This window comes from Marinactinospora endophytica, from assembly GCF_054780875.1.
Window position 1 is genome coordinate 1 of sequence record NZ_BAAGVM010000004.1, and the last position, 55,405, is coordinate 55,405.

Genomic DNA, 55,405 nt, shown 5'->3' on the forward strand with positions numbered 1-55,405 from the left:
CTTTCCGGGTTTCCCTGATGAAACCGGGAATCGGTTCGCGTTTTCCGGAGTGTGTCCGGGTCCCGCGTTCCGTTGTGTCTTCACTTTATCAGGGCGTTCCGACCCCGCCAAACCGGCGATTCCGAACTCAACAACCCCGAAAAGGACCCCCTTTTCCCGCCGAGGCGATCCTTCACCAAAAGGAAGGATGCGACGACTCAACACCCGACAAGACCGACGACAAATCGATCTCATCGGAAATCGTGTTTTCGGAAGAGGGGGCGATCGCCGAGGCGATCGCGGCGTCCCGTGAAGACGGATCCGGACGGCCATCCAGACAGATGTCCGCTTCCCGAGATCCTCGGCCTCCCTACTGTACCCGAGGGAAGACACTGCTTCAACCGGATCTTTCAGGAGTCCTTCACCCCGCCGTGGCCCGACGGCCACGAGGAGGCGACTCGGAGAACACTACCCCATGCCACCGGTGCCTCAAACCGCTCTCGGCCACCTTGGGGAGATCTCCCTCGGTGCCCCTCGACGCGGGCACGGCCCTCCCCCTCACCCTCCGCCTCGTCTCCTGCCGGCGGAGTGAGGCCGGTCATATCAATCCAGAGAAGACTGATCGCGCACCCACCGCTGCGAACGATCATCGATCTACGCTTCTGCCACCATTTCGGACTTGAGAAAGGGCGGGCGTGGCTCTCACCGAACAACGGAAGGCGAGCTGGAAGCTCATCGGGCCCGGCATCGTCGTGGCCGCCACGGGGGTCGGTACCGGCGACCTCGTGGCGACCCTGATGGCCGGCGAACGTTTCGGCTACACCCTCTTGTGGGCGACGATCATCGGCTGCCTGGTGAAGATCTCCCTCGCGGAGGCGACGGGACGGTGGCACCTGGCGACCGGCCGCACCATCTTCGACGGCTGGACCGACATCGGCCGCTGGACCCACGTCTACTTCGCCCCCTACATCGTCATCTGGGGCTTCGTCTACGGCGCCACCGCGATGTCGGCGACGGCGCTTCCGCTCAACGCCCTGTTCCCCGTGCTCCCCGTGTGGGGCTGGGCGATGATCGTCGGCGTGGCCGGCCTGCTGTTCGTCTGGTTCAACAACTACGCGGTCTTCGAGAAGGTCATGACGGTCCTCGTGGGCCTGATGTTCGTGACCGTAGTGGGGCTCGCGATCGTCGTCACCCCCAACCTGGGGGAGGTGCTCACCGGCCTGGTCCCGACCCTGCCCGAGGGGTCCACCTTCTACACGCTGAGCCTGCTCGGCGGCGTGGGCGGCACGATCACGATGGCGGCCTACGGGTACTGGGTGAACGCCAAGGGATGGCGCGACGCCACGTGGATGCGGGTGATGCGCTGGGACAACCGGGTCGCCTACGTCATGACCGGGCTCTTCGTCATCGCGACGCTGATCGTCGGCGCGGAGCTGCTGTACTCCAGCAACATCGCGTTGAACGAGGGCGATCGAGGGCTGCTGGACCTGTCGGTGGTGCTGGAGGACCGGTTCGGCCGGACCGTCTCGGTGGTGTTCCTCGTCGGCTTCTTCGCCGCGGCCTTCACCTCGGTGCTGGGCGTGTGGCACGGGGTCAGCCTGCTGTTCGCCGACTTCGTCGGTCACCTGCGCGGAAAGGTGAACCGGCCGGTGGAGGAGCGCGAGCGGAGCTGGGAGTTCCGGGCCTACCTGCTGTGGCTGACCTTCCCGCCGATGCTGCTGTTGCTGCTGGGCAAGCCGTTCCAGCTGGTCATCGTCTACGGGGTGCTCGGCTCGTTCTTCATGCCGTTCCTGGCGCTGACGCTGCTGTGGCTGCTGAACTCGTCGCGGACGCCGCGGGAGTGGCGCAACGGCTGGGTGAGCAACGTCGGCCTGGTCATCGCCGGGCTGCTGTTCATCGTGCTGTGCGCGAACGAACTGTGGTCGACGGTGCAGGGCGGCTGATCCCCGCCCCGCCGGACCCCGGGGTCCCGCCCGCGCCGACCGGGCAGGGGCGGGACCCCGGGGCGTGTCACAGGTGGTCGCGCAGCCAGGCGGCGAGGGCTCGGAAGGCGATGCCGCGGTGGCTGATTGCGTTCTTCTCCTCGGGGCTGAGCTCCGCCGTGGTCCGCGTCTCGCCGTCGGGGACGAAGATCGGGTCGTAGCCGAAGCCGTTGGCACCGCGGGGCTCGGTGGTGAGGTGGCCGGCGAGGACCCCCTCGACGACGTGCTCCTCGCCGCTCGGCAGGACGACGGCGGCGGCCGAGACGAACTGGGCGCCGCGGCGTTCGGCCGGGGTGTCGGCGAGCTGGTCGAGGAGGAGACGGAGATTGGCGGCGTCCTTGTCCCCGGTGGCCGCGCCGAAGCTGCCGGACCAGCGCGCGGAGAGGACCCCGGGCATGCCGTTGAGCTCGTCGACGCGCAGCCCGGAGTCGTCGGCGACCGCGGGCAGTCCCGTGTGGGCGGCGACGGCCCGCGCCTTGAGCAGGGCGTTGCCGCTGAAGGTGTTCTCGGTCTCGGCGACGTCGGGGGCGTCCGGATGCAGGTCGAGCCCCACCACGTCGATGTTCAGCCCGGCCGCGGCCAGGATGGCCCGCATCTCGGGGACCTTCTTCGCGTTGTGCGTGGCCAGGACGATGGTGGTGGCGCTCATCCGGCGAGGGCCTTCTTCTGGAGGGTGGTCAGTTCGGCGCAGCCGGCGACCGCGAGATCGAGGAGGGTGTCGAGCTCGGCCCGGTCGAAGGGGGCGCCCTCGGCGGTGCCCTGGACCTCGATGAAGCGGCCGTCGCCGGTGACGACCACGTTCATGTCGGTCTGGGCGACGGAGTCCTCGAGGTAGTTGAGGTCGAGGCGGGGACGCCCCTGGACCACCCCGACGCTGACGGCCGCCACCGACCCGGTGAGCGGGTTGTTCTTCAGGTTGCGGTGTTTACGCAGGTACTTGACCGCGTCGGCGAGCGCGACGTAGGCGCCCGTGATGGCGGCGGTGCGGGTGCCGCCGTCGGCCTGGAGGACGTCGCAGTCGAGGGTGATCGTGTGCTCTCCCATGGCCTTGAAGTCGATGACGGCGCGCAGGGAGCGGCCGATGAGCCGGGAGATCTCGTGGGTGCGTCCGCCGATCTTGCCCTTGACCGACTCGCGGGCGCCGCGGGTGTCGGTGGAGCGCGGCAGCATCGCGTACTCGGCGGTGACCCAGCCCTCCCCGGTCCCCCTCTTCCAGCGTGGCACGCCATCCTCGACGCTGGCCGCGCAGAGGACGCGGGTGTCGCCGAATTCGATGAGGGCGGAGCCCTCGGCGTGGCGGAGCCAGTTGCGGGTGATCGTCACGGGCCGGAGTTCGTTCGGAGCGCGTCCGTCGGGTCGAGCCATGTCCCGAAGCCTATCGGGGGCCACGCACGGGTGTGCGCGCTCGGAGAGTACTGCGGTTATCCAAAAAAGCTTGTCCTCATTGGGCTGAATGCCGTATTTGTCGTACTCGGCGGCGAGAATCGCCTCGCCCCACTTCCGGGACCCGATCTATAGCGGTCCCCTTCATCGAAAGAGCACATGTGAGCCTCTCCCCTTCGTCCCCCCTCCTCTCCCGACTGCTCGCGGGCGGGTTCGTCCTTGCCGCGGGTGCCGTGCTGACCGGTTGCGGCGCCGCTCCCGAGCCCGCCCCCGCGCAGGAGAGCCCGGCCGCCACGGAGGAGAGCGCCGAGGCGACCCCCGCCGAGGAGCAGGAAGCGGCGGCCGGGCCGATCGCGGTACCCGCCGACTGCGAGCAGGCCGGTACCGAGACGGCCGTCGCCGCTCACATCACCGACGACATGATCTTCGAGGAGCAGGGCGCCGAGGGACAGCTGTCCTGCCTGTGGGTCGGCGTGGACCTGGGCAGCGGTGAGATGTCCACCATCGGCGTCGACTACACCTCGAGCGGTCCGAACCTCGCGGAGATCGAGGGCGTGGTCGACGGCGACGAGGTCTACACCCTCCCGGAGGTCGAGGAACTGGGCGGCGTCCTGCAGAAGGTGCAGGTGGAGGACCTGGGCGGCAGCACCGTCTCGCTGCACCTTCCCGACGGTCCGGTGATCACCGCCGTGTCGGTCTTCACCCCGCTGGAGACGGCGGAGCTGGAGGCCATCGTCATCGCGGCGGCCGGGCAACTGCGCTGATCCGCGCGTCCGGGGCCCGCGCCGTTCGCGCGGAACGGGCCCCGGCCGGTCCGGGGAGCTGTCACGATGGAGCCGCCGTCCCTGCCGTTCCGCGCCGACGCAGACGGGCGGTCCTCCCGTTCCCGGTCCCGACGAGGATCCACATGACGACGGTCTCGCACACTCCCCGCCTCCCCCGACCCGCGGCGCTGGCCGCCGCCACGGCGCTGGTCGCGCTGACCACGGCCTGCGGCGGGAGTTCCGCGGCGCAGGAACCGGCTCCCGCCCCCTCCCCCTCGGTGTCGCCCTCCGCGGCGTCGGCGCCGCCGAGTGTCGCGCCATTGGCCGAGGGGTTGCCCGCGACGTGCGTGGGCAGCCATGCCGAGGCGGCCGTCGCCGCCCACACCGCGGGGCTGCCCTTCGGCGAGACCGCCGAGGGGTCGGTACTGGCCTGCCGGTGGGGTGCGGCCGATTCCGGGCGCTATCTGTTCGTGCAGTTCCAAAGCGGCGAGACCTACGCCGACCCGGAGGGGGCCGACCCCGCGGCCGAGGCGTCGATGGGCGTGTACACCACCGCCGAGTCCGCGGCGCTGGGCGGCAAACTCCACTACCTCGACCTGGGGTCGGTGGGCCGCAGCGCGGTGCTGTACCTGCCGGGGGTGAGCGTCACCGCGAACTCCGTGGGGATGGAGCTGGGCCAGGGCCGGCTGGAGGAGATCGTGCTGGCCGCGGCACAGGACCTTCCCTGAGGTGTGGTCCGAGCGTCTCTGAAGAGATGAAACGATGGGTGTCGTCGCCCGTGTACCGACGTCTCACGGGCGGCGCCCCTGCCCGATCACGGGACGCCACCCGCCGAGCACGGAGACGGTCAGCATGCCCCTGGAGTCCACAGCCTCGACCTCCCATCGGATCACGGCCGGGACCGCGGTGATCGCGCTCGTCGCGGCGACCGGGTGTGGCGCGCGCAACGGTGAGGCCGCGGCGGTGGAGCCGTCGGCGTCGACGAGTCCGCAACCCGTGGCCTCGGGGGTGCTCCCGGTCCCCAGCCCCACCGAGCTGGAGGGCGCCGAGCCGGTGGAGCCGCTGCCGTTGCCCGACTCCTGCGAGGCCGCCGGTCTCAAGGAGCAGATGGGCGAGTTCGCCGACCGGCTCGCCGAGCCGGAGTTCGAGGAGGTGCGGACGGACTCCCGGCTGGAGTGTTCATGGGCGGGCTTCAGCGCCGAGGACTGGAGCGAGGTCGTGATGGTGACCTATGCCCCCGGCGGGAGCCTCGTGGACTACCCGGGCCACGTTCCAGCGGAGACGTCGGGCGATCCGTCCTTCTTCACGACACCGGAGGTCTCCGGACTCGGCGGGATCGGGCAGTGGCGTACCGGCGAGGTCTTCTCCGGGGTCTCCCTGCACCTGCCGGGGCTGCTGGTGACCCTGACCGACAACTCCGAGCGGATCGGCGACGGCGACCTGCTCGATGTCGCGGTGGCCACGGCCGACGAGGTGCTCGCCGGGGCCGACGGTGCCGCGGTGGAGCCGCCGCCCTCCGGTGGGGAGCCCTCCGGAGGGTGAGCCCCGCCGCCGGCCCCTCGGTGTCGCCCCGTGGTGGCCGGAGGCGCGGTCCGGCGCTCAGCCGACGGTCGCGATCTGCGCCCCGCGCAGACCGGGGCGGGTGATCTCGTAGACGGTTCCGCCCCGGGCGAGTTCGATCGGTCCCCGGTAGGTGGTCCGGGCTTCGGCCAGTGTCCTGCGATCGTCATTCCACGGGACGAGGTGGGTGAGGACGAGTTTGCGCGCGCCGGCCAGGCCGGCGATCTCCCCGGCCTCGCTGCCGGTGAGGTGCATGTCCTCGGGGTGCTCCTCGTGGTCGTGGAAGGAGGCCTCGCACAGGAACAGGTCGGTATCGCGGGCGAGCCGCACCAGGGAGTCGCAGGTGCCGGTGTCACCGGAGTAGGTGAGCGAGGCGCCCTCGTGCTCCAGCCGGATGCCGAACGCCTCGACGGGGTGGTTGACGAGGTCGACGTGCGCGGTGAACGGGCCGATCTCGCGCCTGCCGGGGGTCAGTTCGACGAAGTCGAACGTCTCGCGCATGCCGGGGTCGGGGTCCAGGCCGTAGGCCTCGGCCATACGGTCGGCCACGCCGGTCGGGCCGAACACGGGGATGCGCGGCTTGCGGCCGCTGACCGGGTAGGTGCGGGCCACCCAGTAGGAGCACAGGTCGAAACAGTGGTCGGCGTGCAGGTGGCTGAGGTAGACGGCGTCGATACTGTAGATGTCGACGTACCTCTGGAGGGCGCCGAGCGCGCCGTTGCCCATGTCCAGCAGCAGACGGAAGCCGCCGGCCTCCACGAGGTAACAGGACGCGGGGCTGTCGGGCCCGGGAAAGCTCCCAGATGAGCCGATGATGGTGAGTCGCACGTCGCAAAGCCTTTTCGGTGAGATGCCTCCGCGAAGACGACCGGGGTGTTGCGCGGACCGGGACGTCTCCGTCTTACGGGTGTACCCCAATGACCGCCGCGGTGGTACCAAATGTGGCCCGCGTCTCACGCGGTGGATATCACATGTGACGCTTTCACAGGATGCATCTCACCGACTTATCCCATTTCAGGACGGTATTTCAGCGTCCGATCCGGGCGAGCTGCCGGCTCTGTGCGACGAGCCTTCCCTTCACGTCCCACAGGTCCACGGTCTCGTCGAACCAGCCGTCGCTGACCAGGTCGGCGCGGGAGCGGAAGGCCAACGGTCCGGGTTCGGGGACGGCTCGCATGTGCCAGGTGAGCTCCACGGTGGGAGCCCAGCGCCAGGAGTCCAGCACCGTGACGACGGGGGGCAGCGCGTCCACCGCGAGCGGTAGGAAGAGGGAGGGGTCCTCGACCGCGCCCCCGTCGGCTTCGCTGGGCGCGAGGTGACCGGTGATCTCGGGTTCGGCCGCGGGGTCGGATCCGCTCAGCGCGGCGTAGGTCCGGGGCGCGTAGAACTGGTCGACGCGGTCGGGGAAGCCCATGTCGGCGGAGCGGTCCGCCCGGGGGTCGAAGCGGTGGCACCGCTCGATGGGCGGGATGTCGGCGCGCGCGGTCTCGTGGCGCGGCGTGGCGGCGGGGTCGAGCGTGGCGGTGGCGACGAGACCGGTGACCAGCTCCTTGCCGGCCTGGCTCAGGGTGACCTGGACGGTGGTGACGGTGCGCCCGGTCTTGCGGACGGCGAGTTCGATGTCGGCCGGCCCGGGGGCGCCGGGACGCAGGAAGTGATAGGAGGAGGAGACCGCGTGCGGATGGGCGGACTCGGCCAGCGCCGCGCGCTGGAGCACCGCCATGAGGTAGCCCCCGTTGAGGGCGGAGCCGATGAGGTAGCCGGGGTCGAGCTCCGCGGTGTAGTGGCCATCGCCGGTCCTGGTGACCGCGGTGGCGGAATCGAATCGCGTCATGGGGCCATTGAACCGAATCCCGTTCCAGTAATTCCAGGCAGGGTCCCGCTCCCGGGAGTGACCCGGGTCACGGGAACCCGTTCCCCGCGACGGACAGCTTGATCAGGTGACCACCGAGATACGAGAGCGCGTCCGCGCGGGCGACCCCGACGCCTTCGCACAGCTCTTCGACGAGCACGCGCGCGCCGTGTACAACCACGGCTTCCGGCTGACCGCGGACTGGTCGACGGCCGAGGAGATCATGGCGATGACCTTCCTGGAGGCCTGGCGGCTGCGCGGGCGCGTCGACGCCGAGGGCGGCTCCCTGCTGCCCTGGCTGCTGGGGATCGCGACCAACACGGCGCGCAACTTCACCCGGGGCGCGCGCCGCCGCAGGGCGGCCCTGGCCCGGTTGTCCCCGGACGACTTCGTGGTGCCCGACTTCTCCGACGACTCCGCCGGGCGGCTGGACGACGTCGAGCGGCTGCGGGCCGTCCACGCGGCGATGGGACGTCTACGGCGCGCCGAGCGCGAGGTCATCTCACTGTGCGTATGGGCCGGACTGGACTACGCCTCCGCCGCGGAGGCGCTGGGCCTCCCGGTGGGAACCGTCCGTTCACGCCTGTCGCGCGCCCGGGCCAAGTTGCAACGGCTCGTCGCCGACGACCCCGGTGGCCTCAAGCGGGAACCCGCGCGCCGCGGCGGACAGGTAGAGGTGCGACGCGCTCCCGCGTCCCCGTTCGACAAGGAGGCCGACCGATGAGCTCCCTTCCGCCCGTTCCCGGGCGGGCCGATGACAGCGGCGCCCTACCGTTGCCGGAGGTGCCCGCGGAACGGGACCTTCCGCCCGGACACCACCTCGCCCACCGCGAACTCCTGCTGGAGGCGATCCGGGCCGACCGCCGCGCCACGGCGCGGCGGAGAGGACGCCGACACCTGCCCCGACCGTTCCTGCTGCCCGTCGCCGCCTCGGTGGCGCTCGCGGTGGCGGTGGGCCTGGCCGTCCCCGGCGCCGACGAGCCCGACCTGGTTCCGGCCACCGTGGTGCCGGTGGCCGAGGGCGACCCCTCGGGGGCGCCGGCCCTGCTCGACGACATCGCCCTGGCCGCAGCGGGGGACGAGGTCCGGGTGGAGCCCGACCAATTCGTCTACGTCGAGAGCCTGGTGTCCTCGCTCCAGGTGGTGGTGGACACCGACACCAGCCCCTACACCACCCAGATCCACTCCGACCGGCCGCGCCTGCGCCAGGTGTGGACCTCGCCGGACGGCCGGCGCGGCCTGCTCGTGGAGGAGGGCGAGGAGCCGGCCGAGGGCCTGCCCCTGGAGGGGACGGGGGACGCCGACCTCCAAGATCCCAGCCACGACTTCCTCACCACCCTGCCCACCGACCCCGAGGCGCTGCTGGAGATGGTCTACGCCGACGGGCGGGGGGCGGGGGGCAACGCCGACCAGCGGGCGTTCTCGACGATCGGAGGACTGCTGGCCGAGACCCTGCCGCCCCCGGACCTCGGCGCCGCCCTGTACCGAGCGGCCGCCCGCATCCCCGGCGTGGTCGTGGTCGAGGAGGCCGAGGACCTGACCGGGCGCGCCGGCGTGGCGGTGGCTCGCACCGACGAGGCCAGTGGCGAGCGCGTCGAGTGGATCTTCGATCCGGCGTCCTTCGCCTATCTCGGTGAGCGCACCGTGCAGACCAGGGAGACACGTGAGGGCGTCCCGGCCGGCACGGTCACCTCCAGCGTCGCCGTGCTGTCGCGGACCGTGGTGGAGGACCTGCGCGCGCTCCCCGACGAACGGGCCCCACGGTGAGCCCCCGCCCCGATCCTGTTCCCCGCCTCTCCCCCGCTTCTCCCACCCCAGCCCCACAAGGAGTGACCATGAACACCGTGAACGACACCGAGACCCCCCGTCCCGCCATCCAGCGCCGACCCTGGTACCGCCGCCCCCTGCCGGCCGTGGTGGCCATCACGAGCGCGGGCGTGGTCACGACCGCGGCCGTGGGCCTGGTCGCCGTCACCGGCGCCACGGCTCGCGACCTGCCCATCCCCGAGACGACCGCGCCCGTGGTCGTGGAGGTGCGGCCAGGGGACACTGAAGGAGCGGCCGAGCTGTTGGAACGCGCGGCCCTGGCCGCGCAATCCCGTCCCGCGCCCGAGGTGGACGCGGACGACTTCCTCTATGCCAGGAGCATGGCCACCGGCCTGGTCCCCATCGGGGAACAGGTCGAGTGGGGGGAGGGCCCCATGGGGACGTCGGGCCCCAACGAGTTCGAGGTCTGGGTCGCCCAGGAGTCCACCGGCGCGCGTGGACCGGCCCGGGAGAACGGCGCGGAGTGGACCGTCGAACAGATCGACGGGTCCTGGACCGACCTGTACGCGGTCCAGGCCGGACTGCCCACCGAACCCGAGGCGTTACTGGCGCACATCCGCGACCGGCGACCGGCCGAGGGGCGCGGGCGGGACGACGACCACCGGGCGTTCACCGCGATGGCGCTGTTGCCGGAGGACGGCCAACCGCTGCCGCCGGCCCTGGAGGCGGCGGTGTACCGCGCGGCGGCCCTGCTGCCCGGCGCGATGGTGGTGGAGGGGGTCGAGGACACGGCGGGACGCCCCGGTGTCGCGATCGCCCACGGGGACGCCGGCGAGGGCGAGCGCGTGGAGTGGATCTTCGCCCCCGAGACGTTCGACCACCTCGGGGAGCGCCGGCTGCAGATCACCGCGACCTCCCACATCGAGGTGGGAACCGTCCTGTACGGTCAGGCCGTGCTCGACAGCGGTGTCGTGGACGAGGCCGGCCGGGAAGTCCTGACCGCGGGCGCCGCGGCGCGGCGTCCCCGTGGCGGGGCGCCGCGCCGCCGCCGTGTCAGGGGACGAAACGCACGTCGGGGTGGTGCGGCGACTCCCCGTCGAGGACGGGGCGTGCCAGGCCGCGCAGGTGCAGGTCGAAGAACGCCCTCAGGTAGGTGTGCTGGGAGGCGTAGGCGCGTCCGGGGTCGGGCAGGGGCCCGATGACGGAGGCGACCACCTCGGGGGGCAGCCCGAGTTCCGACTGGATCCGCGGCAGGAAGAGGAGGTGGTCGGTGAAGGTGAAGTGCCGCGCCTCGGGGAAGTTCAGGTCACGTTTCCAGCCGGGCGAGTTCTCCCACAACCGGCCCCAGTCCTCGAACGTCACGTGGGTGTTGGGGTGGACGACCGGTTCCCCGCCCTCCTCGGGGATCTCCTCCTGGGCGGCGCCCATGAACATGAAGGGGCGGGTCACCCCCTCGGTGGAGGCGGGGAAGCGCTCCCGGAAGGCCTCGCGTTCCGCCTCGTTCCTGCCGAGGACGACGGAACCGTCCATGTCGACCGCGGCGTCGATCTGGTCGTCCTCGGCCATGGCGTGGATCGAGGTGGCCCCGCCCGCCGAGTGCCCGAACGCGCCGATCCGGGACAGGTCCAGCACCCGGGCGAGGCCGCGCGGAAGCGCCCGTCCCTGCGCGTCGGGGTTGTCCCCCGAGGCGATCTCCTCCAGCTGGTCCAGGACGAAGCGGACGTCGTCCACCCGCGCGTCCGTCATCGCCAGGTAGGGGTTGTCCTCCGGCATGTCGTCGAGCCGTGAGGTCTCCACCCTGCCCCCGGGGAACTGCACGGGGGCCTCGCCGGTGTGGTCGACGGTGACGACGACGTAGCCGTGGGAGGCCAGCTCCTGCACCAGGGCGGTGCCCAGCGTGCGCGAGACCCCGCCGCCGGGCGAGAAGAGGACGACCGGGCGCGGGCCGGAACGGGTGTCGGCCGGGGCCCCGCTCAGCCCCGCCGAGGTGATGGCGCCGTAGTCGATGGCCTCCGGATCCAGGCCGAGCGTCGCGGTGAACTCGGCGCCGAGGATCTCGGCGGTGCCCTCGGGCATGTAGGGGGCGGGTCGCGCCTCCCGGTCCGCTTTGGCCGGGTACCAGATCCCGACCATCAGCTCCCGGTCGCGGTCGGGCAGCCATGGGTCGGGGCGTCCCTGCTGGACGAGGTGGAGTTCGGTGACTCCCACCGTGTGCCGGCCGGTGGGCTCGGGCAGGGTCGGGATCAGACCGCCGGAGGCTGGCTCGCCGTCGGCCTGCGCCGCGGTGGCGGGCGCGGCGCAGGCGAGCAGGAGTCCTGCCGCGGCTCCCGCGACCAGCACCCGGACGCGGGGGATGGATGTTCTGTTCGACATGCCCGGCAAGCTACGCCGGGCGCTGCCGGGGCGGCCATGACGGTGCCACCACCCGGCCGGGTGGTGGTGACCGTACCGGAAGGGAATGGTTCTCCCCCCGTGGCCTCGGACGCGAAAGGGGCCGCACCGGACTGGTCCGGTGCGGCCCCGTCTCCCGGCCGCGCCGGGGATCGCTATCAGGCCCAGAGCTGGCCGTCGAGGCGCTGTTCGGCCTCTTCGAGCGTGCCCTCGTAGGCCCCGGTGGACAGGTACTTCCAACCGGCGTCGGCGACGACGAAGGCGATGTCGGCGCGTTCGCCGGCCTTGACGGCCTTGGCCGCCATCCCCAGGGCCGCGTGCAGCGCCCCACCCGTGGAGATGCCCGCGAAGATGCCCTCCTGGAGGAGTTCGCGGGTGCGCTTGAGCGCGGCGTCGGAGGGGACCGAGAACCGCGTGGTCAGCACCGAGTCGTCGTAGAGCTCGGGGACGAAGCCCTCGTCGAGGTTGCGCAGACCATAGACGAGTTCCCCGTAGCGGGGCTCGGCCGCGACGATGCGCACGTCCGGTCTGTGCTCACGCAGGTAGCGCCCCACCCCCATGAGCGTCCCGGTGGTGCCCAGGCCGGCCACGAAGTGGGTGATCTCGGGCAGGTCGGCGAGCAGTTCGGGACCGGTCGTCTCGTAGTGCGCGCGGGCGTTGGCCGGGTTGCCGTACTGGTAGAGCATCACCCAGTCAGGGTGTTCCTCGGCCATCCGCTTGGCGACGCGCACGGCCTCGTTGGAGCCCCCCTCGGCCGGCGAGTAGTGGATCTGGGCGCCCCACATCCGCAGCAGCTGGGTCCGCTCGGCTGAGGTGTTCTCAGGCATGACGCAGACCATGCGGTATCCGCGTTGCCGGGCGACCATGGCCAGCGAGATGCCGGTGTTGCCGGAGGTCGGCTCCAGGATCGTGCACCCCGGGGTGAGGAGGCCGTCCTTCTCCGCCTGCTCGATCATGTAGAACGCGGCGCGGTCCTTGATCGAGCCGGTGGGGTTGCGGTCCTCGAGCTTGGCCCACAGCCGGACGTCGGGGGACGGCGAGAGCCGCGGCAGCCCCACCAGCGGGGTGCCGCCGAGGGAGTCGAGAAGGGAGTCGAATCGCATGACGGCTAGCGCATGCCGCCGGCGACGGCCGGCAGGACCGTGACGGTGTCCCCGTCGCTGACCTTGCTCTCCAGGCCGCCGAGGAAGCGCACGTCCTCGTCGTTGAGGTAGACGTTGACGAAGCGGCGCAGCTTGCCGTCCTCGACGAGACGCTCGGCCAGACCGGGGTGGTTGGCGTCGAGGTCGGAGATGAGCTCGGCGAGGGTGGCGCCGGAGCCCTCGACGGCCTTCTCGCCGCCGGTGAGGTTGCGCAGGATGGTGGGAATGCGGACCTCGATGGCCATGGGGTGTCTCTCCGTAGGAAGTTTCGGTGGGTCGTCATTGCTCGCGCGGGCGTGCGCGTACGAACGGCCCGTCGCGTAGATCTCCAACACGTGCCGGCGGGCGCTGATTCCGCCCTTGGCCACCGCTCTAGGCGGCGTCGACGATCTCGACGGGCTCTTCGGTGACCTCGCCGTCCACGATGCGGTAGGAACGGAACTCCACGGTCTCGGGGTCGCGGGTGGAGACCAGGACGTAGTGGGCGTTCGGCTCGGAGGCGTAGGAGATGTCGGTGCGCGAGGGATAGGCCTCGGTCGCGGTGTGGGAGTGGTAGATGACCACCGGCTCCTCGTCGCGGTCGTCCATCTCGCGCCAGACCTTGAGCTGTTCGAGGGAGTCGAAGCGGTAGAAGGTCGGCGAGCGTTCGGCGTTGACCATCTCGATGAATCGCTCCGGACGGTCGGTCCCCGCGGGACCGGCCACCACGCCGCACGCCTCGTCAGGATGGTCGCGGCGGGCGTGGGCGACGATCAGATCGTAGATCGAGCGATCAATCCTCAGCATGGCACTCAGCGTATCCGACGCGCTATCCCTACCCACTGGCTGGGTATGCGATCCCCGGGGTGGCGGTTGTCACGCGGGCCGGGCGTCCCCGCCCTCGTCAGGCGCCGGGTCGGCAGGGTCCGGACACCGCGCCCGGGCCCCGTCGCCACGGTGTCCGCCCTCCGGGGCGGAGAGACCGCGCGGAGGGCGGCTCCTTCGCGCCCGCCGCGCGGAGGGGCGTGGCGGCCCGGGTCCCGCGCGGCGGATCCGTCCGGAAGGGGCCGGCCGCTCAGAAGGCGTCCCCGTCGGGGCCGCCGTCGTCGCCCCCGCTCAACGCGTGGACCAGCGAGTCCTGGAGCGCCCCGAGCCACTCGTAGACGTGCAGCGCCGCCGCGCTGGCCTCGTCCGCGGGTTCGGCCTGGCCCCTCAGATAGGCCTCGTAGGTCTCCTCCTCCACCCCCAGGCGGGTGCCCAGGGCCAGCCGGACGTCGTTGAGCGCCTTGAGCCAGGCGTGGCCGCCGGCGAGGTCGAGCACGACCTCGCCGCCCGCCTCGGGCAACGAGTCGACGAGGGCCTGGGCGTTGTCCCGCTTGTGCCGGCGCAGGTCGTCCTCGGTGTAGCGACGGAACTCCCCGGCCGCCTCGGCGTCACCGGTGTAGGCGTCGGGCAGCAGCCGGGCCAGGACCGGGTCCTTCGGGGGTTCGGTCTCGGAGCCGATGCCGACGATCCTGGCGAACTCGTCGTCGGCCCGCGGTTCCTCGATCAGGCCCAGCAGCATCGCCGCCATCGAGCGCAGGACGGCGGCCTCGTCGGGGTCGAGGGAGATGGCCGCGCCGCCGGGCGCCGGGCGGAATCCCATGGTCATGTGCGCTGCCCCGTCCGTTACTCGTCCTGCTGGAGGGTCGCCCACAGCCCGTAGCCGTGCAGGATGGAGACGTCGCGCTCCATCTCCTCACGGGTCCCGCTGGAGACGACGGCCCGTCCCTTGTGGTGGACGTCCAGCATCAGTTTGTGAGCCTTGCTCTTGGGATAACCGAAGACCGTCTGGAAGACGTAGGTGACATAGGACATCAGGTTGATCGGATCGTTCCACACGATCGTCACCCATGGGATGTCGGGCCGTACGTCCTCCCCGGTCTCCGGCCGTTCCAGCTCGACCGGCGCCGTCGTCATGGACGCATCACCTTCTCACCTTTCCCGTTCGTCCATCGTCCCGCCGGGTAGTGGCCCGGGGCGGACTTCCCTTCGTATTGTTCCATCCGCCCCCGGTGGGTCGGGGCATCCGAGAGGTCCCCCGGTCCCGATTTTGTTCCCGGAAGACACAAACTAGGCTTGGGTCCCATGACCGACCCCTGGAGCAGCGCCCTGCTCACCGATCACTACGAGCTGACGATGCTGCAAGGCTCGCTGCGCAGCGGCGCCGCACACCGTCGGACGGTGTTCGAGATGTTCGCGCGGCGGCTTCCCGAGACCCGCCGTTACGGTGTGGTCGCCGGCACCGACCGCTTCCTCGACGCGCTCGAACGTTTCCGCTTCGACGAGGCGACGCTGGACTACCTGTCGCGGGCCGGGATCGTGGACGATCCCACCCTGGAGTGGCTCGCCAACTACCGCTTCACCGGCGACATCTGGGGCTACGCCGAAGGCGAGTGCTACTTCCCCGGTTCCCCGATCCTCGTCGTCGAGGGGACGTTCGCCGAGGCCGTCCTGCTGGAGACCGTGGCCCTGTCCATCTACAACCACGACTGCGCGATCGCCTCGGCGGCCTCGCGCATGGTGACCGCCGCGGGCGGGCGTCCCCTCATCGAGATGGGGTCCCGCCGCACCCACGAGATGGCCGCCGTCGCCGCCGCCCGCGTCGCCTACATCTGCGGGTTCGCGGCCTCCTCCAACCTGGAGGCCGGACGGCGCCACGGCGTGCCGACCACGGGGACCAGCGCCCACGCCTTCACCCTGTTGCACGACAGCGAGCGGCACGCCTTCACCGCGCAGCTGGAGGCGCTCGGCACCGGGACGACCCTGCTCGTCGACACCTATGACGTGGCCCGCGCGGTCAGGACCGGCATCGAGCTGGCCGGCACCGACCTCGGCGGCGTCCGCATCGACTCCGGCGACCTGGGCGTCCTCGCGACGCGGGTGCGCGAGCAGTTGAACGGCGCCGGGGCCACCGACACCCGCATCGTCGTCACCGGCGACCTCGACGAGTACTCCATCCAGGCCCTCGCGATCGCGCCGGTGGACGGCTACGGCGTGGGCACCTCCCTGGTGACGGGCTCGGGCACGCCCACCGCCTCCCTCGTCTACAAGCTCGTGGCGCGCGCCAGCGAGGAGGGACCCGACGCCCCCCTGTTCCCGGTCGCCAAGCGCTCGGTGGGCAAGCCGAGCCGGGGCGGACGCAAGTGGGGGGTCCGCCGCTTCGACGACGACGGCGTGGCCACCGCCGAGGTCGTCTACGACCACGAGCCCGACCTCGGCCCGTTGGAGCGGCCCATGCTGCGCAAGCTCGTGGAGCGCGGTGAGATCGTCGGCCGCGAGCCGCTGCAGGCCGCCCGGGAACGGCACGCGCGCGCGGTCCGGGAGCTTCCGGTGACCGCACAGCAGATGTCCCGGGGCGAGCCCGCCATTCCGACGGTCTTCGAACAGCGCGTGCGGGTCTGACAGGTGGAGGAAGCCATGAGAGCACTGATCGTCGTCGACGTCCAGAACGACTTCTGCGAGGGAGGCAGCCTCGCCGTCACCGGCGGCGCCGACGTGGCGTCGGCGGTGTCGGCGTTCATCGAGGCCCGCGGCGGCGACTACGCCCACGTCGTCGCGACGCGCGACCACCACATCGACCCGGGCGCGCACTTCTCCGACGAACCCGACTTCGTCGACTCGTGGCCGCCGCACTGTGTCGCGGGGACGCCCGGCGCGGACTTCCACCCGCGCCTGGACACCACGTCGGTGGCCGAGGTGTTCGACAAGGGCCGCTACAGCGCCGCCTACAGCGGCTTCGAGGGCAGCGCCGAGGACGGTACCGCGCTGGCCGACTGGCTGCGGGAGCGCGGGGTCACCGCGGTGGACGTGGTGGGGATCGCCACCGACCACTGCGTGCGCGCCACCGCGCTGGACGCGGCGCGCGAGGGCTTCGCCACGCGGGTGCTGCTCGATCTGACGGCCGGGGTGGACCCGCGGACCGTGGAGACGGCGCTGGAAGGGATGCGCGAGGCGGGTGTGACGTTGGAGGGCACCCCGATCGGTCACTGATCCACGGTGGTGACCGCCCCGTTCGCCGGGGCGGTCACCGCCGGTCCGTGGTCAGTCGATGCCGACGGCCGCGCGGACCCGGGAGAGCACGCCCCGGGCGCGTTCGCGGGCGCGCACCGCGCCGGCCGCCAGGATCGCGTCGAGCTCGCTGTCGGGGTGCATGAGCGCCTCGTAGCGTTCGCGCAGAGGGGTCAGTTCGGCGTTGAGCACCTCGAACAGCTCGTTCTTCAACTCGCCCCACCCCATGCCGCCGGCCTCCAGGCGCTTGCGGATGGCCGCGGTCCGCTCGGCGTCGGCGAACTGCGCGAGGAGCTGGAAGACGACCGAGGTGTCGGGGTCCTTGGGGTCCTCGACCGGCGTGGAGTCGGTGGGGATGCGCCGGACCAGCTTCTTCAGCTTGTTCTCGGGCAGGAACAGCGGGATGTGGTTGTCGTAGGACTTGCTCATCTTGCGGCCGTCGACGCCCGGCAGGATGCTGGCCTCACCCTCGGGGTAGACGCCCTCGGGGATCGGGAAGGTGTAGGACTCGCCGTAGAGGTGGTTGAACGTCCCCGCGATGTCGGCCGTGTACTCGATGTGCTGGACCTGGTCCCGGCCGACCGGGACGCGGTCGGCCGCCATGATGAGGATGTCGGCGGCCATGAGGATGGGGTAGTTGAACAGCCCCATGTTGACCCCGGCGTCGAGGTCCTCGTTCCCGGCCGCCGCGTTGCGGTCGCGCGCCGCCTTGTAGGCGTGGGCGCGGTTCATCAGGCCCTTGCTGGTGATACTGGACAGGATGGTGGCCAGTTCGAACACCTCGGGGACGCTCGACTGGCGGTAGAGCACGGTGCGCTCGGGATCGAGTCCGCAGGCGAGCCAGGTGGCGGCGACCGACCGGATGCTGTGCCGGAGCTTGGCGGGGTCCTTGACCGAGTTGAGCGCGTGGTAGTCGGCGAGGAAGTACAGCGTGTCGGAGGACTCGGCGGCGGCCAACGCCGGCTTGATGGCCCCGACGTAGTTGCCGATGTGCGGTTCGCCCGAAGTCTGGATCCCGGTGAGGTAGGTGTGGGTCGCTGCCATGTGCCCCAGCTTATCGGGAGCCGTTCCTCCCCCCGTGTTCACCTGCGGCGGGCCGCGCGTGGCGGCGCCGCCGGTCCGGGGCACGGCACCCGGCCGCCGGAGCGGACGCGCGTGGGGCGGCGGCCCGGGTCGCCGGCCGCCGCCCCACGGGGCCTCGCTCAGGCGCGAAACGCCGCCCAGCTTTGGGCCATGCGCTGGGCCTGTCCCTCGGTGAACTCCCGAAGGCAGGCGTCGTCGCTGTAGTTCATGAAGTTGTGGATGGGGTCCTCGCCGGCCGAGGAGCAGGTGTCGCGGCCCTCCGGACAGCCCGCGGACTGCTCCCGCTCGTAGGGCGTGTCGTCGACGTAGTCGCCCGGGGAGTCGCAACCGTTCTGGAAGGTGTGGAACAACCCCAGCCAGTGTCCCGTCTCGTGGGTGGCGGTGTAGCCGAGGTCGAACTTCTCACGGCCGCCCCCCGGCACGGTGCGGTAGTCGATGACGACGCCGTCGCGGTCGGGGGCGTCCGCGTAGTTCTGCGGGAAGGTGGAGCGGCCGAGCACCCCGTCGTCCATGTTCACGATGTAGAGGTTGAGCGTCTCGGGCCCCCCCTTGCGCAACTGCCCCTTGATCGTGTCCTCGCGCTGGGGGAAACCGCTGAACCAGGTGTCGTTGCGGGTGCGGGTGACCTCGCGCAGTTCGAAGCGGAAGCCGGTGTCGGCCCCGCCGTATCCGCCGCTGAAGCCCTTGTTCATGACCGCGATCTGCTCGTCGATGGTCGCCTGGCCGAGGTCACCGGTACCGGTGCGGCTGGAGATGACGTGCACGACGACCGGGATCGTCTGGGGCTGCTGCGCGCTCGGGGCGGACTGGTGCAGTGGCACCCTGCGGAGCATCTGATCGAGTTCGGCGGCCTCGGCGGGGGTCAGCGCGCTGGGGTCGTGGGCGCCGGGCTCGGCGAGCCGCGCCGCGCTGTGGCCGGGGTTCTGCCCCGGTTCGCAGACCTCGGCGGCCGCGGCGGCGGTTCGGGGGGCCGCGGGGCCGTCACGACGCCCCTGACCGTCCTGGGGGGTCTGGGCCGCCGAGAGGACGACCACACCCGCCAGCGCGGCAGCACCGACGATCAGTCCGCTCCACACGCCCATGCTGGGCCGGCCATGCCTTTTTTCACCGTTGTCCATACTGTCGAAATGTATGCATCCAGTGACAGAACGGACGGAAGCGGCACGTCGGCATTGCGGATTGTTTGCTCGGTATTGCGGCTTCATGGCCCGCCACGGCCTCCAGGGACGCCCCGGGCCGCCGGATCCCGGGGCGGTGCTCGTGGGGCTCACCGCCCGCCCCGGGACGGGCAAGGACACTCGACAACGGAACGGATCGATTCGGTCACACTAGGTGAGACTAGCGTCCTCCGGTGGCCCAGGAACGGAGTTTGGCGATCCGTTGGCGAATCTGTTCCGGCGACGCCTGGGCGATCGGCGGCCCCCCGCAAGCGCGGCGCAGCTCGGTGTGGATCACGCCGTGCGGCTGACCGGTGCGGTGGTGCCAGGCGCCGACGAGGGTGTTGAGCTCCCTGCGCAGCTCGGCGATCACCTCATGGACCGGCGGACCGCTCTCCTCCGCCGCCTTCGCCGCCTTGCGCTCCCCCGCCCGCTGCTCGGCCTTGCGCTTGCGCAGCAGCTGGGCGACCTGGTCCGGCTCCAGCAGCCCGGGCAGGCCGAGGAAGTCCTCCTCCTCCGGCGACCCCGGCGCACCGCCGCCGAACTCGCCGCCGTCGTAGAGGGCGCGGTCGAACTCGGCCGAGGCCTCCATCGTCTCGAACGGCAGCTCCTCGCCCGCGTCAGGGGAGTCGCGGCGCTTGCGGGCCTCGTCGACCAGATCCTGCTCGGGGTTGAAGTCGCCCTCCTTGATCGGCCGGTCCAGCGCGTGGTCGCGCTCGCGCTCCATCTCGCTGGCGTACTCCAGCAGCGACGGCACCGAGGGCAGGAACACCGAGGCGATCTCGCCCCGGCGGCGGACCCGCACGAAACGGCCGATCGCCTGGGCGAAGAACAGGGGGGTGCTGGTGGAGGTCGCGTAGACGCCGACCATCAGCCGGGGCACGTCCACCCCCTCCGAGACCATGCGCACCGCGATCATCCAACGGTCGTCGGAGGCGGCGAACTGCTTGATCTTCTTGCTGGCGGTGGGGTCGTCGGAGAGGACCACGGTCGCGCCGCGCCCGGTGATCTGGCGCAGGATGCGCGCGTAGGCGCGCGCGTTCTCGTGGTCGGTGGCGATGACCAGCCCACCGGCGTCGGGGGTGGAGTTGCGGACCTCGGTGAGACGGCGGTCGGCCGCCGCCAGCACCTTCTTGATCCAGTCGCCCTTGGGGTCCAGCGCGGCCCGCCACGCCTGGGACATGGCGTCAGGGGTGAGCGGCTCGCCCAGGCGCGCGGCGAGCTCGTCGCCGGCCTTGGTCCGCCAGCGCATCTCGCCCGAGTAGGCCATGAAGATGACCGGGCGCACGACGCCGTCGGCCAGCGCGGGGGCGTAGCCGTAGCTGTAGTCCCAGGAGCAGCGCCGGACCCCGTTGTGGTCCTGGACGTAGTCGACGAAGGGGATGGGGTTGACGTCGGACCTGAACGGCGTACCGGTCAGCGACAACCGGCGCGCCGCCGGATCGAACGCCTCGCGCACCGCGTCCCCCCACGACAGGGCGTCGCCCGCGTGGTGGACCTCGTCGAAGATGACGAGGGTGCGGCGCGCCTCGGTCCGATTGCGGTGCAGCATCGGATGCGCGGCGACCTGCGCGTAGGTGACGGCCGCGCCGATGAACTGCTTGCCCAGCGCCCCCTGGCCGTTCTTGAACTCCGGGTCCAGCGCGATACCGAACCTGGCCGCCGCGTCCGCCCACTGCTTCTTCAGGTGCTCGGTGGGGCACACCACGGTGATCGAGCGCACCGTGTGCCGCGCGAGCAGCTCGCTGGCCAGCGTCAGGGCGAACGTGGTCTTGCCCGCGCCGGGCGTGGCGACCGCGAGGAAGTCACGTGGTTCGCGGCGGAAGTACTCCTCGAACGCCTCACGCTGCCAGGCCCGCAGGCTCCTCAGCCGTTCACCGGTGGTGGTTTCGACGAGCGTCATCGTGGAAATCCCCAGTTACTCACTCGGACGAGGTTATCCGGACGCGGGCCCGGGCGTGGACAGCACGAGCGTGCGGCACCGGTCAACGGCGCCTTTTCCACGGCCCTCCCCCGGACCGTCACCGCCCGGGGGAGGGCCCCGTCACGCTCACGGACCCGACAGTGCCGGATCGGCGCCGTCCGCGGGAGGCGGGGGAGCCTCGCCCGCGGGGGTCTGCGGCGCGGAGCCCATGGTGCTGTCGTTGAAGGGCATGTAGGGGTCCACCCACGGGAAGGCGACGTACCACAGGAACGCCGCCAGGGCCGCGGTCAGCCCCAGGAACAGCAGGAACTTCACCGGCCGGGGGCCGGGCAGGATACGCCAGATCAGGCCGTACACGTTCGGCTCACCCCTCGTCAGCTCTGCTCGGGCGCCATGTCGGCGATGTTGTCGGGCATGCCCTGGTCCTTGGGCCGGGTCTCGGTCAGCTCGGCGTGGACCACCAGTCGGTGGGCGTTTTGCAGCTTGGGGTGACAGGTGGTGATCGTCAGCAGCCTGCGCGAGGGGTCGTCGTTCTCCGGGTCGAAGGGGTCGGCCTCGACGACGCGCCACTGGTCGGGCGTGACCACCTCGGTCGCGATGACCTCGTAGGTGTAGAAGTTCCCGGCGTCCTCGACGACGATGTCGTCACCCTCGCCGAGCAGGTCCAGGTCCCAGAAGATCCCGGGGGTCCGGTGTCCCGCGACCGCGTAGTTGCCCACCTGGCCGGCCTGGGCGGAGTGCTCGTAGTGCCCGGGGCTGTAGCGGATGTCCTCGACCCCGGTCCCGTTGACGACGACCCAGTTCATGTCCAGTTCGGGGATGTAGAGCCGGCTGTTGGCCGACCCCGGCAACGGCTCGGAGTCGGGTCCCTGTGGCTGCTGCCACTGCTCCTCCAGCCCCTGGGCGAGCTGCGCCTGCTCCCGGTCGGTCTCGAACTGCTTGCCGTAGACCTGGTAGGCGGCGAAGAAGAGCATGATCAGGCCCGCCGTGAACAGCAGCTCCCCGAAGGTGCGGATGACACCGCGCACGACGTCGCCCACGGTGGGAGCGGCACGGCGGCGCCGGTTCCCCTTCCTACCGTGACCGCGCGTATCGCGCCGGCGCCGGCCTCCCCTGCCGTGCGACCGCCGTTCGGTTGTGGAAACCATGTGACCTACCCGTGGTGACGACCCTGGCCGGGCCGCGTGCCATCGGGGGCGGCAGCGGGACCCGGTACGCGGGTGTGACGAGATTCGGACCTCGGCTGAGTGTGCGGGGACACGACCGCCCCGGGGATTCCTCCACCCGTGGACCAAATGCCGTGTTCCGTCCCAGGGAGGGTACCGCGCCACGCCGCGCCCGGGCAGCCAATGCGGCGCAATCGGCGCGCGTCCCCGCGCGCCGACAACAGGCCGGGGCCGGGGCGGATCCCCGCGCCCCGGCCCCCGAATCCGCGATCCGGCCTGCTCAGGCCATCATCTCTTCGTAGATCTTCTTGCACTCGGGGCAGACCGGGAACTTCTTGGGGTCGCGGTTGGGCACCCACACCTTGCCGCACAGCGCGATCACCGGATTGCCGGTGACGGCGCTCTCGGTGATCTTGTCCTTCTGCACGTAGTGCGCGAACCGCTCGCGGTCGCCCCCGTCATGCGAGGTGTCCGGACGGGTCTCGCTGTCCGGAAGCACCTTGTTGAAGACGTCCATCATCGCCATAGTGCGCTCAACTCCTCCTACGTCCGGGTTCCACGGTATCCGGCCGCGCGACCGCGGTCAGTTCAACGACGGGTCGTCCGGGAACGTCGATACCAAGGCGAGATCCCCGCCCTGGCGGCGCAGCACCCGCGCCCACAGCGACTCCGGATCGGCGCAGAACACGTCCTCGACCTGTGCCGCTACGAGATACCAGGCCCCTTCGCGGATCTCGTCGAGAAGCTGGCCCGCGCCCCAGCCCGCGTACCCCGCGAAGACGCGCAGCGGGCCGACCCCGACCGCTCCGGCCGGGGAGGCGTCGAGGTCGACGGTCCCCACCCCGGCGATCGGGAAGGCCGCCCCCGTGGGGCCCAACGGGCTCCACCCGGGCGGCCGGGACCCGCTTGCCGACATCCCGAGCGCGAAGCCCGCGTCGGTCCCCACGGGACCGCCCATGAACATCACCCCGGGCTCGCTCGCGTAGGCGCCCCACTCCTCCAGCACCTCGGCCACGGGCAGGGTGGAGGGGCGGTTCACGACGACCCCGAGAGTCCCCTCCACGGGGTCGTCGTCGAGCACGAGGACCACGGCACGCCGGAAGTTGGGATCCTCCAGCAGTGGCGTCGCCACCAACAGCTGACCGACGAGGCTCGGCGAATCCATGTCCCCCTCATACCCTGCGCCCGTGACGGCCATCCGCGCCGCCGCGCCCGGGACGGGCGGCACCCCGCACGTCAGATCTGGGCCTGGCCCTCGCGCTGCGCGACCTCGCGCACCGCCTGGGCGACCCGCTGCGACAGGTCCTGGTGGAACACGCTCGGGATGATGTAGTGCGGTCCCAGCTCGTCGTCGGTGACGACGGCGGCCAGCGCGTCGGCCGCGGCGACCATCATGTCGGAGTTCACGGTGCGGCTCTGGGCGTCGAGCAGGCCCCGGAACACCCCGGGGAAGACGAGCACGTTGTTGATCTGGTTCGGGTAGTCGCTGCGACCGGTCGCGACGACGGCGGCGTGCAGGTGGGCGATCTCCGGGTCGATCTCGGGGTCGGGGTTGGCCAGCGCGAAGATGATCGAGTCGTCGTTCATCTCGGCGATGTCCTCGCCGTCGAGCAGGTTGGGCGCTGAGACGCCGATGAAGACATCGGCACCGCGCACCGCGCCCTTGAGGTCGCCGGCGTAGCCGTCGGGGTTGGTGTTGGCGGCGATCCACTCGAGGTTGGAGTCGAGGTCGGCGCGGCCGCGGTGGACCGCCCCGTGGATGTCGCAGACGACGATGTGCTTGGCTCCCGCGTGCATCAGCAGCTTGAGGATCGCGGTCCCGGCGGCGCCGGCGCCCGACATCGTGATGCGGACGTCGCCGAGCTCCTTGTTCACGACGCGCAGGGCGTTCTTCAGCGCGGCGAGCACGACGATCGCGGTGCCGTGCTGGTCGTCGTGGAACACCGGGATGTCCAGCAGCTCGCGCAGCCGGGCCTCGACCTCGAAGCAGCGAGGCGCGGAGATGTCCTCCAGGTTGATGCCGCCGAAGCCGGGGGCGATGACCTGGACGGTGCGGACGATCTCGTCGACGTCCTGGGTGTCCAGCGCGATCGGCCAGGCGTCGATGTCGGCGAACCGTTTGAACAGGGCGGCCTTGCCCTCCATGACCGGCATGGACGCCTCGGGGCCGATGTTGCCCAGCCCCAGCACGGCCGACCCGTCGGTGACGACCGCGACGCTGTTGCGCTTGATCGTCAGGCGGCGGGCGTCCTCGGGGTTGGCGGCGATGGCGGAGGAGACGCGCGCCACACCCGGCGTGTAGGCCATGGAGAGCTCGTCACGGTTGCGCAGCGGCACCTTCGACTTGATCTCGATCTTGCCGCCCAGGTGCATGAGGAACGTCCGGTCGCTGACCTTGTGGACGGTGACCCCCTCGATCGCCCCGAGGGCGTCGACGATCGCCTGCGCGTGGTCGGTGTCGCGGGCGGCGCAGGTGACGTCGATGCGGATCTTCTCGTGACCGGCGGAGGTGACGTCGAGCGCCGTGACGATACCCCCGACGTGCTCGACCGCGTGGGTCAGGCTGCTGACCGCACTGCCTTGTCCGTCCAGTTCCAGGCGGACGGTCATCGAGTAGGAGACGCTGGGAAGGGTGGCCACGAAAAGCTCCTCATGTTCACGGATGTGCGCGCTGGGCGCACCTTCATGGTGCCACTACCAGCGCTTGACCTGCGCGACGACCACCGTAGCGGGCATTCCATGACACTTCGGTTCCGCCCCTCGGACGTCTGTTTCCGCCCGTCGGGCCGCCCTGAGTGAAAAGCGACACACTCCGGCGCTACCCCTCGCCGGCCCGCTCACGGGCGAGCCGTTCGACGACGTCCACGCAGGTGTACAGGGGGACCGCGGTGGAGTCGAGGACCAGGTGGTACAGGCTCGGCTCGGCGGCGTCGGCCCGGTAGAAGCGCTGGACGTAGGCCGCCCGGGCCCGGTCGTTGTCCTCCAGCTCGCGCATCGTCGGCGGGCGCCACTCGGGTTCGTCCCCGACACGGCCGCGCATCAGCGCCTCCTCGTGCGCGGCGTCGCGCATCGCCGCGGCCTGCTTCAACCGCCGTTCCTTGGGGCCGTCCAGGCGGACGTGCAGCGCCGTGGGGTGCCTGGCCAGCAGGATCGCGGCGGCGCGGCCGAGCACGACACCGCCGACCCTGCCGACGGCGCCGATGAGCTGTTCGGTGTGGGCGACGAAGTCCCGGGCGTGGAGCAGCCTCCCATCGGCGTCGCAGACCCCCGCGAAGGTCGTGTCGGCGCCGCGGAGGAGGTCGCCTCCCGGAACCCGGCCCGCGCTGGCCAGCAGGCGGCCGATGCCCGTGGGCGCCCGGTCGTCGCGGGCCAGCGCCTCCGCCAGCGTGCACCCGATCCGGCGGGCCACCGCGCTGGGGATCGCCCGGTCCAGGAAGGGCACCTCCAGGCGTTCGGCGACGGCCGGGGCGACCAGGCTGCCGCCCGCTCCGTAGGTCGCGGAGATGGTCACCACGCAGGTCATCAGACCACCGCCTCGGTAGGACCCGGGCTCCTTCTGCCCAGGTCCTACCCCCTATCCCCGCGGGTCAGACCGGTGGCGCGGGTCCGCGCGCGACCGCGCCCCCGCGAACCGGCCCCGGTGCTTAGAAGAGCGCGGAGGTGAGGGCGCGGCGGGCCTTGGCCACCCGCGGGTCCCCCGGCGGCAGCACCTCGAACAGGCCGAGCAGGTGGGTGCGGGCGCGGTCGCGCTCCTCGTCGCGGGTGCGCCGGACGGTCTCGACGAGACGGGCGAAGGCGTCCTCGAACTTGCCCCCGTACATGTCGATGTCGGCGACCTTGCACTGGGCGTCGACGTCGGCGGGGTCGTCGGCCGCGGCCTTGCGCACGGCGTTGGCGTCGAGCCCGTGGACCCGGGCGATGAGCCGCACCTGGGCGAGCCCGGTCTTGGCGGTCTCGTCGCCGGGGTCGGCTTCGAGCAGACGGGTGTAGACCTGCTCGGCCGCCGCGTAGTCACCGCGCTGGACGGCGGCGGCGGCCTCGGCCTGGGCCGAGGAGCCGGACGGTTCCTCGGGCTGCCCGGGCGCCTCCTGCTCCCCCAGCCCGGTGTAGTCCTGCGGCAACACCCCCTGTTGGCGCAGACCCTCGAAGATCTGGGAGAGCCACTCGCGCAGCTGTTCCTCCGTCGCTCCACCGGTGGGCCCCGGGACGACCTGGCCGCCGATGACCATGGCGACCATGGGCACCGTCGGGGCGCGCAGCGCCTGGGCGAGCTGCGGGGTGGCCTCGGTGTCGATCTTGGCGAGGAACCACTGGCCGCCGGCGCCGACGGCCAACCGGTCGAGGGCGGCCTCGACCTGCTTGGCCTGTTCGGACCAGTTGGCCAGGACCGCCAGGACGACGGGGGCGCGCAACGACCGTTCGAGGACCTCGGTCTGGAAGTTCTCCTCGGTGATGTCGATCGCGTAGGGGTTGGCGGTACCGGAGGACGCCTCGGCCTGCCGTTTGGCCTCGCGTTCCAAGGCCGCCTTGCGAGCTCCGAGGTCGACCGCGCTCTGCATGGAGAAGTCCGAAGGCTGCATGTGTCCCATCCTGCCGTATTCGACGCGGGCCCGCCCAACGCCGCGTGGGGCCCGGCCCCTCGGCGTCCCCCTTCCCCTCAGGAGCGCGACATCTCTCCGTCAATGCCGTCACTCCCGGCGACCGAATGCGACACTGGGTAATCATTCGGTTGTGCCTACCGGAGGATCGCATGCCCAGTTCGTCCCCGTGGAGCCGAGCCGGTCTGGTGGCCGTCGCCTGCGCGACCGCGCTGGCCACCGGAGGCCCGGCGGTCGCCGCCGCGCCGGGGACACCCTCCGCTCCCCTGCCGGGCGAGGAGGGGGGAACCGGAGGACCGCCGCCCCTGTTACGGCCCGCACTGGACCACCACGGTCGCCGATGGCCGGGTGTGGCGGGTCCACGGGCGGTACTGCCCCGACTGGGCCCCCGACAACCGCGTCCCCGTGCACGCCCGTCCCACGCCCGACAGCGAGGTCCTCGACCATCTCGACGTCTTCGCGGAGTCGTGGTTCCACTGTCAGGAACGAGGAGCCTTGACGCGCCTGGGTCCGGCGTCGAGCACCTGGTGGGCGGCCGCCGAGTCCCCCGGACGGGTCCGCGGCTGGGTCAGCCAGGTCTACTTCCGTGGGGCGCCGGACGACACCCCCGACGGTGGCCTGGAGTTCTGCCGCGCCGACGACCGGCGCGGCATGTCCCGGACGGTGCCCGATCCGGTCCCGGTGGCCGTCCCCTGGCGCCACGCCGGGGGACGGTGAGGGGCGCCGGGGTCAGAAGCGGGGGTCCTCGGTGTAGGTGCCGAACTCCTCGCCCATCGTCGCGCAGATCTCGCCGAGCGTCGCCTCGGCGCGGACCGCCTCCATGATGAAGGGGATCAGGTTGGGCCGGCCGGGGTCGCGCACCGCCGTGAGCAGGGAGGCCAGCGCGGCGTCGACGGCCGCGCCGTCGCGCTCGGCCCGGCGCCGGGCGAGCAGCCGCCGCTGTTCGCGTTCGACCTCGTGTCCGACCCGGAGGATCTCCAGCTCGCCGGAGACCGTGCCGGTGTGGCAGTTGACCCCGACGACGCGCTTGTCGCCCTTCTCGACCGCCTGCTGGTAGCGGAAGGCCGACTCGGCGATCTCGGAGCTGAACCAGCCCTCGGCGATGCCCGCCAGGATGCCCGAGGTCATCGGTCCGATCTCGTGCTCCGCCTGCTCGCCGCCCCCCATCCGCAGGATCCGTTCGAAGATCCGCTCGGCCTCGGCCTCGATCCGGTCGGTCAGCGCCTCGACGTACCAGGAACCGCCGAGCGGGTCGGCGACGTTGGCGACGCCGGTCTCCTCCATGAGCACCTGCTGGGTGCGCAGCGCGATCTCGGCCGCCTGTTCGGTGGGCAGCGCCAGCGTCTCGTCCAGCGCGTTGGTGTGCAGGGAGTTGGTGCCGCCGAGTACGGCCGCCAGCGCCTCCACCGCCGTGCGCACGACGTTGTTGTAGGGCTGCTGGGCGGTCAACGAGACGCCGGCGGTCTGGGTGTGGAAGCGCAGCCACTGCGCCTTGGGGCTGGTGGCGCCGTAGCGGTCGCGCATCCAGCGGGCCCAGATACGCCGGGCGGCGCGGAACTTGGCGATCTCCTCGAAGAAGTCCACGTGGGCGTCGAAGAAGAACGACAGGCCCGGCGCGAAGGTGTCGACGTCGAGCCCGCGGGACAGGCCGAGTTCGACGTAGCCGAAGCCGTCGGCGAGGGTGAACGCGAGCTCCTGGGCGGCCGTCGCGCCGGCCTCGCGGATGTGATAGCCCGACACCGACAACGGTTTGAAGGCGGGGATCTCGGCGGCGCAGTACTCCATGAGGTCGCCGATGAGGCGCAGGTGCGGCTGCGGGGGGTACAGCCACTCCTTCTGCGCGATGTACTCCTTGAAGATGTCGGTCTGGAGGGTCCCGTTGAGCGAACCGGGATCGACGCCCTGGCGTTCGGCCGCGACCAGGTACATGCAGAACATCGGGACGGCCGGCCCGCTGATCGTCATGGAGGTGGTGATCTCGCCGAGGGGGATCCCGTCGAAGAGGACGTCCATGTCGGCCGCCGAGTCGATGGCCACACCGCAGTGCCCGACCTCGCCGAGGGCGTGCGGATCGTCGGAGTCGCGACCCATCAGGGTGGGCATGTCGAAGGCGACGGAGAGCCCACCGCCCCCGGAGGCCAGGATCATCTTGTAGCGCTCGTTGGTCTGTACCGCGTTGCCGAATCCGGCGAACTGGCGGATGGTCCAGGTGCGTCCCCGGTAACCGGTGGGGTGCAGTCCCCTGGTGAAGGGGAACTCGCCCGGCCAGCCGATGCGCTCGAAACCGGGGATCACGGCCCCTTCGGGCGGCCCGTAGACCGGTTCGACCTCCTCGCCGGAGAGGGTCGTGAAGTCCGCGTCCCGTTTGCGAGCGGCGTCGTAGCGCGCCTGCCAGCGGGCGCGCCCCGCCTCGATGTCCTCAGCCATACGCTAATAGTAGGACTTCCTACTAAAAGTAGGTAGTAGGACGTGCAAGGAAATGCGACGAGCCCTCAGACCGCCCCGGATCCCGCACCGTCCGGGAAGTCCCCGAAGCCGACCCGCAGCTTCCTCAGCGCCACGTGCAGCTCCTGTAGCTCCTCGGCGGAGTAGCAGTCGAGTCCGAAGTCCATGGCGAGCAGGTCGCGGGTGGCGTGTTCGACCACCTCGCGCCCCTCGTCGGTGATCTCGGCCAGGGTGCCGCGGCCGTCGCTGGGGTTGGGGCGCCGCCGGACGAACCCCTGACGCTCCAGGCGGTCGATGGTGTTGGTGACGCTGGTGGGATGGACCATGAGCCTCTCGCCGATCTTGCCGAGCGGAAGCGCTCCCGTGGAGCTGAAGGTCAGCAGCACCAGGGCCTCGTAACGGGCGAACGTCAGCCCGTAGGGCTTAAGGGTGGCGTCGAGCTGGCCGATGAGGATCTGCTGCGCCCGCATGATCGAGGTGACCGCGGCCATCGCGGGCGAGGGACCCCAACGGTGCGCCCAGTTCTCGTGAGCGCGTTCGATCGGGTCGAACGGAAGGTTCAGCGGGTTTCCCACAGGCACACTGTATCGATCCACCGGCATGGGATAGCTCCCCCGCGGTCGTTCAAGCCCTCGCGCCGGCCGACTTCGGCCAATGCGCCGGGGGAATCCCCGCCAGGGCGGTCCGCCCAGCTCACGCGCCCATCACGACGGGGAGTCGGCCCATCACCCACGGCGCCCACGGGAAAACCCCCGAACGCTCATTGACCCTCCGAGAAACTAATAGTTAAGTTTCCTAAAAATTAGAAGCACCGGCTCAGGAGGGCTCCATGCCCATTGCGCGCCGGTCGGCCGAGGAGGCACCGCAGTGCCGCGGACCGCCTCGCCGCCCCACCTCACGTCACCGAACGGTGTCCACCCGCGCCACTCCTCCGCTTCCGGTGATCCCCGGACCGCCGGATTCCCCGCACCCACTCGCGAAGCAGGAGACGTACGAACGTGAGAAGCCCCCGCAAACGATGGCTCGTGGCCGCAGCCGCCGCGCTCCTCGCCCTACCCACCACGCTGACGGCCGCCCCCGCCGCCGCGGCCCCCTCCGACGTCACCGTCGTCTACACCGAAGGCGATCGCTGGAACACCGGCTACAGCGGCCAGTTCACCATCGCCAACGCCTCCTCCGCCCCATTGACGGACTGGACCATCGAGTTCACCCTGCCCGCCGGCGCCAGCGTGACCAGCCTGTGGAACGCGACGATGCGCCGTTCCGGCAGCACCTACGTCTTGACCCCGCCCTCCTGGGGCGCGCCCGTGCCCGCCGGCGGGTCCTACGGCATCGGCTTCAACGGCGCGTTCAGCGGAGGCGAGACCGCCCCGGTGACCTGCACCATCAACGGGGCTCCCTGCGCGGGCGGCGCCGGGGAGGACGACACCACCCCGCCGAGCGCGCCCAGCGGACTGCGGGCGACCGACGTCACCTCCACGTCGGTCACGCTCTCCTGGAACGCCGCCCAGGACAACGTCGGCGTGGCCGGCTACGAGGTCCTCCAGGGCGGGGAGGTGGTGCGTTCGACCGTCGGCACCGCCACCACCGCCACCGTCGGCGGGCTCTCGCCCGACACCGAGTACTCCTACTCGGTACGCGCCTACGACGCCGCGGGGAACCGCTCGGCGGCCAGCACCCCGATCACGACGCGCACCGGGGAACAGGGCGGCGGCCCCGGCCCCGCCGCAGAGGTGCGGGTCGGCTACTTCACCCAGTGGGGCATCTACGGCCGCGACTACCTGGTCCAGGACATGGACCGCAGCGGGACCGCCGAGAAGCTGACCCACATCAACTACGCCTTCGCCAACGTCTCGGCCGACGGGCAGTGCTTCCAGGCCAACCAGGCCGGTGTGGGTGACGCCTACGCCGACTACGGCCGCTCCTTCGGCGCCGCCGACAGCGTCGACGGTGTCGGGGACACCTGGGACCAGGCGCTGCGCGGCAACTTCAACCAGTTGCGGGAGCTGAAGGAGAAGCACCCGCACCTGAAGGTGAACATCTCCATCGGCGGGTGGACCTGGTCGCGTCACCTCTCCGACGCCGCCCTGACCGACGCCTCCCGCGAGCGTGTCGTGCGCTCCTGCATCGACATGTACCTCCGCGGCAACCTGCCGGTGATCGACGGCGCCGGCGGACCGGGGTCGGCCTACGGCATCTTCGACGGCATCGACCTGGACTGGGAGTGGCCCGGCTCGGAGGGCCACGAGCACAACACCGTGCGACCCGAGGACAAGGAGAACTTCACGGCGCTGGTGCAGGAGTTCCGCGACCAGCTCGACGCCCTTGAGGCCGAGACCGGACGCACCTTCGAGCTGACCTCGTTCATGCCCGCCGACCCCGAGAAGATCGACGCCGGCTACGAGGTCGCCGAGATCATGCCGAACTTCGACTTCGTCACCGTGCAGGGCTACGACTTCCACGGGGGCTGGGACAGCGCCACCGGTCACCAGTCGAACCTGCGACTGGCCGAAGGGGACCCCGGGCCCCGGCTGTTCAGCTCCGAGATCGCGGTGGACGCCTGGATCGAACGCGGCGCCAAGGCGGAAGACCTCGTGCTCGGCGTGCCCTTCTACGGACGCGGTTGGAGGGGCGTCTCCGCCGGGCCGGCGGGCGACGGGATGTTCCAGCCGGCGAGCGGGCCGGCCCCGGGAACCTATGAGGCCGGGATCGAGGACTGGAAGAAGCTGAAGAACCTTCAGGGCTATGAGCTGTACCGCGACGACGCCGCAGGCGCCGCGTGGCTGTACAACGGCGACACGCTGTGGACCTACGACGACGAGACGTCGATGGCCCAGAAGGCCGACTGGGCGCAGGAACGCGGCCTCGGCGGCGTGATGGTGTGGTCGGTGGACGGCGACGACGCGCAGGGCAGCCTCATGGCCGCCTTGGACCAGGCACTCGACAACTGACGGTTTCCTCCCGACCGGATCCGGGCCCCTTCCTCTCGGATCCTCGGCGGCGGTCCCGGTGCGGCGGGACCGCCGCCCCCTTTTTCCCGGTGCCGCTATCGATCCATTCCGCTCTCTGTCAAGACAGATCGATGGCCGGTTACGGACGTTGTGCGTAGCACCATTCCCGGACCACTCCATTGACCCCGGAAAAAACTAATAGTTAAGTTTCCTAAAAATTAGCGCCCCGCTCAGAGACGGAGACGCCTTCCCCATGCCCCTGTCCCGCACCCCCCGATCCCCCGCGCGGCTCGCCACGGCGGCCGCGGTCCTCCTGTTGGCGCCCCTCGCCCCGTTGGCCCACGCGCAGTCGGCCGCCGCCGACACCGTGGAGGGACGGGTCACCGTCACCCAGACCGAGAACTCCCGCTGGCCCAGCGGCTACCAGGCCCAGATCACCATCACCAACGGCACCGACGCGCCGCTGGCGGACTGGGCCATCGAGTTCGCGCTCCCCGAGGGGGCGAAGGTCCACCAGATGTGGAACGCCACCCTGGAAACGGACGCCGACGGCTACACCGTCACCCCGCCGCGCTGGGGCGCCACCGTCCCCGCGGGGGGAAGCTACACCTTCGGCTACAACGGCGCCTTCTCCGGCGGCGAGACCGCCTTCACCACCTGCACCGTCAACGGCGCCCCCTGTGACGGCGGGCCCGGCGAACCGGAGGAACCCGAGTACCGCCAGGTCGGCTACTTCACCCAATGGGGCGCGGCCGACCGCGGCTACCTGGTCAAGGACCTCGCCGAGAGCGGGCAGGCCGAACGCCTCACCCACATCAACTACGCCTTCGCCAACCTCGACGAGGACGGGCGCTGCTTCATCACCGACGAGGACGGCCAGGGTGACGCCTACGCCGACTACGGCCAGACCTACGGCGCCGCCGACTCCGTCGACGGCGTGGCCGACGACCCCGACCAGCCGCTGCGCGGCACCTTCAACCAGCTCCGCAAACTGAAGGAGGCCAACCCCGGCCTGCGGGTCAACATCGCGATCGGCGGCTGGGCCTGGTCGGACCACTTCTCCACCGCCGCGCTGCCGGAGAACCGCGAGGCCGCCGTCAAGTCGTGCATCGACCTGTACCTGCGCGGCGACCTGCCCGAGCTCAACGGTGCCGGTGGCGAGGGCGCGGCGGCCGGCCTGTTCGACGGCATCGACCTCGACTGGGAGTGGCCCGGCACCGAGGGCGAGCCCGGCAACATCATCCGCCCCGAGGACAAGGAGAACTTCACCGGCCTCGTGCAGGAGTTCCGCGACCAGCTCGACGAGCTGGAGCGTGAGGAGGGGCGCGAGTTCGGCCTGACCGCGTTCGTCCCCGCCAACACCGGGGCCATCGACGCCGGCTACGAGGTGGACAAGCTGGTCGAGGAGTTCGACTTCCTCAACGTGCAGGGCTACGACTTCTCCGGCGCCTGGGACCGCACCGCCGGACACCAGTCCAACGTCCGGGTGCCCGAGGGCGACCCCGCGGCGACCCCGCGCAGCTACGAGACCGTCATCCAGGCCTACCTGGACCGCGGTGCCGAGCCCGAGGACCTGGTCATGGGCGTTCCCTTCTACGGGCGCGGCTGGACCGGCGTGGAACCCGGCCCGCAGGGCAACGGCCTGTGGGGCGCCGCCCAGGGAGGCGCGCCCGGCGTGTGGGAACCCGGCTTCAACGACTACAAGGTCCTCAAGGAGTTCGTCGGACAGGACGGATTCGAGCTGTACCGCGACGACCACGCCGGGACCGCCTGGCTGTACAACGGCACCGACTTCTGGAACTTCGACGACCCGACGGCCATCGCGCAGAAGGCCGCCTGGGTGCGGGAGAAGGGCCTGTCGGGGATCATGACCTGGTCCCTGGACGGTGACGACGAGCAGGGCAGCCTGGTCCGCGCCTTCGACGGCGAGCTGAACGGACGCGGCTGACCACACGTCCCCGAGACGACAGGGGGAGGCGGCGCGGACGCGCCGCCTCCCCCTCCGCGTCCGCGCCGCCCCTCGACGCGCCGGGCTCAGCCCTGCGCCGCGCCCGGTTCCCCGCCCTTGGTCTCGGCGACGAAGCGGCGCACGAAGAGGAACGACAGCAGCGCCATCCCCGCGTAGACCAGGTAGGTACCCGACAGGCTCCACTCCCGCAGCCCCGGGAAGGAGACCGAGACCAGCCAGTCGGCGATCCACCGCACCGCCGTCGCCGCTCCCAGCGCCGCGGACCTGATCGAGATCGGGAACACCTCCCCCAGGAGCACCCACAGGATGGCGCCCCAGGAGGCGGCGTAGCAGAACACGAACAGGTCGACCGACACCAACGCGACGACGCCCCAGCCCCCCGGCGGGGACACCGCCCCGTCCGCCGACCGCGCGTGCGCGAACGCCCAGGCCGTCACCAGCAGCGCGGCGGCGACGCCCAGGGACCCGGCCATCAGCAGTGGCCGGCGCCCCAACCGGTCGATCAGGAGCAGCGCCACCACCGTGCCGGCGATGTTGACGAACGAGGTCACCAGCGACATGGACAGCGACCGCGCCTCACCGAACCCGACCGAATGCCACAGCGACGTCGAGTAGGAGAAGACCGCGTTGATGCCGACGAACTGTTGGAGGGCCGCGAAGACGACGCCCACCCACACGATCGGCAGCAGACCGGCGGAACCCAGGAGGTCACGCAGACGGGGCCGGGGCGCCGCGCCCCGTTCCCGCCGGATCCTCTCGACCTCCCGCGCCGGGGCGGCGCTCCCCAGCCGCCGCAGACTCCGGCGCGCCCGGTCCAGGCGTCCCGTTCCGGCGAGGAAACGCGGCGATTCGGGAAGGGACAGGCTCAGCACGTAGTACAGGACCGCCGGCACCAGGCCCAGAGCGGGCATCCACCGCCAGGCCGGGAACGGTCCCAGCTCATCGCCCGCGCTGCCGCCCGCCGCCGTGACCGGCAGCAGGTTGACGACCTGTGACACGGTGATCCCCACGACGACCGCCATCTGCTGGAGCGAGGCCATGCGCCCCCGCAGCCGTGGCGGGGCGATCTCGGCGATGTAGGCCGACGTGACGACCGAGGCCACCCCGATCGCGGCCCCCGCCAGGACCCGAAACCCCCACAGCACCGCCGGGGAGGGCGCCGACGCCGCGCCCGCGGCGCCGAGCACGTAGAGTCCCGCGGCCGGCCACATGCCCCGGATCCGGCCGACGTGGTCGGCGATCCGGCCGGAGAAGGCCGCCCCCACGCCGACGGCGCCGGGACCGGCGCCGAAAGTCCCCCCGATCGCGTCCACCGCGCCGTCGACCACCGAGTTGTCGTAACCGAAGACGAACCCGCCCTTGGACGCCGCCGCCGCGTAGTACCAGAGCCGCGCCTCGCCGCCGCGCGCACTCCCCGTTGCCGCCATCGTGCCCTCCCCCGGCGAGCCGACGCTCCCGAGGACATCATCGCCACCGGCGGGCACGCCGCGACGGCGCGGCACGGCGCCCCCGGCTCAGGGGGCGGGTCAGGCCAGGGAGGCGAGCAGCTCGTCGGCTGCGGTGTAGGGGTCGAGGCGTCCCGCGGCGACCCGCGCGCCGAGCTGGTCGAGGTCGGCCCGCCCGTCGAGGTCGCCCGTGCGGGACCGCAACTCGGCGAGGACGATCCCGACGATCTCCTCCCGCGCCCTGGCCCGCCGGCGACGGTCGCCCTCGCCGCTGTCGTCGAGGTAGCGGGCGTGCAGGTCGAGCCGCTCCACCAGCTCATCGACCCCCTTGCCCTCGGCCGCGACCGTGCTGACGACCGGAGGACGCCATCCGCCGGGTTCCAAGGCGGCCTGGGCCGTCATCTGACGCAGGTCGCGCACCGTGGCGCGGGCCCCGTCACGGTCGGCCTTGTTGACGACGAGGAGGTCGGCGATCTCCAGGACGCCGGCCTTGGCCGCCTGGATGCCGTCGCCCATCCCGGGGGCGAGCAGGACCACCGTGGTGTCGGCGTGCGCGGCGATGTCCACCTCGGCCTGGCCGACCCCGACCGTCTCGACCAGGATCGTGTCGTAGCCGGCCGCGTCCAAAACCCGCAGGGCGTGCGGGGTCGCCCAGGACAGTCCGCCCAGGTGCCCCCTGCTGGCCATGGAGCGGATGAACACACCCGCGTCCCCGGCGTGCTCCTGCATGCGCACCCGGTCGCCGAGCAACGCGCCCCCGGTGAAGGGCGAGGAGGGATCGACCGCCAGGACCCCCACGGTCTCCCCTCGGGCGCGCAACGCGGTGACGAGGGCGCTGGTCGAGGTGGACTTGCCGACACCCGGCGCGCCGGTCAACCCGATGACCCTGGCCCGACCGCCGTGCGGCGCCAGCCGGGCCATGATCTCCCGCAGGGCCGGGGAGGCGTTCTCGACCAGGGTGATCGCCCGCGCGACGGCACGCCGGTCCCGGCGCAGCGCGCGGTCGACGAGCTCACCGACATCCATGGGTTCCTCCAGCCAGGTCGGACGGCCCCTCGCGGCCGGTGTCGCGGATCCGATCGGACCCGCGACACCGGATGACGGAAGGGGACCTCAGGACGCGGGAACGCGCAGCAGCAGCGCGTCGCCCTGGCCGCCACCGCCGCACAGCGCGGCGGCGCCCAGTCCGCCACCACGCCGGCGCAGTTCGTGGGCCAGGTGCACGACGATGCGGGCCCCGGAGACACCGATGGGGTGGCCCAGCGCGATCGCGCCGCCGTTGACGTTGACGATCTCCTCGGAGACGCCGAGGTCGCGCATCGACTGCACGGCGACGCTGGCGAACGCCTCGTTGATCTCGATGAGGTCGAGGGCGGAGACGTCGAGCCCCGCCTTGCCCACGGCGTGCCGGATCGCGTTGGAGGGCTGCGACTGCAACGAGTTGTCCGGGCCGGCGACGTTGCCGTGGGCGCCGATCTCGGCGAGGACGTCGCACCCGAGTTCCTCGGCCTTGGCCCGGCTCATGACGACGACCGCGCACGCGCCGTCGGAGATCTGGGAGGAGGAACCGGCCGTGATCGTGCCCTCGGGGGCGAAGGCCGGGCGCAGCCGGGCCAGCGTCTCCTCGGTGGTGTCGGCGCGCACCCCCTCGTCCTGGGCGAAGATCCGCGGCTCGCCCTTGCGCTGCGGGATCTCCACCGGCACGATCTCCGCGTCGAAGCGGCCGTCCTTGATCGCCGCCGCGGCGCGCTGGTGGGAGCGGGCCGCGAACGCGTCCTGCTCCGCGCGGGTGATTCCCAGCCGGGTGTTGTGCCGTTCGGTGGAGGCGCCCATCGAGTCGCCGTCGAAGGCGTCGGTGAGGCCGTCGTGCGCCGTGGCGTCGAGGACCTCGATCGAACCGTACTTGTAGCCGTGGCGGGCCTTGGGCAGCAGGTGGGGCGCGTTGGTCATGGACTCCATGCCACCGGCGACGACGACGTCGAACTCGCCCGCGGCGATGAGCTGGTCGGCGAGCGCGATCGCGTCGAGCCCCGACAGGCACACCTTGTTGATGGTCAACGAGGGCACGTTCATCGGGACGCCCGCCTTGACCGCGGCCTGGCGGGAGGGGATCTGCCCCTGACCGGCCTGGAGGACCTGGCCCATGATCACGTAGTCGACCCGATCCCCGCCGATCCCGGCGCGCTCCAGCGCGGCCTTGATGGCGATCGCCCCCAGGTCGACCGCGGAGAAGCCGGCCAGCGACCCGAGCAGCCGCCCGATGGGGGTACGAGCTCCGCTGACGATGACAGAACCGGGCATGGGCGAGCCTCCATAATGTGCGTCACACCTGATCTGACACCATACATACACGCCGTTCGCCCATCGCCGGGAGGTCGAAGACCGTGTTCACCCGCATCGACCATGTCGGAATCGCCTGCCGTGACCTCGACGCCGCCGTCGCCTTCTACCGCCGCACCTACGGCTTCGAGGTGACGCACGAGGAGGTCAACGAGGAGCAGGGCGTGCGCGAGGCGATGCTCCGGGTCAACGGCACCGACGACGGTGGCGCCACCTACCTCCAGCTGCTCGAACCGATCCGCGAGGACTCGCCGGTGGCCCGCTTCCTCGACAGGAACGGCGAGGGGGTGCACCACGTCGCGTTCGGCACCTCCGACGTCGCGGGCGCCGCCGCGGCGGTGGGCGACCGGGGGGTGCGGGTGCTCGACGAGCGACCGCGGCACGGTTCGATGGGGTCCTCGATCGTGTTCCTGCACCCGAAGGACTGCGGTGGGGTGCTCACCGAGCTGGTACAGGCCGCGGGGAGCGACGACGCGGGTGAGAGCGAGGGGACGCAGGGTACGGCGGTGTAACTCAACCGTCACTTTTTCCGTTTCCGCACGTCCGCCCCCTCTCCTGGGGGAGACGGTCATGACTTCTCCCCCAACGCCCCCTTCCGTGCGCATCAGGGCTTGATAAAGTCTGCTAGTCGCCATGTCCCGTCATGGACTGAAGCGACCTCTGTCCCTCGCCGGTTCAGATTGATACGCCTTCGGGTCGGCGACGGCCACGTCCACACCTGGGATTCACCTCCATCCCCCCAATGGAGTGAACTTCACCATGCGAATCGACCTCCCGGAGTACGCTCCCAGGCAGTGCCCCCCGGAATGAGGCGTGTTCGACCGGCCTCGCCCGGACGCCGTGACGCCCGCTCCCCGACTCGAAACGCAACATCCGTCAATGTAGCCGTCTCGTCACCGTTCAGGATTCCGCCACATGTCGTCCGATATTGACGCCCAGCTCAGCAACTTCTTCGAGGAAAGCAACCAGCCTCCCGAGTTCGACGTGGTCCTGCGCGGCTTCGATCGGGCCCAGGTCGAAACCTACATCGCGCAGCTCAAGAGCGACCTCCACCGCTCCAAGGAAGAGATCCAAAAGCACCGCAAGGAGCTGAGCGAGGCCCGGAGCCAGCTTCAGGAGCAGGAGCGTCCCACCTACTCCGGTCTGGGCGCGCGCATCGAGCAGCTTCTCCGCCTCGCCGAGGAGCAGGCCACCGAACTCGTGCAGGGCGCGCGGGCCGAGTCCAACGACATCAAGGCCGCGGCCAAGATCGAGGCCGCCGAGATGCGCGCCGCCGCGGAGAACGAGGCCACCGAGCTGCGGACGACCGCGCAGCGCGAGGCCGATGAGATGCGCACGTCGGCCGAGAGCGAGGCCGACGACATCCGCACGGCGGCCCGCCGCGAGGCCGACGAGCTGGCCTCCACCACCGAGCGCGAGGTCCAGAAGAAGCGTTCGGCCGTCGACCACGAGATCGCCGAGAAGCGCGCCACCTTCGAGGGCGAGATCGCCAAGCTGCGCACGACCACCGAGCGCGAGTGCGCTCAGGCCCGCGCCTCGGCCAAGCGCGAGCGCGACGAGACCCTGCAGGCCGCCAAGCGCCAGGCCGACGAGCTCCGCGCCCAGGCTCAGCGCCTGCTGGAGGAGAGCGAGGCCAAGCGCGCCCAGGACGAGGCCGAGTTCGAGATCCAGCTCGCCAACCGTCGCGAGGAGGCCGAGCGGCAGGACGCCGAGCGCCTCGCCGCCGCCCAGGCCGCCACCCAGAAGCTGGTGGCCGAGGCCGAGGAGCGCGCCGCCAGCGCCGAGCAGCGGGCCACCAAGGCCAGCGCGCAGGCCGAGCAGACCCGCCGCGACGCCGAGCAGCACGCCAAGCAGCTCGTCGCCAACGCCAAGAAGAACGCCGAGCAGATCAGCAGCGAGGCCAAGTCCAAGGCCGAGCACCTGGTCAGCGACGCCAAGTCCGAGGCCGACCGCATCCTGACGGCCGCCCGCCAGCAGGTCGACGAGCTCACCCGCCAGCGCGACAGCATCCAGTCGCACCTGGCCCAGCTGCGGCAGCTTCTCGGTGGCGGTGGCGGCGCCGACTTCGCGGCGATGCCCGCCGCCCCGGCCGCCCCGCCGGTCGCCGCGGCGCCGGTCGAGGAGCCCGTCGCGATCGAGGCCAAGGCCGACTCCCAGCAGGCCAACGGGCACAAGCAGACCGTGCCCGGCAAGCCCAAGGGCTCCGACGACGAGGACTGGTGGCAGGAGTAGCGCCTCCGGCGCCACGCCGAATCCACGAGCGGGGGCGGGCCCGGTTCCCTCGAACCGGGCCCGCCCCCGCCGCGTCACCGGGGCCGTGGAGTCACAGCACGTCCTTGGTGTACTCGCCGTCCCACTCGGTGGGCAGCGGGTACGCCTTCGGCGCGACCCTGCGGACCACCTCGTCGAGCACGGTCCGCACGTAGGGCTCGCCGACCCACAGGTGCTTGGCTCCGGGGACCCCGACGACCTCGGCCTGCGGGATGCGGGCGAAGCGCGCCCGCGCCTCCTCCGGGCGCAGGTAGTCATCGAACTCCGGCACGAGCGCGACCACCGGTTTGCCCGACTGTGCCCAGACGTCCATGTCGGCGTCGCCCGCGCGGTGCAGCGGCGGTGACAGCAGGATGGCGCCCTCCACCTCGGGGTCGCAGCCCCACTTGAGCGCGAGCTCGGTGCCGAAGGACCATCCCAGCAGCCAGGGGCGGGGCAGCCCCTCGAACTCGACGTACTCGATCGCGGCGGCGACGTCGTGCCGCTCGGTCTCGCCCTCGCCGAACGTCCCCTCGCTGGTGCCGTGCCGCGACGTCGTGCCGCGCGTGTTGAACCGCAGTACCGCGATGTCGGCCAGGGCCGGCAGCCGGAAGGACGCCTTGCGCAGGACGTGGCTGTCCATCATGCCTTCGGCGGTGGGCAGCGGGTGCAGGCACACCAGCGTCGCCACGGGGTCGGACTCGGGGGGCAGGGCCAGTTCCCCGATGAGTCGCAGCCCGTCGGCGGTGTGCAGGGTGATGGGGCTGCGGCGGGCCGGCAGGATCGTGCTCGCGCGGATCTCCATGGGTCCTTCCGGGGGCGAGGTCCGCGGCGGATCAGCGCCGCGGATAGCGAACGGTGCGGTGGGTGCGCCGGTCCCAGCAGGAGGAGTGCCAGTGTCGGCGGTCCTCCCCGTTGCCGTAGGGCCGCCAGGCGACGACGTGCGCCATACCGGGCGGGATCTCCTGGTGGCATCCCGGGCAGCGGTAGACCTTGAGGGCCGCGGCGCCGCTGATCCGCCGTAGCGCCCATTCGCCGTCGGGACCGGTCTCCCGGCGTTCACCACCGGTGATGCGCAGGATGAGGGATTCCGAGGCCTCGGGACTGTGCTGAGGGCGGCCTTCCCTACGGCGGGGGACATTGCGACGCGGGCTCACGTTTCCAGGGTAGGAGAACCGGGCGACCAGGCCGAACCGGTGCCCCGAGGAGGAGCCGGGCCGCGCGGGCCCGGACGGGCCCGCGCGGCGGGAGGCTCAGCGCAGCGTCTGACGCCCCTGCGCGACCAGGGCGGCCAGCAGCGACGACGCGGGGACCGCCCCCGGCGCGAGCTCGGGGTGGACCTTCGCCAGCGTCTCGGCCACGGAGGCGACCCCACGCTCGTCGAGCATCTCGATCGGCCCCGTGGGGTAGCCGCACCCGAACCGCATGGCGGTGTCGACGTCGTCGGCCGTGGCGTACCCCGAGCCGACCATGCGCAGCGCGTCATCGATGTGCGGGGCCAGCAGCAGGTCGGCCAGTTCCGGGGTGCCGGGGGGCGTGGGGAGCTTGACGCTGCCCCCGACCGGCTGGACCGCGGTCTCGCGCGCGTCGGAGTGGACGTAGAAACCGCGTCCGGTCTTGCGGCCGAGCAGACCGGCCGCGACCATGCGGCGCAACAGCGGGGCCGCGGCGTAACGCGGGGTGCGGAACTCCTCCCACAGCACGTCCATCACGGCCAGGCAGACGTCGAGGCCGACGAGGTCCAGCAGGGCCAGCGGCCCCATCGGCAGTTTCGCGGCCTCGACGATCGCCGCGTCGATCTCCTCCCTGGAGGCGACGCCACGTTCGTAGAGCAGGACCGCGTGGTTGAGGTAGGGCACGAGCAGGGCGTTGGCGACGAACCCCGCCCGGTCGCCGACCGCGACCGGGGTCTTGCCCAAGCGCTTGGCCATCTCGGTGGCGACCTCGGCGACCCCCGGCTCGGTGACGACCGTGGTGACCACCTCGATCAGACGCATCACCGGTGCCGGGTTGAAGAAGTGCAGGCCGACGACCTTGCCCGGCCGGTTGGTCAGCGCGGCGATCTCGGTGACCGCCAGCGAGGAGGTGTTCGTCGCCAGGATCGCGCCCGGCGGGCAGATCCGATCCAGATCGACGAAGACGTCCCGTTTGATGTTGATCCGCTCTGGAACCGCCTCGATCGCGAAGTCCGCGTTTGCAAGGTCCTCCCGTGACGTGGAGAAGGTGACGCGCTCCAGGATGCCCGCGCGCTCCTCCTCGGACAGCTTGCCCTTGTCCACGGCCTTGGCCAGCGACCGCTCCAGATGCGCGCGACCACGCTTCAGTGCGGTGTCGTCGACCTCGACCCCGGTGACCGCGAAACCCGCTCGGGCGACCACCTCGACGATGCCGGCGCCCATGGTCCCAAGCCCGACTACTCCCACCTTGTGGATCTCCTGCACCATGGGGCCAACCCTAGAGGGTGCCCGTCGCGCCATCCGTGCTCGGGGCCTTGGGACGCGCCGCGCGCCCCCTCGGCCGATCCGGCCGTCGCGGGGACAGCGCGCCCTTCGGGACGCCACCATGGCGCAATGCGCATCGGAGTCCTCCTCCTGGCCGCCGGTTTCCCGGGGCAGGACCACCATTCGATATTGGAAAGAACCGTCGCGACGGCCGTCGCGGCTGAAGCTGCCGGATTCGACACGGTCTGGTACGCGGAGCACCATTTCATGTCCTACGGCGTGTGCCCCTCGGCGATCACGCTGGCCGGTTTCACGCTCGGACGGACCCGGCGCATCGGGGTCGGCACCGCGGTGAGCGTGCTGAGCACCTGGCATCCGGTGGCCCTCGCCGAACAGGCCAACCTGCTCGACGTGGTGTCCGACGGCCGTTTCCGCCTCGGCGTGGGCCGGGGCGGGCCGTGGGTGGACCTGGAGGTGTTCGGCACCGGGCTGGAGCGCTACGAACGCGGTTTCCCCGAGGCCCTGGAGGTGCTGACCCGGGCCATGGCCGGTGGGCGGACCCGCGCGGACGGCGCGACCTTCGGGTTCCGCGAGGTCGAGATCGTGCCCGCGCCACGCACCCGCCCGCACCTGCCGGTCGTCGCCTCGACGTCGCGGACGAGCCTGGAACTCGCGGCGCGCCTGGGCCTGCCGGTCCTGCTCGGCCTGCACCAGGGGTACCGGGAACAGGGATCGATGGCCGCCACGCACGCGCGGCTGGCGCGCGCGGCGGGACACGCCCCTCCGGGTCCCGTCGTGACCGGTCTCGCCCATGTCGACGACTCCCGTGACGCGGCCCGCGCGACGTTGCTGGAGACATTGCCGAAATGGCTGGAACCCGGGTTGGCCGACTATGTCCCCGTGGACGGACGGCCGCGCGCCCGACGCGACGCGCACGCCTACGCCCGTTTCCTGTGCGACACCCACGCGGTGGGCTCGCCCGGGGAGTGCGCCGAGCGGCTGGTGGAACAGGCCCGCGCGACCCGTGCCGCCGAGCTGATCCTCATGGTGGAGGGGGCCGGTGAGCCCAGGGCCGTGCTGGACAACGTGGCCCGGCTGGGGGCCGAGGTGCTGCCGTTGGTGCGCAAGGCCCTGGGCTGACCGGCGCTGGTGGGATCCCGGCCGCGTGTGGCGATGCCGCGGCCGGGGGCACTCAGCAGTCGACGAGTTCCGGCGACTGGTTGAGCAGTTGTGAGCGAGGCGTCACGAACTCCTGGTAGGCGGCGTCGGCCTCCGGCTTGAACAGGGCGACCTTGTGGCAGTTCTGGAAGGCGAGCCGCATCCCGAAGTGGCGTTCCACCGCGCCGCGCATGGCGTCGCTGGCCAGCAGGCGCAGCAGCTGGCCGCGCTCCGTCTCGCCGGGCGGCGGAACCTCGTTGGCCTCGTAGTCGGTGTCGGTGGCGCGCACGCGCTCGGCGAGTCCGCTGACCACCCCCCAGGCGTACGGCAGGGATTCCTGGATGCAGGCGATGAAGTCGGTGTCGTCGACCGGACCCCGCTGGGCCTTCTCCAGCAGTTCCGGTGAAACCGTCAGCGACATGAGAGTCCCTTCCCACAGTGACAGGTCGCCGCGGGGGAAGAAGCAGGGCGATCGCCACCCTTGTACCCCCACGTGCCTGTTGTGACGTTAGATCCCGTTGCGCACCGCGTCACGGGACGGGAGGGTCAGAGATGACTACCCTCCACGCCATATGAAAATAGTTTTCATTTTCGTTTCTGTCGCGGAAACCGGGAAATCCACCGCTTCCTCGAACCTCACACGGCCGCGTCACGCCTCCCACGCGAATCCGGCCGACACGGTCCACCGATACCGGTAGCGTGACCTTCCGTGCGTCTTGTCATTGCCCGTTGCAGCGTCGACTACGTGGGCCGGTTGACCGCCCACCTCCCCATGGCCCCTCGGCTCATCCTCATGAAGGCCGACGGATCGGTCTCCATCCACGCCGACGACCGCGCCTTCAAACCGTTGAACTGGATGAACCCCCCGTGCACGGTGCGCGAGTCGGCGAACGAGGACGGCACCGCGATCTGGACGGTCACCCACGGCAAGTCCGGGGAGAAACTGGTGCTGACGATCGAGGAGATCCAGCACGACAGCTCCCACGAGCTGGGCGTGGACCCGGGCCTGCAGAAGGACGGCGTCGAGGCACACCTCCAGGAGCTCCTGGCCGAGCACATCACCACCCTCGGCGAGGGCTACACGCTGATCCGCCGCGAGTTCCCCACCGCGATCGGCCCGGTGGACATCCTGTGCCGTGACGCCGACGGCGCGACCGTCGCCGTGGAGATCAAACGGCGCGGCGAGATCGACGGGGTCGAACAGCTCACCCGCTACCTGGAACTCCTCAACCGCGACCCCACTCTCAAGCCCGTGCGCGGGGTCTTCGCCGCCCAGGAGATCAGACCGCAGGCCCGTGTCCTGGCCACCGACCGCGGGATCTCGTGCGTCACCCTCGACTACGACGCCCTGCGCGGCATCGAACCGGACACCCCCCGCCTGTTCTGACCCCGCACCACGCCCCAACCGACACCGGACGGCGCCTCCACGGACTCCACGGGGAATCCCGGCGAAAATCCTCAATCAGACCACACTTCACGTCACCGGGGTAAGAGTCTGGCTGATTGCGGCAATCGCCGGGGCGACTCCTTGATCAGTGCCATCGCCGGGTGACAAGCTGCACCCGACCTCGCACCGTTCGCGCCCACCGCATCACCCCCGGTGAGTGGGTGCCCCCTCAGGAGGACGATCGTGCGCACCCCAACAGGCCGATCCCCGCGTCCCGTCTCCCGGGCGAGGCGGCGGGCCGCCACCGGCGTCGCCGTCATCGCGGCGTTCGCCCTGGGCATGGCCCCCGCGGCCCACAGCGCCCACGCCGCCGGTGGGGAACTCCCCCACCTGGTCAAGACGGGCGCCATCCGGGCCCACATGGAGAACCTTCAGACCATCGCCGACTACAACGGCGGCAACCGGGCCCACGGGACCCCGGGCTACGACGTGGCCGCCAAGTACGTCATGGACCAGCTCAAGCGGGCCGGGTACAAACCGGTGAAGAACACCTACGAGTTCGACCGCTGGGTCGAGAACTCGCCCTCGGTCCTGGCCCAGACGGCGCCCGAGGCCCGGGAGTTCGTCAATGACGAGGACTTCCGCACCATGTCCTACTCCGGGGCCGGCGACGTGACCGCGCCGGCCGTCCCGGTGGCCGCGGACAGCTCCGCGAGCGGCTGCTCCGCCGACGACTTCGCCGGGTTCCCGGCCGGCGCCATCGCCGTCGTCAAGCGCGGCACCTGCGCCTTCTCGGAGAAGACCGCCAACGCCGCCGCCGCGGGCGCGGTGGGGGTCGTGGTCTTCAACCACGGCGCGACCTCCGACCCGGCCGACACCGGACCGATCAACGGCACGGTGAGCACGCTCTCGGAGATCCCGGTGGTCGGTACCACGCCCGAGGTGGGTGCCGCGCTGGTGGCCGCCGGCGAGGGCCTGGAGGTGCACCTGAAGGTCGACTCCGAGGTGCGCACCGAGTCCTCCTACAACATCATCGCCGAGACCAAGGGCGGGGCCAAGGACAACGTGGTCGTCGTCGGCGCCCACCTCGACAGCGTTCCCGAGGGCGCGGGCATCAACGACAACGCCAGCGGTGTCGCCGCCATCCTGGAGGTCGCCAAGCAGCTCCCCAAGCTCGGCACGCCCGAGAACAAGGTGCGCTTCGCCTTCTGGGGGACCGAGGAGGAGGGCCTGATCGGCTCGACCGAGTACGTCGAGGGGCTCAGCCAGGCCGAGCGGGACAAGATCGCGCTCTACCTGAACTTCGACATGATCGGTTCGCCGAACTTCGGCCGCTTCGTCTACGACGGTCGCGGTGAGCTGGAGGGGTCGACGACGCCGCCGTCGGGGTCGGGCGCCATCCAGAAGATGTTCGAGGACTACTTCAGCGGTCGCGGCCTGGTGAGTGAGCCGACCGAGTTCAGCGGGCGTTCGGACTACCAGGCGTTCATGCTGGCGGGCATCCCCTCGGGTGGCCTGTTCAGCGGGGGCGACTCGATCAAGACCGAGGAGCAGGTCGAGTACTACGGCGGTACCGCGGGCGAGTTCTTCGACGCGAACTACCACACCCCCGCCGACGACATCACCAACATCAACTGGGACAGCGTCGACCAGTTCTCCGACGCCATCGCCCACTCGGTGGAGACCTACTCCGAGAGCACGCTGCCGGTCAACGGCGTGCTGCGGACGATGCGGGCCCAGGAGGCCCCCACGTTCGACCGGTCGGCCGACCTCTGGCTGCGCTGACCTGACATCATCACGGCCGGTGCCCGCGGAGATCTCTCTTCGCGGGCACCGGCCGTTCGTCTGTCCGTCGCCGGCGTGCCGTCCGTCCCGCTCAGCTCTCCAGCCGTTCGACGTCGGAGACGAGCAGGAGGTGGGCCCGCATCGCGTCGGCGGCCCGGCGCGGGTCGCCGGCCCTGATCGCGTCGGCGATGCGTTCGTGACCGGCCAGGGAGGCGGTCGGCCGCTCGGGCTGGGAGAGCGATTCGAGCCGGGTCTCGGCGATCATCGGGGAGATCTCGGCCATCATCCTGGCCAGCAGCCGGGAGCGCGCGGCGTGCGTGACGGCCGCATGGAAGCGCTCGTCCCCCTCGACGCCGCGTCCACCACGGCGGACCTCGGCGCGCATGTGCTCCAGCGCGGCGTCGATGTCGGCGAGGTCGGCCTCGGTGCGGCGCTGCGCGGCGAGCTCGGCGAGTTTGACCTCCAGCGCCTGACGGGCCTCGATGATCTCGGCCCGCCGGTTGTCACGGTCGCGCAGGAGCGCGAGCACCTGTTCCTCGGCCACGGTGCGCCGCACGATGGCGCCGTCACCGTGCCGCACGTCGATGACGCCCTGTACCTCCAGGGCGACCAGCGCCTGGCTGAGGGAGGCGCGGCTGACGCCGAGCGTCGCCGACAGTTCGCGTTCGGCCGGCAGCCGGTCGCCCGGCCCGAGCCGCGCCTCGCGGATGTACTCGCACAGACGCTCGACCAGTTGCTCGTAGAGACGGGGGCGGGCCGGGGGGCGTGGCCGGGGCAGGCGCTTGTCGGGCATGGGCTCCTTCAGACGGGTGCTGTGTTGACAAAACGGACTGATGGAGTATTGGCTAGGCCACTGAGCCTTTTGAGGTAGATCACACACATCAGGCTCTTTCGTGTCATCTCGTCCTGATCGGTCCACTATGTCGCCAGAGATCATCACCATCATCGCGTTGGCGGCCATGTTCGTGGTCGCTACCGTATTGCCGGTCAATATGGGAGCGCTAGCGTTCGTCGCGGCCTTCCTCGTCGGCACCCTCGCGCTGGGCATGGACACCGACTCCATCATCGGTGCCTTCCCCGGCGACCTCTTCCTGATCCTGGTGGGCGTCACCTACCTGTTCGCCATCGCCCAGAACAACGGGACCGTCGACCTGCTGGTCCGCAGCGCCGTGCGGCTGGTCGGCGGGCGGATCGCGGCCATCCCGTGGGTCATGTTCGCCATCACCGCGTTGCTCACCGCCGTGGGCGCGCTCAGCCCGGCCGCGGTCGCGATCATCGCCCCCATCGCGCTCGGTTTCGCCGCCCGCTACGGGATCAACCCCCTCCTCATGGGCATGATGGTGGTCCACGGCGCGCAGGGCGGCGGATTCTCCCCCATCAGCATCTACGGCGCCACGGTCAACGGCATCGTCGCGGGCACCGACCTGCCCGCCGGCCCCCTCACCCTGTTCCTGTCGAGCCTGCTGTTCAACATCGGCATCTCCGTCCTGCTCTTCTTCTCCCTCGGCGGCCGCTCCCTGATCGGCCGGCACGCGCGCGACCACGACGAGGTCCACGTGGGCGAGCACTCCGACGACGCCGAACGCCTCGCCGTGCGCGGCCACGGTTCCTCCGCCTACAAGGCCGAGGAGCCCGGTTCCGGCGAGACCCCCCGCGGGCTGCGCTTCGACCAGATCGCCACGCTGATCGGGCTGCTCCTGCTCGGTGTGCTCTCCCTCGGCTTCGACCTGGACATCGGTTTCGTCGCGATCACCGTCGCCGTGGTCCTGGCGGTGCTCTCCCCCAAGGCGCAAAAGGGCGCGATCAACAAGATCAGCTGGTCCACCGTTCTGCTGCTGGGCGGCATGCTCACCTTCGTCGGCGTCATGGAGGAGGCCGGGACCATCGAGTACGTCGGCGACTCCGTCGCCGGTCTGGGCGCCCCCATGCTCGTGGCCCTGCTGCTGTGCTACATCGGCGCGATCGTCTCGGCGTTCGCCTCCTCCACCGCCATCCTCGGCGTGACGATCCCCCTCGCCGTCCCGTTCCTGCTGGCCGGGGACGTCAGCGCCGTCGGCATGATCGCGGCCCTGTCCGTCGCCTCGACGATCGTCGACGTCAGCCCCTTCTCCACCAACGGCGCCCTGGTCCTCGCCAACGCCAAGGGCGTGGACCCCGACCGGTTCTACCGTCAGATCCTCGCCTACAGCGGGGTGGTCGTGCTGATCGGACCGCTCGTCGCCTGGGCCGTGCTGGCCGCGCCCGGCTGGCTGTGACCCGGTACCGAAGGAAAGGACCGCACCCATGAGCCGCAAGTACAGCGTCCGCGAACTCCTGGACCGTACCTTGGACCCGGGGACGTTCGTGTCCTGGGACAGCGCCCCGATCGACGTGGACCCCGACCCCGCCTACGCCGCCGAACTCGCCGCGGCCCGCGAGCGCAGCGGCTGCGACGAGGCCGTGGTCACCGGCGAGGGACGGATGCGCGGTCGCCGGGTCGCCGTCATCGCCTGCGAGTTCTCCTTCCTGGCGGGATCCATCGGGGTGGCCGCGGCCGAAAGGCTGGTCAGCGCCATCGAACGGGCCACCGCCGAGCGGCTGCCCCTGCTGGGCGCGCCCGCCTCCGGCGGCACCCGCATGCAGGAGGGGACCCTCGCCTTCCTGGCGATGGTGAAGATCTCCGCGGCAATCGCGGCCCACAAGGCCGCGGGCCTGCCCTACCTCGTCTACCTGCGTCATCCCACGACCGGTGGCGTGCTGGCCTCGTGGGGCTCCCAGGGCCACGTCACGGTCGCCGAGCCGGGCGCGCTCATCGGATTCCTCGGCCCCCGCGTCTACGAGGCGCTGTACGACAAGCCCTTCCCCGAGGGGGTGCAGGTCGCCGAGAACCTCTACCGGCGCGGGCTGGTGGACGCGGTCTTGGAGCCCGAGGAGGTCCCGGCGATCGCCGAACGCACCTTCAACGTGCTGCTCGCCCGCTCCGAGGGCCTGCCCCCGGCTCCCCCCGCCCCCGAGGACGAGCCCATCCCCGACGTGCCGGCCTGGGAGTCGATCACCCGGTCACGCCGGCCCGATCGGCCCGGCGTCCGCAAGCTCCTGCGCTACGGCGCGACCGACGTCGTGCCCCTGAACGGCACCGGCGACGGCGAGCTCGACCCCGGGCTGCTGCTCGCCCTGGCCCGTTTCGGCGGGGCGCCCTGCGTGCTGCTCGGCCAGGACCGCCTCCGCCAAAGCGTCGAGCGTCCGCTGGGGCCGGCCGCGCTGCGCGAGGCGCGGCGGGGCATGCGCATCGCCCGGGAACTGCGGTTGCCACTGGTCACGGTGATCGACACGCCCGGCGCGGCGCTGTCCAAGGAGGCCGAGGAGCGCGGCATGGCCGGGCAGATCGCCCGTTGTCTCGCCGAACTGGTCACCCTGGACGCGCCCACCGTGTCGGTCCTCCTCGGGCAGGGCACCGGCGGCGGCGCGCTCGCCCTGGTCCCCGCCGACCGGGTGGTGTGCGCCCAGCACGCCTGGCTGTCGCCGCTGCCCCCCGAAGGCGCCAGCGCCATCGTGCACCGCACCGTGGAACGCGCTCCCGAACTCGCCGAACGCCAGGGGGTGCGGTCGGTGGAACTCCACGCCAACGGCATCGTGGACCGGATCGTCGCCGAGCACGACGACGCCGCCGACGAGCCCGAGGAGTTCTGCCGCAGGATGGCCGCGGTGCTGCGGCACGAGCTGACCGGGCTGCTGCACCGCGACGCGGCCGACCGCATGGCCGCGCGCCACGCCCGCTACCGGCGGCTCGGCCTGCCCAGCTGATCCCGCCGGGAATGCGCGGGAGCCCTCGGCTCGGGCGGACGCCGGGCCGAGGGCTCCCGGCCGTAGGGTGACCCCATGACGAAACGGGATCCCGACAAGCCGGTCGTACTCTCCAAGATCTACACCCGCACCGGTGATGACGGCGGTACCGCCCTGGGCGACATGAGCCGTACCTCCAAGACCGACCCCCGGTTGGCCGCCTACGCCGACGCCGAGGAGGCCAACGCGGCCATCGGCATGGCCCTCGCGCTCGGTGAGGTGCCCGACGACGTGCGCGCCGTCCTCGGCCGGGTCCAAAACGAGCTGTTCGACGTCGGCGCCGACCTGGCCCGGCCCCTGGCCTCCGATCCGGGCGCCGAATTCCCTCCCCTGCGCATCGACGAGGATTACATCACCCGCCTGGAGGAGGACTGCGACACCTACAACGCCGACCTGCCGACGCTGCGCAGCTTCATCCTGCCCGGTGGTTCGCCCGCAACGGCCCTGATGCACAACGCGCGGGTGGTCACCCGCCGGGCCGAACGCAGCGCCTGGGCGGCGATCCAGGCGCACGGCGACGACGTCAACCCGCTGACGGCGCGCTACCTCAACCGCCTGTCGGACCTGCTGTTCATCCTGTGCCGGGTGGTCAGCGGCGGGGATGACGTGCTCTGGCTGCCGGGCGGCCGGCGCTGAGGTTCGCGCCCGGCCCCGCAGGCGGGGCCGGGCGCGGAGGTCAGGAGCCGTCGGCCTCGCGCAGTTCGGCCTCGACGGCCTCGACCTTGCTGGTCAATCCATCGGTGACGCCTTCGCGGATGTCGGCCTTCAACACCAGGCTGACCCTTCCGGCCCCCTCGCCCGCGGCCTCGACCGCGCGTTTGACGACGTCCATCACCTCGTCCCACTCACCCTCGATGCTGGTGAACATCGCGTCGGTGCGGTTGGGCAGGCCGCTGTCGCGGACGACGCGGACGGCTCGGGCAACAGCGGGGGCCACGGACTCGCCGACCCCCATGGGCGTGACGGAAAATGCGACGATCATGTTCCCAGGCTACGTCCGCGCCCGCGGCCCGGTCGATCTCCGCCGAGAACCCGGTGGACGCCGCGGAACGGGGCCGAAGGCGGCTCAGGACTGCCAGATGGTGCCGGGGGGCATGGACTCCAGCCAGGACAGAAAACCGGTCAACGCGCCCTCGCCCATGGCGAGCTCGTACACGGGCTCCTTCGGATCCGAACCGTCGGGCTCGGCCCAGCCCACCTCGATGACGACGAGATCCCCGGTCAGCTCGGCCAGGTCCTCGGGTGTCGGTGAACGCCGCCCCATGACGACGAGGCCGCGGCGCGGCAGCTCTGCTGCCGGCCGCGGCCACAAGGAGAAGATGCGATACCAACTCAGCTCGTCGCTGCCGTAGCGTCCGCATCCGATGCGCCAGGCTCGGTGGGGTCCCACCGCGCGACGTAGGTAGCACTCGACCGCGCCCCCGCGTTCCAGCAGGAAGCGGCGCGCGACAACCGCGACGAGCGCCAGCAGGGACACAACGAGCAGCGCGAGAAACAGCCGTTCGACGATCAGGAACAGCGCTTCGCTGGACAGCGGCTCCCCCACTCTGCTCCGCCCTACTCAGGGCCGTTCTACGCGGCCTCTCCGGCAGCCCGCAGCCGGCTGCGTGCCCGGTTCATCCGGTTGATCGCTTCCTCGTCCTCGGGCTTGACCCCACCGGCGACGGTCTCGTCCAGTGCGGCGCGAGCCCGCTGGACGTCGACGTCCTCGGCCAGCTCGGCGACCTCGGCCAGGATCGAGACCCGGTTGTCGGTGGAGACGGAGATGAACCCGCCGTGCACCGCGGCCCGGACCTCGCCGCTCTCACGCGCGCCCAGGATCCGCACGAGCGCGCCCGGCGCGAGGAGGGCGAGCACCGGGACGTGCCCCGGCTGGATGCCGATCTCGCCCTCGACCGTCTTGGCGATCACCATGTCGCCCTCGCCCGCCCACAGCTCACGCTCGGGCGAGACGAGCTCGACGAAAAGCTTCTTCGACACTGCCACAAACTCCTCCGGTAGAGGGCCCGATCCGGAGGAACCGGTGCCGGTCTTTCACCGGCACCGGTTCCCACCGGAATCAGCCCTGCAGCGTCTTGGCCTTCTCGACGGCCATCTCGATGTTGCCGACGTCGAGGAACGCCTGCTCGGGAAGGTGGTCGTACTCGCCGTCGCACAGCGCCTTGAAGGAGGCGATGGTCTCCTCCAGCGGCACGAACACACCCGGGTTGCCGGTGAACTTCTCGGCGACGAACATGTTCTGCGACAGGAAGCGCTCCAGGCGCCGCGCCCGGTTGACGATGATCTTGTCCTCTTCGGACAGCTCGTCGATACCGAGAATGGCGATCTGGTCCTGCAGGTCGTTGTTGCGCTGCAGGATCTCCTTCACCCGCTGGGCGACGTCGTAGTGCTCCTGGCCCACGTACTGCGGGTCGAGGATGCGCGAGGTCGAGGCCAGCGGGTCCACCGCCGGGTAGATACCCTTCTGCGAGATCGGGCGGGAGAGCTCGGTCGTCGCGTCGAGGTGGGCGAACGTGGTCGCCGGGGCCGGGTCGGTGTAGTCGTCCGCGGGCACGTAGATCGCCTGCATCGAGGTGATCGAGTGGCCACGGGTCGAGGTGATGCGCTCCTGGAGCAGACCCATCTCGTCGGCCAGGTTCGGCTGGTAGCCCACCGCGGAGGGCATACGGCCCAGCAGCGTGGAGACCTCGGAACCGGCCTGGGTGAACCGGAAGATGTTGTCGATGAACAGCAGCACGTCCTGCTTCTGGACGTCGCGGAAGTACTCCGCCATCGTCAGAGCGGACAGGGCGACCCGCAGACGGGTGCCCGGGGGCTCGTCCATCTGGCCGAAGACGAGAGCGGTGTCCGGGAGGACCTCCATCTCGCCCATCTCCAGGAAGAGGTCGGTGCCCTCACGGGTACGCTCACCGACACCCGCGAAGACCGACACGCCACCGAAGTTGCGGGCGATACGGGTGATCATCTCCTGGATGAGCACCGTCTTGCCCACACCCGCGCCACCGAACAGGCCGATCTTGCCACCGCGCACGTACGGGGTGAGCAGGTCGATGACCTTGATGCCGGTGACCATCATCTCGGTCTTCGACTCAAGCTGGTCGAAGGCCGGGGCCGGACGGTGGATCGGCCAACGCTCGGTGACCTTCAGGTCCGAGGTGGGGACGTCCAGGGACTCGCCCAGCGTGTTGAACACGTGGCCCTTGACGACGTCGCCGACCGGGACGCTGATCGGCTCGCCGGTGTCGACGACCTCGGCGCCGCGGACCAGACCGTCCTGCGCCTGGAGGCTGATGGTACGCGCCAGGTTGTCACCGAGGTGCTGGGCGACCTCCAGCGTCACCGTCCGAGTCTCACCACCGAAGGTGACCTCGGTCTTGAGCGCGTTGTAGATCGCCGGCAGGGAGCCGGCGGGGAACTCCACGTCGACGACCGGGCCGGTGACCCGGGCGATGCGGCCCGTGGCGTTACCGGTCGCGGCCGTCCCTTCAACAGTCGCAGTCACTTCTCTTACTCACTCCCCGCGCTGGCAGCAGCGAGCGCGTCGGCGCCGCCGACGATCTCGCTGATCTCGTTGGTGATTTCCGCCTGGCGGGCCTGGTTGGCCTGGCGGGTCAAGGTCTTCGCAAGCTCTTCGGCGTTGTCCGTGGCCGCCTTCATCGCGGCACGGCGCGACGCCTGCTGGGAGGCCGCGGACTCCAGGAGCGCGAAGTAGATCCGGTTCGTCACGTACTGGGGAAGCAGCCGGTCCAGCGCCTCCTCCGGCGAGGGCTCGAACTCGTACAGCGGCAGGGGACCGCCCTGCTGCCGCTCGAGCTCCTCGGCGTCGACCTCTTCGATCTCCAGGGGCAGCACCCGGTGGGAGGCCGCCCGCTGTGTCAGCATCGAGACGAACTCGGTGGAGACGATGTGGATCTCGTCCACACCGCCCTCGGCGGTGTCCTGGATGAACCTGTCCATCAGGATGCCGCCGATCTCCTGGGCGTCGGCGTAGGCGGGGCGTTCGGTGATGTTCTCCCACGCCTGCGCCAGCGGCCGTTCCCGGAACTTGTAGAACGCGACGCCCTTGCGGCCCACCATGTAGGTGACGACTTCCTTCCCCTGCTCCTTGAGGAGCTGGGCGAGGGAGTCGGCCTCCTTGATGGCGTTGGCGGTGTAGGCGCCCGCGAGCCCCTTGTCCGAGGTCACGACGAGGATCGCGGCCCGGGTCGGGTTCTCGGCCGCCGTGAGCAGCGGGTGATCGCTCACCCGCCCGGCGACCGCCGAGACGGCCCGGGTGATCTCGCGCGCGTAGGGGCCCGCGGCCTCGACCGCCCGCTGCGCCTTGGTGATGCGCGTCGCGGCGATGAGCTCCATCGCGCGGGTGATCTTCGCCATCGACTTCGTCGAGCGGATCCTCCGGCGATAGACGCGAAGCTGTGCTCCCATGGGCTACTTCCCGCCGGTCTTGGCTACCTTGATGGTCTCCTGGCCGACCTTGTCCGCCTCCAGGGCCTCGGCCTCGTCCTCGCTGCCGAGGATGCTGCCGGAGCTGGTCTGGAACGTCCGCTTGAACTCCACGACGGCCTCTTCGAGCGCCTGCGCGGTCTCGTCCTCGAACTTGCCGCTCTCGCGGATGCTGTCGAGGAGCTTGGAGTG

Annotated in this window: 55 protein-coding genes and 1 pseudogene (1 of these 56 cut by a window edge); 20 read left to right on the top strand and 36 right to left on the bottom strand. The window is 71.1% G+C overall.

Going from position 1 to position 55,405, the window contains the following annotated elements; genetic code table 11:
• Window positions 1–674 precede the first annotated feature (674 nt).
• Window positions 675–1,922, top strand: a complete 1,248-nt coding sequence (locus tag ACYVHU_RS08940) for an Nramp family divalent metal transporter (RefSeq protein WP_200813603.1) — start codon at window positions 675–677, stop codon at window positions 1,920–1,922.
• Between the two features lie 67 nt (window positions 1,923–1,989).
• On the opposite strand, the gene rdgB is transcribed toward ACYVHU_RS08940, so the two are convergent.
• Window positions 1,990–2,610 carry an RdgB/HAM1 family non-canonical purine NTP pyrophosphatase gene (rdgB, locus tag ACYVHU_RS08945; RefSeq protein WP_078761398.1) on the bottom strand — a complete coding sequence of 207 codons (621 nt, stop codon included), beginning with the start codon at window positions 2,608–2,610 and terminating at the stop codon, window positions 1,990–1,992.
• Window positions 2,607–3,284: a ribonuclease PH gene (gene rph, locus ACYVHU_RS08950; RefSeq protein ID WP_394330050.1), complete on the bottom strand. Its 678-nt coding sequence runs from the start codon at window positions 3,282–3,284 to the stop codon at window positions 2,607–2,609. The genes rdgB and rph overlap by 4 nt, the downstream gene beginning before the upstream one ends.
• Before the next feature lie 221 nt (window positions 3,285–3,505).
• On the opposite strand from rph, the gene ACYVHU_RS08955 reads away from it, so the two are divergent.
• From ACYVHU_RS08955 to ACYVHU_RS08965, 3 genes are all read left to right on the top strand, one after another.
• Window positions 3,506–4,108 carry a hypothetical protein gene (locus tag ACYVHU_RS08955; RefSeq protein ID WP_498948090.1) on the top strand — a complete coding sequence of 201 codons (603 nt, stop codon included), beginning with the start codon at window positions 3,506–3,508 and terminating at the stop codon, window positions 4,106–4,108.
• Between the two features lie 143 nt (window positions 4,109–4,251).
• Window positions 4,252–4,836 (top strand): hypothetical protein, encoded by a 585-nt coding sequence (locus tag ACYVHU_RS08960; RefSeq protein ID WP_078761401.1) that lies wholly within the window; start codon window positions 4,252–4,254, stop codon window positions 4,834–4,836.
• Window positions 4,837–4,960: 124 nt separating this feature from the next.
• Entirely contained in the window at window positions 4,961–5,650 is a 690-nt protein-coding gene (locus ACYVHU_RS08965) for a hypothetical protein (protein ID WP_498948091.1), read from the top strand.
• 57 nt (window positions 5,651–5,707) lie between these two features.
• Here the strand turns inward: ACYVHU_RS08965 and ACYVHU_RS08970 are convergent, their stop codons facing one another.
• Together ACYVHU_RS08970 and ACYVHU_RS08975 are read right to left on the bottom strand one after the other, a co-directional pair.
• The gene (locus ACYVHU_RS08970) at window positions 5,708–6,496 is read right to left on the bottom strand and encodes an MBL fold metallo-hydrolase (RefSeq protein WP_078761403.1); all 789 of its coding nucleotides are present in this window, start codon (window positions 6,494–6,496) and stop codon (window positions 5,708–5,710) included.
• A gap of 199 nt (window positions 6,497–6,695) precedes the next feature.
• The gene (locus ACYVHU_RS08975; protein WP_498948094.1) at window positions 6,696–7,502 is read right to left on the bottom strand and encodes a thioesterase family protein; all 807 of its coding nucleotides are present in this window, start codon (window positions 7,500–7,502) and stop codon (window positions 6,696–6,698) included.
• Between the two features lie 106 nt (window positions 7,503–7,608).
• On the opposite strand from ACYVHU_RS08975, the gene ACYVHU_RS08980 reads away from it, so the two are divergent.
• The 3 genes and pseudogenes from ACYVHU_RS08980 to ACYVHU_RS08990 form a co-directional block, all read left to right on the top strand.
• Window positions 7,609–8,244: an RNA polymerase sigma factor gene (locus ACYVHU_RS08980; protein WP_078761405.1), complete on the top strand. Its 636-nt coding sequence runs from the start codon at window positions 7,609–7,611 to the stop codon at window positions 8,242–8,244.
• Window positions 8,241–9,287 (top strand): CU044_5270 family protein, encoded by a 1,047-nt coding sequence (locus ACYVHU_RS08985; RefSeq protein WP_078761406.1) that lies wholly within the window; start codon window positions 8,241–8,243, stop codon window positions 9,285–9,287. Before ACYVHU_RS08980 ends, ACYVHU_RS08985 begins: the two co-directional genes overlap by 4 nt.
• A 68-nt stretch (window positions 9,288–9,355) precedes the next feature.
• Window positions 9,356–10,165: pseudogene (locus ACYVHU_RS08990) on the top strand (CU044_5270 family protein); the annotation flags it as partial.
• Window positions 10,166–10,340: 175 nt separating this feature from the next.
• Here the strand turns inward: ACYVHU_RS08990 and ACYVHU_RS08995 are convergent.
• The 6 genes from ACYVHU_RS08995 to clpS all read right to left on the bottom strand — a co-directional run bounded on the left by ACYVHU_RS08995 (window position 10,341) and on the right by clpS (window position 14,758).
• Window positions 10,341–11,660, bottom strand: coding sequence for an alpha/beta hydrolase family protein (locus ACYVHU_RS08995; RefSeq protein ID WP_498948097.1), 1,320 nt, complete (start codon window positions 11,658–11,660; stop codon window positions 10,341–10,343).
• Window positions 11,661–11,836: 176 nt separating this feature from the next.
• Complete coding sequence (locus ACYVHU_RS09000; protein WP_078761409.1) at window positions 11,837–12,781, bottom strand: PLP-dependent cysteine synthase family protein; 945 nt, start codon at window positions 12,779–12,781, stop codon at window positions 11,837–11,839.
• A 5-nt stretch (window positions 12,782–12,786) separates the two neighbouring features.
• On the bottom strand, window positions 12,787–13,065 hold the full coding sequence (locus tag ACYVHU_RS09005; RefSeq protein WP_498948099.1) for a MoaD/ThiS family protein: 279 nt from the start codon (window positions 13,063–13,065) through the stop codon (window positions 12,787–12,789).
• 127 nt (window positions 13,066–13,192) lie between these two features.
• A complete protein-coding gene (locus tag ACYVHU_RS09010) occupies window positions 13,193–13,606 on the bottom strand; it encodes a M67 family metallopeptidase (RefSeq protein ID WP_078761411.1) in 414 nt (137 codons plus the stop codon).
• A gap of 268 nt (window positions 13,607–13,874) precedes the next feature.
• Window positions 13,875–14,450 (bottom strand): DUF2017 domain-containing protein, encoded by a 576-nt coding sequence (locus ACYVHU_RS09015; protein WP_078761412.1) that lies wholly within the window; start codon window positions 14,448–14,450, stop codon window positions 13,875–13,877.
• A gap of 17 nt (window positions 14,451–14,467) precedes the next feature.
• Complete coding sequence (clpS, locus tag ACYVHU_RS09020) at window positions 14,468–14,758, bottom strand: ATP-dependent Clp protease adapter ClpS (protein ID WP_078761413.1); 291 nt, start codon at window positions 14,756–14,758, stop codon at window positions 14,468–14,470.
• Between the two features lie 168 nt (window positions 14,759–14,926).
• Between clpS and ACYVHU_RS09025 the strand changes: the two genes are divergently transcribed.
• A complete protein-coding gene (locus ACYVHU_RS09025) occupies window positions 14,927–16,243 on the top strand; it encodes a nicotinate phosphoribosyltransferase (protein WP_078761414.1) in 1,317 nt (438 codons plus the stop codon).
• Window positions 16,244–16,258: 15 nt separating this feature from the next.
• Window positions 16,259–16,831 carry a nicotinamidase gene (locus ACYVHU_RS09030; protein WP_078761415.1) on the top strand — a complete coding sequence of 191 codons (573 nt, stop codon included), beginning with the start codon at window positions 16,259–16,261 and terminating at the stop codon, window positions 16,829–16,831.
• A gap of 51 nt (window positions 16,832–16,882) precedes the next feature.
• Here the strand turns inward: ACYVHU_RS09030 and ACYVHU_RS09035 are convergent, their stop codons facing one another.
• From ACYVHU_RS09035 to ACYVHU_RS09080, 10 genes are all read right to left on the bottom strand, one after another.
• Complete coding sequence (locus ACYVHU_RS09035) at window positions 16,883–17,893, bottom strand: tryptophan--tRNA ligase (RefSeq protein WP_078761416.1); 1,011 nt, start codon at window positions 17,891–17,893, stop codon at window positions 16,883–16,885.
• A 158-nt stretch (window positions 17,894–18,051) separates the two neighbouring features.
• Window positions 18,052–19,050: a zinc metalloprotease gene (locus ACYVHU_RS09040; RefSeq protein ID WP_235000902.1), complete on the bottom strand. Its 999-nt coding sequence runs from the start codon at window positions 19,048–19,050 to the stop codon at window positions 18,052–18,054.
• Window positions 19,051–19,270: 220 nt separating this feature from the next.
• On the bottom strand, window positions 19,271–20,992 hold the full coding sequence (locus ACYVHU_RS09045; RefSeq protein ID WP_078761418.1) for a DEAD/DEAH box helicase: 1,722 nt from the start codon (window positions 20,990–20,992) through the stop codon (window positions 19,271–19,273).
• A gap of 147 nt (window positions 20,993–21,139) precedes the next feature.
• A complete protein-coding gene (locus ACYVHU_RS09050) occupies window positions 21,140–21,370 on the bottom strand; it encodes a hypothetical protein (protein ID WP_078761419.1) in 231 nt (76 codons plus the stop codon).
• Between the two features lie 17 nt (window positions 21,371–21,387).
• Complete coding sequence (locus tag ACYVHU_RS09055; RefSeq protein WP_078761420.1) at window positions 21,388–22,161, bottom strand: class E sortase; 774 nt, start codon at window positions 22,159–22,161, stop codon at window positions 21,388–21,390.
• A gap of 298 nt (window positions 22,162–22,459) precedes the next feature.
• On the bottom strand, window positions 22,460–22,696 hold the full coding sequence (locus tag ACYVHU_RS09060; protein WP_078761702.1) for a DUF3039 domain-containing protein: 237 nt from the start codon (window positions 22,694–22,696) through the stop codon (window positions 22,460–22,462).
• Window positions 22,697–22,762: 66 nt separating this feature from the next.
• Window positions 22,763–23,344, bottom strand: a complete 582-nt coding sequence (locus ACYVHU_RS09065; RefSeq protein WP_078761703.1) for a YqgE/AlgH family protein — start codon at window positions 23,342–23,344, stop codon at window positions 22,763–22,765.
• Window positions 23,345–23,415: 71 nt separating this feature from the next.
• Window positions 23,416–24,819, bottom strand: a complete 1,404-nt coding sequence (locus ACYVHU_RS09070; RefSeq protein ID WP_078761421.1) for an NAD-dependent malic enzyme — start codon at window positions 24,817–24,819, stop codon at window positions 23,416–23,418.
• A gap of 178 nt (window positions 24,820–24,997) precedes the next feature.
• Window positions 24,998–25,702: a cytidylate kinase-like family protein gene (locus ACYVHU_RS09075; RefSeq protein WP_498948103.1), complete on the bottom strand. Its 705-nt coding sequence runs from the start codon at window positions 25,700–25,702 to the stop codon at window positions 24,998–25,000.
• A 121-nt stretch (window positions 25,703–25,823) separates the two neighbouring features.
• Complete coding sequence (locus ACYVHU_RS09080) at window positions 25,824–26,759, bottom strand: tetratricopeptide repeat protein (protein ID WP_078761423.1); 936 nt, start codon at window positions 26,757–26,759, stop codon at window positions 25,824–25,826.
• Between the two features lie 366 nt (window positions 26,760–27,125).
• Between ACYVHU_RS09080 and ACYVHU_RS09085 the strand changes: the two genes are divergently transcribed.
• Window positions 27,126–27,494, top strand: coding sequence for a hypothetical protein (locus tag ACYVHU_RS09085; RefSeq protein WP_078761424.1), 369 nt, complete (start codon window positions 27,126–27,128; stop codon window positions 27,492–27,494).
• 12 nt (window positions 27,495–27,506) lie between these two features.
• Here the strand turns inward: ACYVHU_RS09085 and icmA are convergent, their stop codons facing one another.
• Both icmA and ACYVHU_RS09095 read right to left on the bottom strand, forming a co-directional pair.
• Entirely contained in the window at window positions 27,507–29,204 is a 1,698-nt protein-coding gene (gene icmA, locus ACYVHU_RS09090) for a coenzyme B12-dependent isobutyryl-CoA mutase large subunit (protein ID WP_078761425.1), read from the bottom strand.
• 65 nt (window positions 29,205–29,269) lie between these two features.
• Window positions 29,270–29,797, bottom strand: a complete 528-nt coding sequence (locus ACYVHU_RS09095; RefSeq protein ID WP_078761426.1) for a MarR family winged helix-turn-helix transcriptional regulator — start codon at window positions 29,795–29,797, stop codon at window positions 29,270–29,272.
• A 423-nt stretch (window positions 29,798–30,220) separates the two neighbouring features.
• On the opposite strand from ACYVHU_RS09095, the gene ACYVHU_RS09100 reads away from it, so the two are divergent.
• Window positions 30,221–32,173 (top strand): glycoside hydrolase family 18 chitinase, encoded by a 1,953-nt coding sequence (locus tag ACYVHU_RS09100; protein WP_078761427.1) that lies wholly within the window; start codon window positions 30,221–30,223, stop codon window positions 32,171–32,173.
• Between the two features lie 253 nt (window positions 32,174–32,426).
• Entirely contained in the window at window positions 32,427–34,121 is a 1,695-nt protein-coding gene (locus tag ACYVHU_RS09105) for a glycosyl hydrolase family 18 protein (RefSeq protein ID WP_078761428.1), read from the top strand.
• Window positions 34,122–34,207: 86 nt separating this feature from the next.
• On the opposite strand, the gene ACYVHU_RS09110 is transcribed toward ACYVHU_RS09105, so the two are convergent.
• The 3 genes from ACYVHU_RS09110 to ACYVHU_RS09120 form a co-directional block, all read right to left on the bottom strand.
• Complete coding sequence (locus ACYVHU_RS09110; RefSeq protein ID WP_498948105.1) at window positions 34,208–35,569, bottom strand: MFS transporter; 1,362 nt, start codon at window positions 35,567–35,569, stop codon at window positions 34,208–34,210.
• Window positions 35,570–35,668: 99 nt separating this feature from the next.
• Window positions 35,669–36,613 carry a methylmalonyl Co-A mutase-associated GTPase MeaB gene (meaB, locus tag ACYVHU_RS09115; protein ID WP_078761429.1) on the bottom strand — a complete coding sequence of 315 codons (945 nt, stop codon included), beginning with the start codon at window positions 36,611–36,613 and terminating at the stop codon, window positions 35,669–35,671.
• A gap of 87 nt (window positions 36,614–36,700) precedes the next feature.
• Entirely contained in the window at window positions 36,701–37,888 is a 1,188-nt protein-coding gene (locus ACYVHU_RS09120; protein ID WP_498948106.1) for an acetyl-CoA C-acetyltransferase, read from the bottom strand.
• Between the two features lie 83 nt (window positions 37,889–37,971).
• Here ACYVHU_RS09120 and mce point away from each other — a divergent pair, with 83 nt between their 5' ends.
• Both mce and ACYVHU_RS09130 read left to right on the top strand, forming a co-directional pair.
• Entirely contained in the window at window positions 37,972–38,439 is a 468-nt protein-coding gene (gene mce, locus ACYVHU_RS09125; protein WP_078761431.1) for a methylmalonyl-CoA epimerase, read from the top strand.
• Window positions 38,440–38,842: 403 nt separating this feature from the next.
• Window positions 38,843–40,159: a DivIVA domain-containing protein gene (locus tag ACYVHU_RS09130; RefSeq protein ID WP_078761432.1), complete on the top strand. Its 1,317-nt coding sequence runs from the start codon at window positions 38,843–38,845 to the stop codon at window positions 40,157–40,159.
• A gap of 91 nt (window positions 40,160–40,250) precedes the next feature.
• On the opposite strand, the gene ACYVHU_RS09135 is transcribed toward ACYVHU_RS09130, so the two are convergent.
• The 3 genes from ACYVHU_RS09135 to ACYVHU_RS09145 all read right to left on the bottom strand — a co-directional run bounded on the left by ACYVHU_RS09135 (window position 40,251) and on the right by ACYVHU_RS09145 (window position 42,621).
• Complete coding sequence (locus ACYVHU_RS09135; RefSeq protein ID WP_078761433.1) at window positions 40,251–40,982, bottom strand: alpha/beta hydrolase; 732 nt, start codon at window positions 40,980–40,982, stop codon at window positions 40,251–40,253.
• A 31-nt stretch (window positions 40,983–41,013) separates the two neighbouring features.
• Window positions 41,014–41,334 (bottom strand): Rv1322 family protein, encoded by a 321-nt coding sequence (locus ACYVHU_RS09140; protein ID WP_200813604.1) that lies wholly within the window; start codon window positions 41,332–41,334, stop codon window positions 41,014–41,016.
• Between the two features lie 96 nt (window positions 41,335–41,430).
• The gene (locus ACYVHU_RS09145) at window positions 41,431–42,621 is read right to left on the bottom strand and encodes a 3-hydroxyacyl-CoA dehydrogenase (protein WP_432936625.1); all 1,191 of its coding nucleotides are present in this window, start codon (window positions 42,619–42,621) and stop codon (window positions 41,431–41,433) included.
• Window positions 42,622–42,747: 126 nt separating this feature from the next.
• On the opposite strand from ACYVHU_RS09145, the gene ACYVHU_RS09150 reads away from it, so the two are divergent.
• The gene (locus tag ACYVHU_RS09150; RefSeq protein WP_078761435.1) at window positions 42,748–43,758 is read left to right on the top strand and encodes an LLM class flavin-dependent oxidoreductase; all 1,011 of its coding nucleotides are present in this window, start codon (window positions 42,748–42,750) and stop codon (window positions 43,756–43,758) included.
• 52 nt (window positions 43,759–43,810) lie between these two features.
• Here ACYVHU_RS09150 and ACYVHU_RS09155 read toward each other — a convergent pair whose 3' ends face one another.
• On the bottom strand, window positions 43,811–44,197 hold the full coding sequence (locus tag ACYVHU_RS09155; protein ID WP_078761436.1) for an SCO5389 family protein: 387 nt from the start codon (window positions 44,195–44,197) through the stop codon (window positions 43,811–43,813).
• A gap of 288 nt (window positions 44,198–44,485) precedes the next feature.
• On the opposite strand from ACYVHU_RS09155, the gene nucS reads away from it, so the two are divergent.
• Together nucS and ACYVHU_RS09165 are read left to right on the top strand one after the other, a co-directional pair.
• Window positions 44,486–45,163, top strand: coding sequence for an endonuclease NucS (nucS, locus tag ACYVHU_RS09160; protein ID WP_078761437.1), 678 nt, complete (start codon window positions 44,486–44,488; stop codon window positions 45,161–45,163).
• 243 nt (window positions 45,164–45,406) lie between these two features.
• Window positions 45,407–46,948, top strand: coding sequence for a M20/M25/M40 family metallo-hydrolase (locus ACYVHU_RS09165; RefSeq protein WP_394330048.1), 1,542 nt, complete (start codon window positions 45,407–45,409; stop codon window positions 46,946–46,948).
• A gap of 91 nt (window positions 46,949–47,039) precedes the next feature.
• On the opposite strand, the gene ACYVHU_RS09170 is transcribed toward ACYVHU_RS09165, so the two are convergent.
• Window positions 47,040–47,741, bottom strand: coding sequence for a FadR/GntR family transcriptional regulator (locus ACYVHU_RS09170; protein ID WP_078761438.1), 702 nt, complete (start codon window positions 47,739–47,741; stop codon window positions 47,040–47,042).
• A gap of 127 nt (window positions 47,742–47,868) precedes the next feature.
• On the opposite strand from ACYVHU_RS09170, the gene ACYVHU_RS09175 reads away from it, so the two are divergent.
• The 3 genes from ACYVHU_RS09175 to ACYVHU_RS09185 all read left to right on the top strand — a co-directional run bounded on the left by ACYVHU_RS09175 (window position 47,869) and on the right by ACYVHU_RS09185 (window position 51,406).
• A complete protein-coding gene (locus ACYVHU_RS09175) occupies window positions 47,869–49,203 on the top strand; it encodes an SLC13 family permease (RefSeq protein WP_078761439.1) in 1,335 nt (444 codons plus the stop codon).
• A gap of 28 nt (window positions 49,204–49,231) precedes the next feature.
• The gene (locus ACYVHU_RS09180) at window positions 49,232–50,731 is read left to right on the top strand and encodes a carboxyl transferase domain-containing protein (RefSeq protein ID WP_078761440.1); all 1,500 of its coding nucleotides are present in this window, start codon (window positions 49,232–49,234) and stop codon (window positions 50,729–50,731) included.
• A gap of 75 nt (window positions 50,732–50,806) precedes the next feature.
• Window positions 50,807–51,406, top strand: coding sequence for an ATP:cob(I)alamin adenosyltransferase (locus tag ACYVHU_RS09185; RefSeq protein ID WP_498948107.1), 600 nt, complete (start codon window positions 50,807–50,809; stop codon window positions 51,404–51,406).
• Between the two features lie 40 nt (window positions 51,407–51,446).
• Here the strand turns inward: ACYVHU_RS09185 and ACYVHU_RS09190 are convergent, their stop codons facing one another.
• The 6 genes from ACYVHU_RS09190 to atpA all read right to left on the bottom strand — a co-directional run.
• Window positions 51,447–51,752, bottom strand: coding sequence for an MTH1187 family thiamine-binding protein (locus ACYVHU_RS09190; RefSeq protein WP_078761442.1), 306 nt, complete (start codon window positions 51,750–51,752; stop codon window positions 51,447–51,449).
• Between the two features lie 84 nt (window positions 51,753–51,836).
• Complete coding sequence (locus ACYVHU_RS09195) at window positions 51,837–52,316, bottom strand: DUF2550 domain-containing protein (protein WP_078761443.1); 480 nt, start codon at window positions 52,314–52,316, stop codon at window positions 51,837–51,839.
• Between the two features lie 26 nt (window positions 52,317–52,342).
• Window positions 52,343–52,750: a F0F1 ATP synthase subunit epsilon gene (locus ACYVHU_RS09200; RefSeq protein WP_078761444.1), complete on the bottom strand. Its 408-nt coding sequence runs from the start codon at window positions 52,748–52,750 to the stop codon at window positions 52,343–52,345.
• 79 nt (window positions 52,751–52,829) lie between these two features.
• Window positions 52,830–54,272, bottom strand: a complete 1,443-nt coding sequence (gene atpD / locus ACYVHU_RS09205; protein ID WP_078761445.1) for a F0F1 ATP synthase subunit beta — start codon at window positions 54,270–54,272, stop codon at window positions 52,830–52,832.
• A 5-nt stretch (window positions 54,273–54,277) separates the two neighbouring features.
• Window positions 54,278–55,195, bottom strand: a complete 918-nt coding sequence (locus ACYVHU_RS09210) for a F0F1 ATP synthase subunit gamma (RefSeq protein ID WP_078761446.1) — start codon at window positions 55,193–55,195, stop codon at window positions 54,278–54,280.
• A 3-nt stretch (window positions 55,196–55,198) separates the two neighbouring features.
• Window positions 55,199–55,405: the 3' portion of a F0F1 ATP synthase subunit alpha gene (gene atpA, locus ACYVHU_RS09215; RefSeq protein ID WP_078761447.1), read on the bottom strand. It continues 1,437 nt past the right edge of the window; 207 of the gene's 1,644 nt are visible here — the last part of the coding sequence; its start codon lies beyond the right edge, outside the window; the stop codon is at window positions 55,199–55,201.

What these genes read in the sequence shown, in the direction of transcription:
- ACYVHU_RS09080 (WP_078761423.1), bottom strand. Translation starts at nt 26,759, where the DNA reads ATGCAGCCTTCGGACTTCTCCATGCAGAGCGCGGTCGACCTCGGAGCT.
- ACYVHU_RS09065 (WP_078761703.1), bottom strand. Translation starts at nt 23,344, where the DNA reads ATGGATTCGCCGAGCCTCGTCGGTCAGCTGTTGGTGGCGACGCCACTG.
- ACYVHU_RS08975 (WP_498948094.1), bottom strand. Translation starts at nt 7,502, where the DNA reads ATGACGCGATTCGATTCCGCCACCGCGGTCACCAGGACCGGCGATGGC.
- ACYVHU_RS09120 (WP_498948106.1), bottom strand. Translation starts at nt 37,888, where the DNA reads ATGCCCGGTTCTGTCATCGTCAGCGGAGCTCGTACCCCCATCGGGCGG.
- ACYVHU_RS09030 (WP_078761415.1), top strand. Translation starts at nt 16,259, where the DNA reads ATGAGAGCACTGATCGTCGTCGACGTCCAGAACGACTTCTGCGAGGGA.
- ACYVHU_RS08960 (WP_078761401.1), top strand. Translation starts at nt 4,252, where the DNA reads ATGACGACGGTCTCGCACACTCCCCGCCTCCCCCGACCCGCGGCGCTG.
- ACYVHU_RS09105 (WP_078761428.1), top strand. Translation starts at nt 32,427, where the DNA reads ATGCCCCTGTCCCGCACCCCCCGATCCCCCGCGCGGCTCGCCACGGCG.
- ACYVHU_RS09055 (WP_078761420.1), bottom strand. Translation starts at nt 22,161, where the DNA reads ATGGTTTCCACAACCGAACGGCGGTCGCACGGCAGGGGAGGCCGGCGC.
- ACYVHU_RS09185 (WP_498948107.1), top strand. Translation starts at nt 50,807, where the DNA reads ATGACGAAACGGGATCCCGACAAGCCGGTCGTACTCTCCAAGATCTAC.
- ACYVHU_RS09135 (WP_078761433.1), bottom strand. Translation starts at nt 40,982, where the DNA reads ATGGAGATCCGCGCGAGCACGATCCTGCCGGCCCGCCGCAGCCCCATC.
- ACYVHU_RS08985 (WP_078761406.1), top strand. Translation starts at nt 8,241, where the DNA reads ATGAGCTCCCTTCCGCCCGTTCCCGGGCGGGCCGATGACAGCGGCGCC.
- ACYVHU_RS09190 (WP_078761442.1), bottom strand. Translation starts at nt 51,752, where the DNA reads ATGATCGTCGCATTTTCCGTCACGCCCATGGGGGTCGGCGAGTCCGTG.
- ACYVHU_RS09010 (WP_078761411.1), bottom strand. Translation starts at nt 13,606, where the DNA reads ATGCTGAGGATTGATCGCTCGATCTACGATCTGATCGTCGCCCACGCC.
- ACYVHU_RS09170 (WP_078761438.1), bottom strand. Translation starts at nt 47,741, where the DNA reads ATGCCCGACAAGCGCCTGCCCCGGCCACGCCCCCCGGCCCGCCCCCGT.
- ACYVHU_RS09130 (WP_078761432.1), top strand. Translation starts at nt 38,843, where the DNA reads ATGTCGTCCGATATTGACGCCCAGCTCAGCAACTTCTTCGAGGAAAGC.
- ACYVHU_RS09005 (WP_498948099.1), bottom strand. Translation starts at nt 13,065, where the DNA reads ATGGCCATCGAGGTCCGCATTCCCACCATCCTGCGCAACCTCACCGGC.
- ACYVHU_RS09025 (WP_078761414.1), top strand. Translation starts at nt 14,927, where the DNA reads ATGACCGACCCCTGGAGCAGCGCCCTGCTCACCGATCACTACGAGCTG.
- ACYVHU_RS09155 (WP_078761436.1), bottom strand. Translation starts at nt 44,197, where the DNA reads ATGTCGCTGACGGTTTCACCGGAACTGCTGGAGAAGGCCCAGCGGGGT.
- icmA (WP_078761425.1), bottom strand. Translation starts at nt 29,204, where the DNA reads ATGGCTGAGGACATCGAGGCGGGGCGCGCCCGCTGGCAGGCGCGCTAC.
- meaB (WP_078761429.1), bottom strand. Translation starts at nt 36,613, where the DNA reads ATGGATGTCGGTGAGCTCGTCGACCGCGCGCTGCGCCGGGACCGGCGT.
- ACYVHU_RS09000 (WP_078761409.1), bottom strand. Translation starts at nt 12,781, where the DNA reads ATGCGATTCGACTCCCTTCTCGACTCCCTCGGCGGCACCCCGCTGGTG.
- ACYVHU_RS09145 (WP_432936625.1), bottom strand. Translation starts at nt 42,621, where the DNA reads ATGGTGCAGGAGATCCACAAGGTGGGAGTAGTCGGGCTTGGGACCATG.
- ACYVHU_RS09015 (WP_078761412.1), bottom strand. Translation starts at nt 14,450, where the DNA reads ATGACCATGGGATTCCGCCCGGCGCCCGGCGGCGCGGCCATCTCCCTC.
- ACYVHU_RS08995 (WP_498948097.1), bottom strand. Translation starts at nt 11,660, where the DNA reads ATGTCGAACAGAACATCCATCCCCCGCGTCCGGGTGCTGGTCGCGGGA.
- ACYVHU_RS09040 (WP_235000902.1), bottom strand. Translation starts at nt 19,050, where the DNA reads ATGGACAACGGTGAAAAAAGGCATGGCCGGCCCAGCATGGGCGTGTGG.
- rdgB (WP_078761398.1), bottom strand. Translation starts at nt 2,610, where the DNA reads ATGAGCGCCACCACCATCGTCCTGGCCACGCACAACGCGAAGAAGGTC.
- ACYVHU_RS09045 (WP_078761418.1), bottom strand. Translation starts at nt 20,992, where the DNA reads ATGACGCTCGTCGAAACCACCACCGGTGAACGGCTGAGGAGCCTGCGG.
- ACYVHU_RS09180 (WP_078761440.1), top strand. Translation starts at nt 49,232, where the DNA reads ATGAGCCGCAAGTACAGCGTCCGCGAACTCCTGGACCGTACCTTGGAC.
- ACYVHU_RS09035 (WP_078761416.1), bottom strand. Translation starts at nt 17,893, where the DNA reads ATGGCAGCGACCCACACCTACCTCACCGGGATCCAGACTTCGGGCGAA.
- ACYVHU_RS09210 (WP_078761446.1), bottom strand. Translation starts at nt 55,195, where the DNA reads ATGGGAGCACAGCTTCGCGTCTATCGCCGGAGGATCCGCTCGACGAAG.
- ACYVHU_RS08965 (WP_498948091.1), top strand. Translation starts at nt 4,961, where the DNA reads ATGCCCCTGGAGTCCACAGCCTCGACCTCCCATCGGATCACGGCCGGG.
- ACYVHU_RS09110 (WP_498948105.1), bottom strand. Translation starts at nt 35,569, where the DNA reads ATGGCGGCAACGGGGAGTGCGCGCGGCGGCGAGGCGCGGCTCTGGTAC.
- ACYVHU_RS09150 (WP_078761435.1), top strand. Translation starts at nt 42,748, where the DNA reads ATGCGCATCGGAGTCCTCCTCCTGGCCGCCGGTTTCCCGGGGCAGGAC.
- ACYVHU_RS09060 (WP_078761702.1), bottom strand. Translation starts at nt 22,696, where the DNA reads ATGGACGTCTTCAACAAGGTGCTTCCGGACAGCGAGACCCGTCCGGAC.
- clpS (WP_078761413.1), bottom strand. Translation starts at nt 14,758, where the DNA reads ATGACGACGGCGCCGGTCGAGCTGGAACGGCCGGAGACCGGGGAGGAC.
- ACYVHU_RS09175 (WP_078761439.1), top strand. Translation starts at nt 47,869, where the DNA reads ATGTCGCCAGAGATCATCACCATCATCGCGTTGGCGGCCATGTTCGTG.
- ACYVHU_RS09075 (WP_498948103.1), bottom strand. Translation starts at nt 25,702, where the DNA reads ATGACCTGCGTGGTGACCATCTCCGCGACCTACGGAGCGGGCGGCAGC.